Origin of the sequence: Pannonibacter sp. SL95 (assembly GCF_026672425.1) — a bacterium.
Lineage (GTDB): Bacteria > Pseudomonadota > Alphaproteobacteria > Rhizobiales > Stappiaceae > Pannonibacter.
Window position 1 is genome coordinate 1,140,712 of record NZ_JAPPRC010000006.1, and the last position, 57,671, is coordinate 1,198,382.

Here is a 57,671-nt window from a genome sequence, read left to right on the forward strand (position 1 = left end):
CCAACCGCGCGGGCGCTGTCGCCGGTGATGTCGAGGGTGAAATCGAGCGTCACCGGCTGGGACTGGCCACGCAGGGTCAGCGTGCCCTCCATCTGGTAGGCGTTGCCGCCCTTCGAGGTAACAGCACCCGAGGTGAAGGTCGCGGTCGGGAAGCTGGCCGCGGCGAGCCAGTCGGCCCCCGGGATCATCTCGACGAATTGCGGGTTCGCCGTGGCAATGCCGCCGGTCTCGATGGTGGCCTCGATCTTGGCATCAGCCGGATTGGCCGGATCGAAGCGGATTGCCGCCGTCCAGGTCTTGAAGGTTGCCTCGACGGGCTGGCCACCCTGGTCGACGGCAAAGCCCAGGGTGCTCTTGGCCGGATCGACTTTCCAGTCGGAGGCGAGGGCCGGCGTGGCGGTGAGCGCCACGGCAATGGCCGTCAGTTGCAGGAACTTGCGCATGAAATGGTCCTTTCGGAAAGAGGCGTTCAGCCAGCGGTGCCAGGGGTCTTCTGGGTCATTTCGCGGGCGGTGCGATCGGGACGCAGCATCCGCAGGAGGACGCCGTCACGCGCCAGGAAGTGGTGCTTCAGGGCAGCCCCGATATGGGCGACCAGCAGCAGGATCAGCAGCCAGGCAAACAGCTCGTGCAGGTCCTTGAACAGGGTCTCGGCCTCCGCCTTCGTGCCGAGTGCTTCGGGCACGGCCAGATGCGGCATGTGCACGGCGCCGAAGAGAATGGTCGGAATGTTCCAGGGCGAGGCCGAAACCATCAGCCAGCCGGTGAGGGGAATGGCAAAGAGCAGGCCATAGAGCCCGAGATGGCCCAGATGCGCGGCTGCCTTTTCCCACGTCGGCATGGTCGCCGGCAGGGCCGGGCTCGGGTTGGCAAGACGCCAGACGAGGCGCAGCACGGTCAGGGCCAGCACCACGAAGCCGATCGACTTGTGCAGCTGGAACAGGGCAAAGGTCGCCGGGTCGGTGAGGGGCAGCTGGTGCATGTACATGCCAAGGCCGATCATCCCGACGATCATGAGGGCCATGGACCAGTGGAAGGCGATGGCGATCCAGCCGTAGCCATTGGAACTGTTGCGCAGCATGCAGGCTCTCCCGATAGGTGGGCCGGACGTGATGGGGACCGTCCGGCCCGGACGCGGTCAGTCCTTACTTGGCCGCCGCGAGCGTTTCCGCGTGAAGGGTGATGGTGACGTCGTCGCCGACATAGGGAACATACATGTTCATGCCGTAGTCGGAACGCTTGATCGTGGTGGTTCCGGCAAAGCCGATCGCCGGCATCTTGGCCATCGGGTGTTCGCCCATGGTGGTCACGGTGACCTTCAGGGTTGCCGGCTTGGTGACGTCCTTGATGGTCAGGTCGCCAACGATCTCCAGCTCCTTGTCACCGGTCTTGGTGACCTTGGTGCTCTTGAAGGTTGCCTTCGGGAACTTGGCGACATCGAAGAAATCGGCGCTCTTCAGGTGCTTGTCGCGGTCAGCGAAGAAGGTGTCCAGCGTCGTGGTGTCGATGGTCAGCTCGATCGAGGAAGCTTCCGGCTTGTCGGCGTCGACAACCAGCTTGGCGTCCCAGCCACCGAAGCGGCCATCGGTGGTGGAGTAGCCGAGGTGATTGTAGGCGAAGGACAGGTTCGAGTGGCTCTTGTCGAACTCATAGGCAACCGGATCGGCGAGGGCCGGGGTGGCGAAGAGGGCGAGGGCGAGGGCAGAAACGGCAATGCGGGTCATGTGAGGTCTCCGGAAGGGAGGAACAGGATGGCATCGAGGATGCCGACGCCTCTACATGTAGCCGAAATTGCGCAAGGCACAATTTGACGCGCTGTTCATCATGGATGAACAATGATCCGAAGCATACCTAGGGACTGATTACGAAATCCGGCCAAATCTCAAGGCAACCTGCGGGGAAATACGCATCCTCAGCGGCACAGTTGATGGTCTGGCGGCTCCCGATCACGCGTTGATGCCACAAATGTGAGAGCGCGAATTGGTGCGCTGCACAAGCGAAAGTCGGGTGCAGGCGGGAGGCTTGTCATGAATCCATCAACGGACTGGTGCAGGAAAGAGAGGGGCGGGAAAACACGCTGAAACTGCGTGTAAGTAAATTTCAATCTATAATTGCTGCTGCGAAGGGCCGAGTTGTGAGGAAAGCTGTGCTGATCTGCCATCGGGGTCTTTCGCTCCGCGCTCCCGAAAACACGCTGGCCGCGCTGGAAGCTGCAATTGCCTTTGGCGCCGATGTGGTCGAGTTCGACATCCAGACTAGCCGCGACGGCATACTCTATGTCATCCACGACGAAACGCTCGACCGCACCACGAACGGCCGTGGCAAGGTCGCCGACATGACGTCTGCCGAGATCGACGCCCTCGACGCCGGGAGCTGGTTCAGTCAAGCGTTTGCTGGTGAGCGCGTGCCGCGCCTGTCTGTGTTCCTGGATGCCTGCAAGGGGCGCATCGGCACATATGCAGAGATCAAGGCGGCGGATCCCGCCCGGGTGCGAGACATGCTGGCTGCCCGCGGCATGCTGGACCGGGCCTGGTCCTTCTCCTTCAACGAGGACATCCGGGCCCAGATGCGTGCCCGGGTGCCGGATCTCAGGCGCATGGTCCTTTTTAAGCACACCGGTTCCGTCGAACGCGCGGTTGCGGCGGGCGCGCACATCCTTGAGTTCCATGAGGGCAATGTTACGCAGGAGCGCGTTGCCCAAGCCAGGGAGGCGGGGCTGGTGACGCAGATGTTTTATGCGGGAGACAGCGAAGCTGTGTTCGAAAACGCGCTGCGCTGCGGCATCGAACAGATGAATATTGATGAGGCGGAGCTGTTCCGGTCGGTTGAAGCGCGGCTGATGGTACGCGCTTGAGACACGCATCGAGCCGCCGGTCACGCAAGACCGACGGCGACCATGTCGAGTCAGAAGGTGAGGCGCGCAGTCACGCTCGACGCCCGCACTGGCACACTTCCTGGCTCAGAGCCCCAGCCCGCCGATGCAGGCGTATTTGATGCTGAGGTAGTCGTCGACGCCGTATTTCGAGCCCTCGCGGCCCATGCCGCTGTCCTTGACGCCGCCGAAGGGGGCGACTTCCGTGGTGATCAGGCCTTCGTTGATGCCGACAAGGCCGTATTCCAGCGCTTCCATGACCCGGAACACCCGGCCGAGGTTCTGGGCATAGAAGTAGCAGGCCAGGCCATACTCGGTGTCATTGGCAAGCCGAATGACTTCCTCTTCGGTCTCGAAGCGGAACAGCGGGGCAAGCGGGCCGAAGGTCTCCTCGCGCGCCACCTTCATCTCGGCGGTGGCACCCGCAACGATGGTGGGCTGGAAGAAGCTGCCCTCGTTGCCGATGCGCGCGCCGCCGGTCAGGACCTTGCCCCCCTTGGCGACTGCGTCGGCGATGTGTTCCTCGACCTTGGCAATGGCGTTGGTGTCGATCAGTGGGCCCTGGGTGATGCCGTCCTTGCGCCCGTCGCCCACCTTGAGCTGTGCTTCGACAGCGGCCTTCAGCTTGGCAGCAAAGGCGTCATAGACGCCGGCCTGGACATAGAGCCGGTTGGCGCAGACGCAGGTCTGGCCGGAGTTGCGGAACTTGGAAATCATCGCGCCGGCGACAGCCGCATCGAGATCGGCATCGTCGAAGACGATGAAGGGCGCATTGCCGCCCAGTTCCATCGAGATCTTCTTCATGTGCTTGCCCGCCTCGCTGGCAAGCAGCTTGCCGACTTCGGTCGAGCCGGTGAAGGTGATCTTGCGCAGGAGGGGATGTTCGCACATCTCCGCCGCGATCTCGGCCGCCGAACCGGTGACCACGTTGATGACGCCGGCCGGAATGCCCGCTGCCTCTGCCATCGCGCCGAAGGCGAGGGCAGAGTAGGGCGTCTGGCTGGCCGGCTTGATGACGATGGTACAACCGGCCCCGAGCGCGGCGCCGAGCTTGCGCGCGATCATCGAGTTCGGGAAATTCCAGGGCGTGATGGCCCCGACGACGCCGACCGGCTCCTTGGTGACCAGGATGCGCTTGCCGGCCCAGGGGGCGGGAATGACGTCGCCGTAGATGCGCTTGCCCTCTTCGGCGAAGAACCGGATGTACTTCACGCCGAGCGCGATTTCGCCCTTGGCCTCGGCCAGCGGCTTGCCCATTTCGGTGGTGAGCAACTCGGCCAGCGCATCATGGTTCGCCATGATCGCATCGCACAGCTTGTGCATGCGGCCCGCGCGATCCTCTGCCGTCAGGGCCTTCCAGCCGGCCAGTGCCTTGTGTGCGGCCTCGATGGCGCGGCGCGTTTCGGCGCGCCCGGCTTTCGGAACGGTGCCGATGGTCTCCAGCGTTGCCGGATTGTCGACGCGGATGGTCTGGCCACTGTCCGCCGGAACCCAGGCTCCATCGATGTACAGCTGCTGCTTCACCAGATTTGCATCAAGGCCCATGTCGGTCTCCCCCGGTCTGTCTTGCCCGTCGTGTCGGACGTGTGTGGCATGTATCAGGCGGGACGTCACGTCATCGCCTATTATTTAACATGTTAAACAGTTCCGAGGCGCGCGGTAAAGGGCCTTTGCACATCGTGTGCAGGCCGGGGTGGGACCTGCACGCTGAGGCAGATCAATATTCCTTCTCGAAATAGATGCCGGCCTTCGACGACCCGGTCGCCCCCACTTCGCCACGGGCTTTCAGATTGCGCGACAGGTCGATGTCGACCTTCACCTTGGAGGAGTCGCGGCCGGTGCCCTGTTCGACGCCCAGATAGATGTTGTCATTGATGTACTTGCCCACCGACAGGGATGGTCCGCCCGGACCTGCGACATTGAGATCGACCGCGTCCAGACCGAGCGACTTGCGCAGCTGGGCGAGGGGGCCCTGGTCACTGCCACCGGTCAGCGTTGCCACGGCGGCGGCCAACTGGGCGATCTGCGTCGGCGACAGGCTGGTCATGCTGCGGTCAAACAGCAGCTGGGCGAGGATTTCGTCCTGTGGCAGGGAGGGCGACGACGACAAGGCGATGACCGGATCCGCGGCGCTGCCGCTGATGGTCACATTGATGGTGGTCGAACTGGCAGTGGTCGTGGCCACGAAGTTCAGCGTCGGCGTCAACGAGCCGGTGAAGGTCACTGAGCCTTGCGAGAAGGCAAGGCGCCGGGTGAGCACATCCAGCTGGCCCCGGCGCAGCGTGATGCCGCCAATGGCTTGCGGCTGCGCCGTGGTGCCAACGATCCGCAGCGAACCGCCCAACTCCGCATCAAGACCACGGCCGCGCACGAAGATGCGGGCCGGCGCATTGACAGTGACGTCGAGCGACAGCCCGCCGCTGCCTGAGCCGCCGCCTGTCTCGCCCATGTCCTGCTTCAGCTCTGCCACCTGCTCGCGCACGGGCTTGGGCGCATTGACGTGCCGCACCGCCAGCGGCGACAGGCTGCCGGGCAGGGATTGAGGAATGGCGATATTGGCGTCCTTGACGTTCACGGTGCCGGACAGCAGACCGCCACCTGCCAGCGGGCCGCTGACCTTCAGGGCAGCGCCAATATCGGCCGTGACGATGCGGCCATCGCTGTAGCGGCCATTGTCGACCGTGATGGACAGGTCCGCCGGCATGTCTTGCGACAGCCCGACCGAGCCGCTGGCCTTCACAGTGCCTCCGGCGGCAATCGCTGCGGTGATGCCGTTGACGATGATCCGGTCACGGGTGACGTCGATGGTTCCGGTCACATCGCGCAGGGTGAAGCCGGAGGAAAGCTCGGTGAAACTGACGCCTTGGGGACGCGCCGTCAGGGCGTAATCGGGCGCGGCAAACGTGCCGCCGATCCGCCCGGATACGGCAAACGCGCCTTCGCCCCGGAACCCGGACCGCGTCAGGGCAGGGCGGGCAAGCGCCAGCGGCACGTTGCCGGAAACATCCAGCGCCAGCGATCCTGCACCGGCGATGTTCACCGGGCCAGTTGCGGTGAGCGACAGGCCACCGTCGCCGATCACCTTGCTGGTCTGCTCGATGCGCTGGCCCTGGAAGCTGCCACGGCTGTCGAGGCCAAGCGGGGCAATGCCGTTGCTGGCGAGGGCCGCCGCCGAAAGACCTGCGCCCGTGAGCTGCCAGCTGGCAACCGGCGCGCTGGCCGCGCCGCTGACCTTGACCGAGCCACTGAGCGTACCGGCAAGCCCGAGCCCCGGACTGAAGGCGTTGGCGAGGGCCACTGGCACGGATTTCAGCGTGCCATTGAGGTTCAGTGTCTCGCCGGCAGTGCCCTGGATCACAAGGGCGCCATTGCCGAGGGCGAGGGCAACCTCGTCAAGCCGGGCAATGGCATTGGCGTAGGACAGCCGCGCCGGGCGCACCAGCGATGTCTTGAGGCCGCTGTAGGTGCCGTCGAGCCGGGCGAGCGTCAGGTCAAAGCCCGCCGCCACCGCCGTCAGGCTGCTAGCCGCCGCGACGCCGTCCTTGGCGGTGCCGGGCAGGCGCGCATCGAGCGTGAAATCCGTGCGGGTGCCGTCGCTCTTGGCCGTGGCCGCAAGGCTGGCCAGCCGGGTGCCGCCGGCCAGGAGGCCGGATGCCGACACCGTGCCGGAGGCTTGCGGGACGGCAGTGAGGTCAAACAGGTCCGCGTCGACCTTGAAGCTGTCGACGGCTGCTTGCGGCAGGCCCACGCCGGCGCCCTCTGCCGTCAGGCGGATACGCGGGCCCTTGGCGTCAGCGCTGATCGCTGCCTGCGCCGTCAGGCGGCCGGAGAGGGCGGTGAGGGCAAGGGGGGAGAGTTCCGAAAGGTCGGGGGCGTTCAGGGTGAGTGTGCCGCTGACACTCTCGAGCGCGCGCGTCAGGTCCGCGACTGTCAGCTCGCCGCTGAGCCGGTTGCCGCCGACGGCGGCCTCGAAGCCCGTCAGCTCGGCGCGGCCATCGTTGCTCGACACTTCACCCCGTGCCACCAGCGGCGCGCCGTTCAGCTTGGCCGACAGGTTCAGTTCCCCCCGCGGCGCATCCGGATCGGCTTCACCGGAAAGGGCCAGCGACAGGTCGGTGAGCGGCGTGCCTGACAGCAGGATCTGGTTCGAGGTCGCGGTCAGCTCAAGCCCGGGGCGCGCCAGCGCGCCGGACAGATCAGCCTCCGCCGTCAGGCTTCCGCCCAGTCGCGGATCAAGGCGCGACAGATCGGGCAGGGTGACACGGATTTCGCCGTCGAGGCCGTCCTCGTCGCCCTGTTTCATCGCAGCCGTGCCGGTGACCGAAACACCTGGTGCCAGCAGGGAGAGATCGCGCAAGGCCGCGGTGCCGTCCTTTGCAAGGCTCAGTTCGCCGGACGCCTGCGTCTTGCCGGCGAGAAGCCCATCCAGTGCTGCCACCCCCGTGGCAAGGTCCGTGCCGGCCAGCGACAGGGTGACCGCTCCGGTCAGATCCGTGAGGTCCAGCACGGAACGGAAGCCAGCGCCCAGACTGCCGGAGAGCGGCTTGCCTGACAGCGGGGCGAAAGGGCCAAGGTCCGGAATGCGCAGATCGCCGACGAGCCGGGTCTGCCGCGCCCGGATCTCGCTCTCCCCGATTTGCAGGGACAGGACCGGCAAGGAGGCACTTGCGCGGGCGAGGCGGAAGACGGCACTGCCGTCCTCGACGGCGAGCCGGCCGGTCAGGTCGGCCGAGGTCGTGCCGCTGAACGGAGCCAGTCGTGGGTCGGACGGGGCAAGCCCGGCGATTCGGAGCGTGGCATTGACCGGCAGGGACAAGGCACCCGGGCTGAGGTTGGCTCCCACCCCCGTGGCATCGATCCTTGCGGAGGGCACGGTGACAGTGGGTGTCTTCAGCGCATCCGCTTCGAGGCTGGCATGCCAGGTGGCGCGATCCAGCGGGCCGTCGAGCTTGGCCGAGGCCGTCAGGCTCTTCAACGTGGCAAGGCCGGAACCGGTGTCGATGCCGATCAGGGCCTCGCCTGCAGCAGCCAGCCGTGCATCGAGCTTGCCCGCCAGAACCTGGCTTGCCGGATCGAGACTGGCGGTGCCGGAGGCGGACAGTGTGCCAGTCGTCATTTCTAATGTGCCGGCGCGGGCGCGGAAGTCCTGGGTGAGATCGATGGCTGCGGCGAGCCGGGTCTGGCCAGCCAGGACAGCCCCCGCCACAGGCGGAGCCAGCGGGGCAAGGTCCCCGCCGAGGTCAACGGTCAGGCGGCGCTCGCTGTTGCCCGTCTCGCTGAGGCGTGCGGTGCCGCTGGCGGTCGGGCGGCCATCCAGCGCCAGGGCCAGCCGGGCGCTCCAGTCTGCCAGCGGTCCGGCGCCGTTGAGGTCGAGATCAAGCGCGGGCAGATCCTCGATCCCGGCGAGGCGGGCAATCAGGCCGCCACGCGGTTCATTTGCCTTGAGCTTGAAGTCCAGCGTCCCGGCATCCGGCGCGAAGGTGACGTCAGCAGACAAGGCCCCGGCGGTCCCGTCGATCCGGGTGACGTCCAGCTTGCCCGAGAGGGTCTCTGGCAGGGCATCCGCCGCGCCGCTGGCCTTGGCTGCAAGCCTGACCGGAACCCCGGCAACGGCAGCGCCGAGCTGAATGTCCGGCAGGTCGAGATGGTCAAGCCGCAGCGACGCTACGGGAAGCGGCAGGCCACCCTTCTTCGGGCTCGGCTCTGCTGGCTCTGCGGCTGGCTGCGGCCGGCGTTGCAGGTCGATGCTGGTGGCCGACAGGCTGTTGACCCGGGCTTCTCCGGTCAAGAGGGCGAGAGGCTGCCAGTCAAGCGCGATGCCGGATATGGTGGCATAGGGGCCGGACGGGTCGGTCAGGGTCAGGCGGGCAAGGGACACATCGCCGGACCAGGAAATCGACAGGCCTTCCAGCCGGGCGCCGCCCTCGGGCAAGTCCAGCGCGTCATTGGCCAGCTGCTGGATCAGCCGTTCGCCGACCGGTGTGGGCACGAGCGCAAGCGCGAGCCCGGCGAGTGCCGTGCTGCCAAGGGCAGTGTAGAGCAAGGCTTTCAGAATGCGCCGCACGTGCTTTGTCCGGTTCAGAAGGCCTGACTGAGGCCGAGGTAGATCGCGAAATCAGGATCACCCTTTTCCGGCGAAAGTGGGACCGCAACATCGAGGCGCAGCGGGCCGATCGGCGTGAAGTAGCGGATGCCCGCGCCGATGCCGATCTTGAAGGGGCGCGAGAAGTCGGGCACCGAGGCATTGTAGACATTGCCGGCATCAACAAAGGCGACCGCGCCGAACGTCTCGGTCAGGCGCACGCGCACTTCCCCCGACATCTCGATGAGGCTGCGTCCACCGGTGACCTCGCCATTGCGGCGCGGGCCGACGTTTCGGTAGGCGTAGCCACGGATCGAGCCGCCGCCGCCGGCAAAGAAGCGCCGGCCGGCCGGAATGTCATCCACCTGCGGCCCGACAATGCTGCCCGCGGCCAGACGACCGGCCAGGATGAAGCGTTTGGACTCGTCCAGCGCCGCGTAGCTCGACACCGACCCTTTCATGAACATCATCATGTTGCGGTTGCGGATGTCATAGGCCGGTTCGGCAAAGGCGGTCGCCAGCAAACCCTTGGAGGGATTGAGCTTGTCGTCCCGCGTGTCATAGGTGAGATCAGCAGGCAGGCCGGTTAGCAGATAGGTCTTCTTGCCATAGGCATCGGTCTCGTCGAGGAAGGCGATCTCGAAGCCGGCGCGGCCGCTGAACTGGTCGGTGAACTCCCGCTTCAGATAGGCGTCATAGGTGGCCGAGCGGCTGGTGTAGGCGTTGGGCGCTTCCTGCTTGGCCGACAGGGAGGTGCTGAAACTGGTCAGCGGGCCGAACACGCCCGGCTTTTCGAAGGCGATCTTCGCGGCATATTCCATGTCCTTGAACGAGGAATTGCCAAGCCGGCCGACCGAGCCTTCGACGGAAAGAAGCTCGCCCTGTCCGAACAGGTTGCGCCGCCGCCAGTAGGCCTCGAAGCCGCCGCCTTCCGTTGACGACCAGGTCGCGCCAGCGCCCAGCACGTGCCGCTTGCGCTCGGAGACCTCGATGTTGACCGGCAGCGCGCCGTCCGGTCCGATCGTGTCGGCCTCGACCATGTTGACGCTGGCAAAGATGCCCAGGTCATTCAGGCGTTTCTGGGCGGCAGCCAGAATCTCGGGATCATAGACGGACCCTTCCGGGATCATCGCCTGTGCCACGACAAAATTCGGATCGGTCACCTTGGTTCCGGTGACCGTGACCGCGCCGAAACGCGCCTGCTCTCCCGCGTTGGCGACGAGCGTCACGTCCAGATGGTCGTTGGCGTGGTCGGCGGTGATGTCGCGGGTGACGATGCGCGCCTTCGGGAAGCCGCGCGCGCGCAATGTGTTCAGGATCTGCCGTTCGGCAACGAGGACCTTGGACGAATCAGCCGTGGTGCCAGGCGCAAGGCCCCAGAAACCGGGATCGGTCGACAGCTGGCTGGCCGCAGCCCCTTCCGCGCCGATCCGCACGTCGCCAAAGGTGAACAGCGGACCGGCCGAAATCGCGATGGTCACAGGGACCGGACGCGGACCCGGCAGGCTGCCGCGCTGCAGCGCGCTTTGCAGCGGCAGCCCGGCGATCTTGATGTCGACCGTGCCGCCATAGCGACCCTCGACATAGAGCTGGGCGATCAGCCGGTCGAAATCATTGAGCGCACGGGCAATGAGGCCCGCCTCGCCAGAGGGAGCCTTTTCGGCCTCGCTGACCAGAATGGACGCCGCCGTCAGCCGTTCCTTGAGCGGGTCATCGCCGCCCGAAAGGGTCAGCGTCGGAACATAGGGAAAGGCATCCGGCGTGTTGGCGTCGTCGCTCGCCGAACCCCACAGGCGGTAACCGAAAAGTTCGAAGGCCCCGGCCGGCAGAGGCGTCAGGATCGAGACCGTGGCAAGCAGGAAACCGGCGCAAAACAATGCTGTCCGCCAGGCCGTCCGGTTGGAAACGGGGCAGGGCAGGGGACCATCCGCACGGTGAACAACCGCTGCGGGGCCAGACTGTTTGGACGGAACTCGCATCAACTCGCAGCCGTCTGGTGGCCCAAGGGGGCACGGCGGATCCGTGACCCATGGGTTTGTATCGCATGGTCAGGCCGCTGTTGCGAGCCCTGGCCCGTGCGCGGGACAAGAGATCCATAGCCGGTTGCAAACGAGCAACCGGATGAGGATAAAGCCCCAAGCTATCATAGTAACGGAAGAGTTAAGGCTTTCCTGTGCCTTTGAAGGGGTCGCGCGCCCTGTCCCGAGAAGCGGTCGCTGGCGGGAAAGACGCGCGCCAGACCCACGGCCTTATCGCGTGGCAGCCCGTGTTTGCTGCGTCTTTTCCCTGGCTTCGATGGCTGCACCCAGCTCATCGAGGCCGGTCAGGACATGGACGCTTGCAGCATCCATACGCCGCAGGGCAGCAGTGATTCCGGAGGCATCGGAGCGAAAGGCCGCATCCAGTGCGGCCTTCGCCGATGCATGGACCTCCTCGTGCGGGGAAAGCAGGGCCTTGAAGGCCGGCATGCAGGTGATCTGCGGGTCTTTCAGGCCATCGTACCATTTGCCGAGCCGGCAGTTGCGGTGATCCGGTACATCGCTGCTTTTCCAGCTATCCTTGCCCATGCACGTATCAATGACCCGTTTCTTGAAGGCGACATGGTCGATCTTGGCCATATGGCAGAGACAGACATCGGATTCTGCAACAAACAGTTCCTTGGCCCGGTTGATGGAATGGGTCACCGCGCGATTGACGCCGTTGGCGATGTCTTCAACCATCTGCTTGCTGTCGTCGGCCATTCCGGCAATCGAGCTGATGTGCTCGGCAACGTCGCCGCTGGCTTTCTTTTGCTGATCGAGAATCCCGGCGATGTCATTCATGCGGGTCACAACGCCGCCGATCTTGCTGGCGAAATCCTCGATCTGCGTGGTGCTGATGTCGATCGCCCTCTCGCCTTCGACCACGGCTGCGGTCGAGCCGCGCATGTTGCCTTCGATCATCGACATGCCGTTGCTCAGCTCATGGATGCGGCGGGTGATCTCGTCGGTCGACTGGCCCGTCATTTCGGCGAGCTGCTTCACTTCAGAGGCGACAACGGCGAAGCCGCGCCCCGATTCGCCCGCCCTGACGGCCTCGATCGTGGCATTGAGAGCCAGCAGGTTGGTCTGCTTGGCAATGCGCTCGATGACCGAGAGGGTCTTGCCGATCTGCTCGGTGATCCCGGACAGGGTGTCGACGCTTTGAGACGTGCCACCAATCGCCATGGAAATGTCGCGAACGGAGTCGGCCAGCTGATGTATGGCCTTCCGGTTTTCCTCGATGGATGCGTAGCTGGTCTGCGCGTCGGCGGCGACCTGCGTACCTGCACTGGCAATTTCCTCGACCGAGGCCACGAGTTCGGTTGCCGCAGCTGAAATCGTCTGGCTATTGCTGGCGACCAGATTTGAATTCTTCTGCAGATAGGCAAGGTCAAGAAGGACCTGGTTGGTCTCCGACACCGTCTGCGCGATCGACTTGACCGAGTTGATCCGCCCTGCGCTCATCTCCTTGGTCTTGCGCGTTTCCTCCTCGGCCAGGAAACCGGCCATGTAGGCTTGCAGATCCTGTTCCAGGAGATCGAGAAGGCGAGTCAGGCCGCGGGACGGCGAACCGAACATGCTTTTGCGGCCCATGAGATCTTTCAGCAGGCGGGTTTGCACCCGCGCCCGGAAATGCAGCTCTGCCGCGATTCGCTGGCCAGCCATGGCATCTGCCCTGCCAGCTGCCATGGCGTTGTCTTGCAGGCCGTCGGCAGATGCCGTCAGCGCCTCGACCCAGCGGTCCGTCGCCGCCGCCTTGGTGCTTTTCCGCAGCCCTTGCTTGTCGTCCTGTTCGACCCACCGCACCGCTTCGTTGATCGCGGCGGCAAGAGAACGCTCAAGGGCGGGAGCAAACAGGGAAGCCGCCGTCTGCCGATTCGCAAGCTCACTCATGCCAAGTTCCTTTAGGGTCGTTTCGGCATGAGCATCGAACTTCATGGTTAATGAAACTATAAGCGTCAGCAGTCCTATAAATAAAAACATCGCCTTCCGACTGCCTTCGGAAGACGATGTCTTTTATGACTGGTATTAGTGACAGGAGGACTTTACCGGATCAGAACAGATCCGGCTCCGCAGACACATTCAGCAACCTGCGGGCGGCGGTCAGCGTGTTTGCCATCAGCATGGCAATGGTCATCGGGCCGACGCCGCCCGGAACCGGCGTGATGGCGCCGGCATGGGCTGCCGCTTCCGCGAAGGCGACATCGCCGACCAGCCGCGTGGCATCCGCGCCGCGCGAGGGATCCGGCACGCGGTTGATGCCGACATCAATCACCGTCGCGCCCGGCTTGATCCAGTCGCCCCGGACCATTTCCGGCCGGCCGACGGCAGCCACCACAACATCGGCACGGCGCACGACATCCGGCAGGTCGCGGGTGCGGCTGTGGGCGATGGTGACCGTGCAGCTTTCCGACAGGAGCAGCTGCGCCATCGGCTTGCCAACGATGTTGGAACGGCCGATGACCACGGCATCAAGGCCGGCAAGGGGGCGGGTCAGCGTGCGCTTCAACAGCACGAGGCTGCCGGCCGGCGTGCAGGGGACCAGCGCGCGTTCACGGTCACCGGTTGCCAGCAGGCCGACATTGACCGGATGAAAGCCATCGACGTCCTTTTCCGGCCGGATCAGCTGCAGCACCTTGCCTTCGTCGATGTGCTTGGGCAGCGGCAACTGCACGAGAATGCCGTGGATCGCCTCGTCAGCATTGAGCGCAGCGACCAGCGCCAGCAGCTCGGCTTCCGATGTGGTTGCCGGCAGCGTGTGCTTGACCGAGTGAAACCCGCAAGCGGCAGCGGCCTTGTCCTTATTGCGGACGTAGACCTGGCTGGCCGGATCCTCGCCGACCAGTACGACCGCGAGGCCGGGCTGACGGCCGGTCTCGGCCAGAAGACGGCCGGCGCGGGCGGTGATTTCTGCGCGCACGGAAGCGGCGATCGCCTTTCCGTCAATGAGAGTTGCCTGATGAGGGGGCTGGCTCATGGGGAAGGCCTTTCGGTCCGGCGCCATAGGGGAGAGGGCGCGCATGTGGCTGAAGTCGCGCGCACATTATGAATCGCAGGCTTGCATGGAAAGTGGGGGGCGCGACATTTTCCTCCCCAAATGCGCCGCATCGGCGGATTTCTCTGGCCTGAGTCGGTTTCTACGACAGCCAAGCATGGCCGATTTCCCGCTGGAGCGGCCTTTGGACAGCCGGTATGAGCTGCAATGTGGCCGTTCGGCGGGCGAGAATCCGTTCAAACATCTCCTTGCGAAACCAAGTCCTTAATGATTTCCTTTCATTTCCTGTTGTAATTGAAGCACAGCGTTTCCGTCCTGCACAGGTGCGGGCTCAGCCCGGCTTGGACTTTGGCCGCGCCGAGTGCTAGGAGGAATGCCGGGATTGGATGGAGCAGGCGGGGAACCGATGCGGTCGTTGTGGCTTTTGTCTTGTGTACTGCTTGCTGCTGGCTGTTCGGCGTTGCCTTCCGAAGGCCCCACCGCGATTGGCATCACCTCTGACCAGATCACGGCTGACCAGTCGGCTGTTCCGTCGGGCATGGAAAAATATGCCGTCATCGACGTGAACCCGTCCAACATCGAGTACCTGAAGAATTATCGCCCGCTGGCTTTCATGAACCAGTTCAAGGGTGTTGGCGGCGGCGGATCGAGCGCAAGGCTCGGCGTTGGCGACAATCTGCAGATCAAGATCTGGGAAGCCTCGCGTGAGGGGCTGTTCTCCAACGGCAGCGACAGCACCCAGATTCCTGCGACGATCGACGAGAGCGGCTTTATCTTCGTCCCCTACGCCGGACGCATTCAGGCAGCCGGCCAATCGGTCGAAGGTCTGCGCCAGACCATCGAAAGCAAGCTGGCCGGCAAGGCCATCGAACCGCAGGTTCTGGTCGTCGTCTCCGGCAAGATGAGCTCCACCGCCGTGGTGGTCGGCGATGTTGCCAAGCCGGGCGTCTATCCGCTGCAGGTGCGCGACACCCGTCTGCTGGAACTGGTGGCCCAGGCCGGTGGCGCCCGTGCGGCAACCTACGAAACCGTCGTGACGCTGAAGCGCGGCGCGCGCTCCGGCACGACCCGGCTCGAGCATCTGATCGATTTCCCGGAAAACAACGTGCTCGTGGCACCGGGCGACAATGTGCTGCTGTCACATCGCCCGCGCACATTCTCGGCCTTCGGCGCGCTCAAGGCCAACCAGCTCGTCCCCTTCCGCACCAAGTCGGTGTCGATGGCAGAAGCGCTTGCCACCGTTGGCGGCCTGAATGACTACCGCGCCGATGCTGGCGGCATCTTCCTGTTCCGCTACGAAGAGGCAGATCTTGTCCGCCAGCTGCGCCCGGATCTGGCGCAGAAGATGGCTGGCCAGACCGAAGTTCCGGTCGTCTACCGCGTCAGCCTGCAGGATCCGCGCGGCTTCTTCATGACCCGCTTCTTCGAGATGCGTGACAAGGATATCCTCTATGTCGCGAACCATCCGACGGCGGAGTTTGGCAAGTTCCTGCAGATCATCGCACCGCTGACCAACAACGCGCTCAGTGTTGCCGCGATCTTGAACAAGTAATCCCTCCCTGTTCGTAGGGGTGAACAAGGACGGTGCCATGGCGGACAAGCCGCAAGGGCAGGGCATGAGCGGGCCAGAACCGTCCGGCGGTGGCAAGAAGACTTTCGTCTTTCTGCAAGGCCCGCCCTCGGTGTTCTGCCGCCGTGTCGCTGACGAGCTGGACCTGCTCGGCCACCGGACCCACCGGATCAACCTGTGCCCGGGCGACTGGCTCGCCTGGCACGACCGCAGGGCCGTCAATTACCGGGGCTCGCTCGCAGGCTTCAAGGATTGGCTGCGGGAATTCGTGCGCAAGGTCGGGGCGACGGACATCGTCTATTACGCCGACCGTCTGCCGTATCATGTCGCAGCTGCCGAGATCGCGGACGAGCTGGGCCTGACGGCCAGCGCCTATGAGTTCGGCTATCTGCGCCCGGACTGGATCACGCTGGAGCGCAATGGCATGTCGGCCCATTCGCGGTTTCCGGAAGATCCGGAGCGGATCCGGGCGCTGGCTGAAGGGTTGCCGCCAATCGACCGCCGGCCGCTCTACACCCATCCCTTCTGGATGGAGGCGTTTCACGAGGTCGTCTACAACCTCTCCAACGTCTTCTGCGCCTGGTTTTCCTTCCCGCGCTTCTACCGCGACCGGTTCTATCATCCGCTGGCGGAATATCTGCGTTTCATTCCGCGTCTGGTGCAGTCGAGCTGGCGCAACAGCGTGGCCGAGCATCTGATCGACGATGTCATCGGAAGCGGGATCCCCTATTACGTCTTTCCGCTGCAGATCCAGAGCGACTACCAGCTGCGCTACAACTCGCCCTTCAGCCACATCGGCGAGGCGGCGGAAGAGGTCATCCGCTCCTTCGCCAAGTCCGCGCCGGTGTCGGCCCGTCTGGTGTTCAAGATCCACCCGCTCGACAATGGCATCGAGCCCTGGCCGAAGCTCCTGAAGCAGATCGCCCGGCGCTATGGTGTGCGCAAGCGCGTCTATGTGATCGACGGCGGCAACCTGAACCGGCTGCTGGAACACGCCAAGGGCGCGCTGATGATCAACAGCACCACCGGCATTCACGCCCTGCGCGTCGGCTGCCCCACCAAGGTGCTCGGCATTGCCCTTTATGACATCGCCGGTCTCACCAGCCAGGTGCCGCTCGACCAGTTCTGGGCCGACCGGACACCGCCGGACGCCGGCTTGCTGGATCAGCTGGAGCGCCTGCTGGCCGCCACGATCCAGGTAAAGGGCAATTTCTACGTCGAGAAAGGCCGGCGGGCAGGGGCCTATGCCATGGCCCGGCGGCTCGCAGATGGCAGCGTGAACGGCCTCGGCACGCTCGAAACGCCGCCGCCACGGCTGGCCAGGGCGCGGGCTGCCGGCATCGCCACGACCTTCGACGAGCAGATCAATGATGGCACGCACACCGAACGGTGGTTCCATGCCTGGCGCGGCTGACAACGAGGCGAGCGCCCGCCGCCATGTGCTGCTGGACATCACGCGGCTGATGGGGCGCGGTCTGCGCTCCTCGCCGACCGGCATCGACCGGGTGGAGTTTGCCTATCTGGACCATCTGCTGGCGCGGCCCGACATCGAGCTTGGCTTTGTCGAGGCCGGCGACTTCGGCTTGCGTCTGTTGTCCCGGGACATTGGTCAGGATCTCAGGGACCGGACGGCTGCCAACTGGGGCGTTGCCGACAGCACTGCCAGCCCGGCCTATGCGCGCACGTTGACCTTCCTCGGCCTGCCTGCCGATGCGCCAGCGCGTGGCCCCGGCCGCCGCGATGCCGTGACAGGAGCTGCGGCTTGGGTGAAGCGCGCGGCCGGCCAGGTGGTCGGCACCCTGTCGAACATCCCCGGCCATATCGGCGGCGCTGTCTACATCAACGTCGCCCACTCCAACCTGACCGCGCCGGCGCTGCCGCGCTGGCTGCAGCGCTCCGGCGTCCGGCCGGTGTTCCTGATCCATGATCTTATCCCGATCACCCATCCGGAATACTGCCGTCCAGGACACGCAGACCTGCACCGGCGCAGGATGGCGACCGTGGCGGCCCATGCCGAGCTGGTGATCACCAACTCCGCCTATACCCGCGATGTGTTCGAGGCCCATGTGACCGCATCCGGCCTCCGGATGCCCCGCACGGAAGTCGCGCTGCTCGGGATCGAGGACCAGTTCCAGGCTCGCGCCGGCGCCCTCGCCGTGCCGCAGCCCGACACGCCCTATTTTGTTGTTCTGGGCACCATCGAGCCGCGCAAGAACCATCTGCTGCTCATGCCCTTGTGGCGCGACATGGTCGAGCGGATGGGCGAGGCCGCGCCAAAGCTGGTGCTGATCGGTCGCCGGGGCTGGGAAAACGAGAACATCGCCGATTATCTCGACCGCTGTCCCGCCTTGAGCGCGCATGTGCATGAGGCCGGTGGCCTGACGGACGCGGAAGTGGCCGCGCTGATGCGGGGCGCCGCCGCCGTTCTCGTGCCGTCCTTTGTCGAAGGCTTCAGCCTGCCGCTGGTTGAGGCCGAGGCCTTGGGCGCGCCGGTCATTGCTTCCGACATTGCCGTTCACCGTGAGGTCGCAGGCCCCGCCGCCCGGCTCCTGTCACCGCTCGACGGCCTCGGCTGGATGCGGGCCATTGAGGGCCTTGCCCGCGGCGACCGGGGCGCCCGGCTCGACATCGAACCAGGCGTGCCCGAGGCCATGACCTGGCCCGCCCATTTCCGCGTGCTGGATCGCTTTCTTACCCGAGCCTCAGCCTAAACTGTGACTGGCATTCCGCCCCCTCAGAGCAGCCAGATGCCATTGGCGATCTGGGTGCCGACGAGGGACTGGTTTTCCGGGCTTTCGGAGAAACCGAGAAGCACGTCCTGGCGGTCCCATGTGCCGTTGGCGAGACGATCGAGCCAGCCGTTGAGGCCGACCTGGTCGGGGCCGCGGCCGAGCACGTTCTGGTACAGTGCAGTCAGATAAGTCGTGTTCGAAGTGCCGACGCCATAGCGCTGGATGAACTCGGCCGAACCGATGAAAGCGCCGGCCATCTGCTTCAACGTCATGCCCTGGTCGACCAGGTTGACGTTGTGCGACAGGCCCGGGCGGTCTGGCGTACGGGCAAAGGCGGCCTGATACAGACGATAGGTCTGGCCGGCGCTGCCGCTGAAATCGAAGGCGAGGGTGCCGTTGTCGAAGGTCAGGCGCTCGACGTCATAAAGCGTGTCACGGCCTTCGCTGCCAGTCTTGTCAGTGACGGTGAGCGTGGTGCCGTTGCGGGTGAAAGTGAAGTCACTGCCCGGTCCCTGATACTTGACCGTGTCGCGGCCAGCACCGCCGTAGACCGTGTCATTGCCGACGCTGGTGTAGCGGCCCTTGCCGGCAAACAGGCCGAAGACGTCATTGCCAGAGGTGCCGTTCACCGTGTGGCCGGAATAGCCCTCGATGAAGCGGTCGTTGTCCTTCATCGTCTCCTTGATCCAGCTCCAGTGACCGCCAATGTCGGTGAAGTAGGACTTGGTTGAGACGAGCCCGACGGCATAGGGGCCGTTGGAGGTGTCGTAGAAGATCGGGCCGCCGGAATTGCCCGGATTGATCTCCACATTGCCGTTGTTGACATAGATCTGGTCGGTGGCATCGGCATAGACCGAGCCTTCGTCGCGCACGGCATAATTGTCATAGGCGCCGGGGAAACCGATCACCGAGACGTTGCCGCCGTTGTTGAAGTCTGGATCCACGTCGAACCAGTTGTAGGTATCGCCCAGCGGCTTTGACAGCGACAGCAGGGCAATGTCCACCTCGGCGTGGCCCATGGTGCTGAACCGGTTGTCGCCGGCAGAAATCAACCCATCCCGATCCGGATCAAAGGCTCCGGGATTGGAATTGTTGTAGAAGTCCATCGCGGAATACGAATAGAAATTCTGGTTCGACTTGTCCGGATTGTAGACCGGATAAATCTTGATCGTGTCAGCAATGCGCCCGGCCTTTGGGTCATAGACCACATGGGCGGCGGTCAGCAGGTCGTTGCGGCCCACAAGGAACCCGGTTCCAGTATAGGTGGTGTTGCCCCAGGTCGCCTTGATGAAGACCACGGACTTCGCAGGGTAGGCGGTCTCGGTAACATAATACGTCATTCAAATCTCCAAACTGCGCCCTGCGCTCGCCCAGTCGATATCATTATCTGCCTCCTTGGCAGAAATACGGCAGCCAGTGGCGCAACCACCCTGTATCTGCCGAGTTGAAAAGCACCGCACGTACGGTTATGTCAGCTGGTCGCTTGCCCCTTCCGGAGACCTAGTTTGGACCCCTTTCGCCGACTTCTGAACCGTGGCACTGCAAAGAAGGCCGGGCAAGTGTTGCGTGAGGCTGACGAAGCCCGCGATGCCGGAAAATGGACCGAGGCGGCAGAGCTGTACGCCGCCTTCCTGGAGCTGAAGCCCGAGGCTGACGGCATCTGGATCCAGCGTGGCAACATGCTGAAGGAAGCGGGCCGCCATGACGATGCGCTGGCAGCCTTCGACCGGGCCATCGCGCTGAAGCCGGACAACGCCGATGCCTTCCTGATGAAGGGCCATCTGTTCAAGGTGATGGGCAACCTGGACGCTTGCGAGGTCGCCTATCGGCAGGCGTTTGTCCTCAACAGCGAAGACCGCACCGCATTCCGCGAGCTCAGGGCGCTGGGGGCAAGCCTTGATGCCGATACCTTTGCCGCTGCCGCCGGCAACCTGGCCGCGCGCGGCGAACAGGTGCTGATGGACCTGTCGGATATCTTCAAGTTCCTCAAGGATCACGCCACGGTGTCCGGCATCCAGCGGGTGCAGCTGCACCTGTCGGAAAGCATCATCCGCGCGGGCGGCGACACGTTCCGCCTGTCTTATCTGGATGAAGTCACCCGCGCCTATTACACGATTGCCGCCGAAACGGTGCTGGACCTGTCGGCAGCCTTGCGGCGCCAGCCGGTCGATCACGGCGAGATCCGGTCGATCATCGCGCGGGCGGAGCAGGGCGCAGAAGTCTATGTGCCGCGGGCCGGGGACGTGGTCTTTGTCGCCGGCGCGTTCTGGATGCTGCCGGACAGCGCCAATGTCTATCAGGCCCTAAAGCGGGCCGGGGTCCGGATCGCCGTCTACATCTACGACATCATCCCGATCACGCATCCGGAGTTCTGCGCGCCGGAGCTGGTGGCCCGTTTCTCGCGGTGCCTGTTCCATTTCATTCGCCTCGCCGATGTGATCTTCACGATCTCCGAGTTCTCGGCCGTTGATCTGAAGCGCTATTGCGCTGAGCGCGGCATCCCGCTCGCGCCCGTGCGTCCGGTGAAGCTGGCGCATCAGCTCGACAGCGGCGAGAGCTCTGCCGGGCGTGCCAGCCCTGCGGTCAAGTCCCTGCTCGACCGGCCCTTCGTGCTCTTCGTCTCCACCATCGAGGCGCGCAAGAACCACAATTACCTGTTCCAGATCTGGCAGAAGCTGCTGGAACGGCATCCTCGGGATCAGGTGCCGGAGCTTGTCTTCGTCGGCCGGCCGGGCTGGCGGGTGAAGGACCTGATGGGGAGCTTTGCCTCGCGCAACCATCTCGATGGCAAGCTGCACATCCTCAGCAACGTCTCGGATGCCGATCTGTCGCTGCTCTACCGCGCGGCGCAGTTCTCGGCCTTCCCGAGCTTTGTGGAAGGCTGGGGCCTGCCGATCGGCGAGAGCCTGGCCTTTGGCACGCCCTGCATTGCCTCGACCACATCCTCGATGCCGGAGGTCGGCGGCGACCTCGTCGACTATGTCGATCCCTACAACGTGACGGGCGGACTGGAGCTGGTGGAAGAATTGCTGTTCACGCCCGGAGCGCTGGACGCCCGCCGCGCACGCATTGCCAACGAGTTCCGCCCCGTGATCTGGCCGCAGGTTGCCGACGAGATGCGGACGCGGTTTGCCGAGGTTCTCGCCCGGACAGCGCCCTATGATGCGCCGGACAAGACCGGCAGCGATCTGGTGGCCCGGCTTGCGGCGGGCGCGCAGATCGACTTCGAAGAATCTGCGCTGGAGCCACGCATCGACCGGATGCGTGAACTGGCCGAGGCTGATTTTGTCTTTGATGACAAATGGATCTGGGACGAGCTTCAGGTCAAATGGCTGACCGGTAGCCAGGCGGATCTTGCATTCAGGCTGCCGGACGGGGCAGCTGCAGCGGGCAATGTCGTGCCGGTTGCGCTGGAGCTACAGTTCCGCAAGCCCGGCGCGGAGGGCAATCGCCTCGTGTTCCGCTCGGGCGGTGCCGAGGTCGGGCGGATGGACATCAAGACTGGAACCATCCTGGCGGTCTGCGGCGCTGAGGTGGATGCGCAGGGTGTGGTCCGGCTCGGGCTGTCGATCGAGGGAGTGATGCCGCGCGACGACCGGCTGCGGCCGATCCTGATGGCCGTGCGCAGCATCGGCGTCGGCAGCCCCGTCGCGGCGCAGTCGCTGGTCGTCATGGAGCAACGCATTCGCCTGGTCCGCCCCAAGCTCGAACGCTAGGAACAGTTTTCGCGGCCTCGCTCAGGGCACTTCGCTCTGGTCAATACGCTCTGGCCAATCCGCTCAGGAGGGCGGGAGCAGGGTGCTGGTGTCGAGATCGCCGGCGTCGTGGTGGCTCTTGCGGCGGAACTCGGCGTAGCCGATCGCCATGCGCCCGTCGAAGATGGCCTTCTCCGTCAGCAGGCGCACCTGCAGCGGCATCAGCGGGTCGGTGATCTCGAAGGACAGCGAGATTTCCATCCGGCCGCGCGAGGATACTGCCATGTGGGCCCGTGTCAGCTCGTGGTAGACGGGGCCTTCCGAGACGCCGACGTCGATGATGCAGGGCGTGCCCATGGCCTCGGCCGAGAAGCCGACGACGTAGCGCAGGGACCAGGCGCCTGCCGGAATGTGCATGTAGGGGCCAAAGGCAATGAAGCGCGCGCGCCCGGTCATGTCCAGCGGCAGGGTGACATGGTCATGCGGCGGATCACCGGCCAGGAAGAACTCCTTGGTGATGATCAGCGGCGTGTCACGCTGGCCGGCGAGCATCTGCTCGAAGCCACCCAGAACGTAGTCGGCTGCCGCTCCCAACGCCTCGCCGAAGCTCTCGATCAGGCCAGCCTTGGGGTCCGCGCCGCCGATTTCCGGTCCGGTCGCGTCGGCAAGCTGGGTCACGGTCCGCTCAAGCACACGCCGGGCCTGCGAGGCATCGGGCTTCAGCCCGTAGACGGCACCGATTCGTTGGATGGCGCTCAAAGGGTCCGCCAGCGCGTCTTCCAGATGCAGCCGGGTGACGTGATCAACGCCATCGAAGCCGACGAGACACGAACAATCCCCCGAGATCAGCCGGACGCTGGTGCGCTCATCGGCCTTGCCGCTGCTGAACAGATGCAGCGCACCCTGACGCGGGTCGGATAGGGCGAGCAGGAGAGGGCGGCGGAATTCCTTCAGCCGCGCCATCAGCGTCACATCCGGCCGGCCGACCGAGAAGACGAGATGGTCCCGGTCACTGCGCAGCAGTTCGGTCGCAACGTCGGCGAGGCTGCCGGCGATATGCGTGTCCGATGCCCGCTCCCCGCGTTCGGCAACCAGTTCGCACACGACGGCGCGGCACCAGCTGGTGAAGGGGCCCGGCAGGCCGAGAACGGTATAGATCATCCCTCGAAGTCCTGTTCCGGGCTGACCTCAGCCCTTGTGGCGGACCAGATCCGCCTCGACCATTTCGGTGATCATGTCTTCCAGGCTGGTCTTTGCGCTCCAGCCGAGCTTTGCACGGGCCTTGCCGGCATCACCGAGCAGCACATCCACTTCTGCCGGGCGCAGGAAGGCCGGGTTGATCCGGATATAGTCTTCCGGCTTCAGGCCGACATGGGCGAAGGCGATGTTGATCATGTCGCGCACCGTGGTGGTGCGGCCGGTTGCCACGACATAGTCATCCGGCGTGTCCTGCTGCAGCATCAGCCACATGGCCTCGACGTAGTCGCGGGCATGGCCCCAGTCGCGCTTGGCGTCGAGGTTGCCCATCTCGAGAACCTCCAGCTTGCCCAGCTTGATGCGGGCGACAGCATCGGTGACCTTGCGGGTCACGAACTCAAGACCGCGCAGCGGAGATTCGTGGTTGAACAGGATGCCGGACGTGGTGTGCATCCCGAAGCTCTCGCGGTAGTTCACCGTCATCCAGTGCGCATAGAGCTTGGCGGCAGCATAGGGCGAGCGCGGATAGAACGGGGTCGTTTCCGACTGCAGCGGCTCCTGGATGAGGCCATACATTTCGGAGGACGACGCCTGGTAGAAGCGCGCCTGAGGCGCTTCGATGCGCACGGCTTCCAGAACATTCACGGCACCGATGCCCGTGACGTTGCCGGTCAGCAGCGGCTGTTCCCAGGAGGATTTGACGAAGGACTGGGCGGCGAGGTTGTAGACTTCGTCCGGCTTGGTCTCGCGCACGGCGCGGATCAGGCAGGACAGGTCGGTCAGGTTGCCGTCAAGATATTCGACTTCGCGCTCGATGCCGAGCCAGCGCAGCCGGTGGTCATTGACGCCAAAATGGCTGGACCGGCGGACAAGGCCATAGACCTTGTAGCCCTTCTCCAGCAACAGCTTGGAGAGATAGGCGCCGTCCTGGCCGGTCACCCCCGTGATCAGAGCCGTCTTCGCCATCAAACAGCCACCCTTCGCATCTAACGCCTTGCCGTGTGGGGCTCGTAAAACCGAACCCAAGCCTCGGCGGATTAAACCTTCATCGGGGCAGCGTCAACTGAAGCGGTGGCCGCCGCGTCCGCGCCGCGCTTGAACGAGGGGCGGCAAACCGATACATCAAGGCATGCGAAGGTTGCGCCGGACGCAGGAGCGGTGGCTTGGCCTGCGCTGGATCTGGCCTGGTGGCGCAGCAAAGGCTGAAGGCCACGGGGACGGATGAACAGTGGATCTGGTGGCCAAGGCTGGAACCGGTCCACGGGCTGACCAGCCTCAGGGCCCGGAGATCCTGCAGTCCATAGGCCGGGACATAGGCAGAAACGGCCAGGAACGGCCAAAAACGGGTGATTTCGGCGTCGGCCGCCATCGGGGCGCCGCGCAGGACTGCCCAGAGAAACGCGATGAAAGACCAGCAGCTCAAGGAACCGTCCATGGTCAAGCCGGAGGCCCCTTCGGGATTCAAGACGCTTAGCCCGGCCAACATCGCCAAGCCGCTGCAGCGCCTGTCGCGTGCGCCCACCGGTGCCTTCGATCATGTGCGCAAGGACTGGAAGTCACGTCTGCGAATCGGCGGCTGGGGCTCGTTCATCGCGCTGGTGGTTGTGCCCACCTTCTTTGCCTTCATCTATTATGGCTTCATCGCGTCGGACCAGTACGAGTCCGAGGCCCGCTTCATCGTCCGCTCCTCGGAAAAGCCGCAGGTTGGCGGGTTGGGCGCGCTGCTTCAGACGACCGGCCTTGGACCGGCGCAGGAGGAAACCTATTCCGTCCTCGACTACATGGCCTCGCGCGACGGTCTGCGCGATGTGCAGGCGAGTGTCGACTACAAGGCCCTGATGGGCCGCGATTTCGTCGATTTCCTCAGTGCCTTTCCCAATCTCATCGATGGATCGACCTTCGAAGGCCTGTTCGACCACTACACCCGCCACGTGACGCCCAAGCACGACACGGCATCGGGCATTTCGACGATTACCGTCCGCGCCTTCACGCCGGACGATGCCAAGGCCATCACCGAGGCGCTGCTGAGCAACTCGGAACAGCTGATCAACCGGATGAACCAGCGCTCGCGCGAGGATTCGCTGGCCCTGGCACGGGAGGAAGTGCGCAATTCCGAACAGCGTGTCCTCGACAACCAGCTGCGGATGAAGGCGTTTCGCGTCAAGGAAGGCATCGTCGATCCGGAACTGGCCTCCAAGGCCGCGCTGGAACTGATCGGCGAGCTGTCCGGCGAACAGGCCAAGCTGGAAACCCAGCTGCGGCTCGTCAAGGAACAGACACCGAATAACGTCCAGATCCAGGTGCTGCAGAAGCGGCTGGATGCGCTTGTCGCGCAGCTCGATCAGGAGCGCGCCAAGCTCGTCAGCCAGAATGGCTCGCTCGTCGGCACCTATGCCGAATACGAGCAGCTGGTGCTGGAACAGGAATTCGCCTCCAAGGCGTTGCTGACGGCGCAGGCAAACCTCTCCTCCGCCCGGGTCGAGGCGGCGCGCAAGCAGCTGTATCTGGAGCGGATCGTCGAGCCGAACGCGCCTGACGATGCCCGCTATCCGCAGCGCATCTTGCGCATCCTCACCGTGTTCATGACGTTCTTCCTCGGCTATGCCATCATCTGGCTGCTGTATGTGAACGCCCGGGAGCACAAGCATTGAGCCTTCAGACCGGCAACGACGACAGGCAGACCGGCTGGCTGACCCAGGCCCGCGAAGTTGCGGCCACCCAGACCCGTGTGATCGGCGCGCTGGTGATGCGCGAGATCCACACGCGCTTTGGCCGCGACAACATCGGCTTTGCCTGGATCATCCTCGAGCCGGTCATGTTCTGCCTTGGTGTCATCGCCATGTGGTCGATCGCCAAGTCGAGCAGCCACGTCGAGACGCCGATCGTGCCGTTCCTCCTGTCCGGCTACATGCCGCTCCTGATGTACCGCCACTGCGTCATGCGGGCGCTGCGCTGCATGCAGGCGAATCTGGAGCTGATGTACCACCGCCAGGTGACGATCTTCGCCATGTACATGGCACGCATGGGGGTGGAGGTGATCGGCACGCTGGCCGCCTTCTTCATCACCTGGATCATCTTCTACATCTGGGGCTTCGTGGAGATGCCCGATGACCTCGGTCCGATCCTGTTCGGCTGGGGGCTCTATGCGTGGTATTCTGTTGCCGTCGCCATCCTGATCGGAGCCTTGTCCGAGCGCTCGGAGATCGTGGAGAAGATCTGGAACCCGCTGTCCTACATCATGATCCCGCTGTCCGGCACCTTCTACATGGTGAGCTGGCTGCCCGAGCCGTTCCGCGAATATGTGATCCTCGTGCCGCAGGTCAGCGCCGTCGAATACATCCGGCACGGCATCTTCGGCCCCACCGTTGCGACCTATTACAATCTGCCGGTTGCCATCTATGTCACGGCGGTGATCACCGTCCTCGGCCTCTATTTCCTCAAGGACGCCCGCTCCTATGTGGAACTGCAGTGAGCACGCCCCGTGATCCGCGTCGTTGACCTCGTCAAGGAGTACAGCCACGGCCACGGCACCAAGCGGGTGCTGGACGGGGTGAACTTTGAAGTCCGCAAGGGCGAGCGCCTGGCCGTTCTCGGCCGCAACGGTGCCGGCAAGTCGACGCTCGTGCGTCTGCTCGGCGGACTGGAATATCCGACGTCCGGCAAGATCCAGTGTGACATGACCCTGTCCTGGCCCCTCGGCCTCAACGGTGGCTTCCAGGGCAGCCTGACCGGCATCGACAACATGAAGTTCATCGCGCGGCTGTACAATCGGCCTTACCGCGAGGTCTTCGACTATGTGGAATATTTTTCCGAGCTTGGCGCTTATCTCGCGCAGCCGGTGAAAACCTATTCCTCGGGCATGCGGGCCCGTCTCGCCTTTGGTCTGTCGCTGGCGATCGATTTCGACTGCTACCTGATCGACGAGGTGATCTTCGTCGGTGACCAGCGCTTTCACCGCAAGTGCAAGGAAGAGATCTTCGAAAAGCGGGCGGATCGGGCATTGTTGCTGGTCTCGCATGACGCCGCGATCCTCAACGACTATTGCAACGGCGCTCTGGTGCTGCATCAGGGCCGCTCGAAGTTTTTTCAGGATATTTCGCTCGCCCTTGATATCTATAACAATCTCTGATCCCACGCGGCTTTGACGTGCCGCGCCCGGACCCTTATAGGGATGGGATTGACGACAAGGGCGGATAGCCCTCCATGCAACCAACAAGAAAGACGAGACAGATGAGCGCTTCGGACAACACCGTCACCATCGATGGCAAGGTTTACAAGCTTTCCGACCTCAGCGCGGAAGCACAGAACCAGCTGCGCAACCTGCAGGAAGTCGACCGCAAGATCGCCATGGCTCAGAACGAGATCGAGACCATGACGACCTGGCGCACGATCCACAGCCATGCGCTGAAGGTCGAACTCGACAACATGGCCTGATCGTCTGCTCCCGTCCCCTGCCGTGCGGCGGGGGAGGGGGGAGGCCAGGCAGGACTGGTCCGGCCGCCGGAGTGACCGGCGCGCCGCTTCAGGCGGAAGGATCGCTGGTGATGCTCGGGGCTGTGGATCTGGAACTGGCCGACGCGCCGGCGTGCGAGGATCGGACCGCCCCGCTCAGCCGGCATATCCTGTTTCTGCAAGGGCCGTTGTGCCCGCTCTATGCCCGCATGGGCGCCTTGATGCGGGGGGCCGGGCACCGTGTGTCCCGGATCAATTTCTGCCCCGGAGACTGGCTGCACTGGCGCAGCCCGGATGCGCTGTCCTATCGCGGACAGCCGGAAGCGTTCCGGCATTTCATCGACGATTATCTGCGACAGAACGCTGTCACCGATCTGGTGCTGCATGGCGACCAGCGGATCTATCACAAGGCGGCGATCGCGGCAGCGGCCCCCCTCGGCATCCAGATCGCGGTGACCGAACTTGGATACCTGCGCCCTGGCTATCTGACCCTCGAGCGCGACGGCCTCTCCACCTTGAGCCGCTTCCCCGACGATCCCGATGCGATCCGGGCACTGGCAGCCGAGGCCCCGGAGGCTGACCTTGAGCCGATCTATCCCGGCTCCTTCGCCCTCGAGGCGATCCCGGACATGATCTACAATCTTTTCAATGTGTTCGCTGGATTTACCTATCCGCATTATCAGCGCCACACGATTTACCATCCGCTTGTCGAATATCCCGCCCATGGGCTGCGTCTCCTCGGCAAGGGCCGCCGCAACACGGCTGTCGCCAGCGCGCAGACGCTGCTGTTTGCGGGCAACGCGCCCTTTTTCGTGCTGCCGCTGCAGCTGGAGGGGGACTTTCAGCTGCGTGCCCACTCGCCCTACACCAGCTTTGCCGAGGTCATCGAGACCGTCATCGCCTCCTTTGCCGCCAATGCGCCGCAGGCAAGCCGTCTTGTGCTCAAGAGCCATCCGCTCGATGCCGGGTTCGAGCGCTGGCCAGAGCGGACAGTGGCGATTGCCGACCGGCACGGGGTACGTGACAGGGTGCTGTTCTTCGACGGTGGCACGCTCGGCCCCCTGTTCCAGCGTGCGGCCGGCGTGGTGACACTGAACAGCACGGCGGGACTGGAAGCGATGCAGGCCGGTTGCCCGGTCAAGACGCTGGTGCCGGCCCATTTCGACATTCGCGGGCTGACCCATTCCGGACCGCTCGATGGCTTCTGGACTGCACCGCAGCGGCCGGACCCGGAGCTGCTCGACAACTACATCCGCGCAATCGCCGCCAATATTCAGGTTCGCGGATCGATCCATAACCGCGAGGGCCTGGAGGCGGCAGCCGGGAACATGGCACGCCGGATCCTTGATCGCGGTCTCAATCAGGGTGCTGCCCATGTGACGCCGCCCCCGCGTCTGGCGCGGGCGAGGGCGCTCGGGGTGCCGCTGTGAAGAGACGCGCACCACGCCTGGTGGTGGCCGATCCGGCGCTGGAGCCTTTGCATGCGGATCTGATCGCCCTGTCGCGCAGCCGGACCGGGCCGCTGGCTGCCTGCAGCATGGCCAATGGCCGCCGGCGCATCATCGCCACCGGGTTCGATGCATCGGCCTATGCACGGGCCCGCAACGAGGCGCTGGCAACGGGGGCCTGCCTTGCCCTGGTGTTTCCTGGGCCCTTCGGCACGGAGCCGGTGAGCCGCTTTCCGCATGTGGTCGGGCTCATTGTCGTGCCGTCACGGGTGCTGCTGCTGTCGGAACAGCCGCAGACGGCGTTTTTGTCTTCTTTGCGCGCGCTTGCACCGGCGGACCATGGCGCAGCGCTTGCCGCATGGCGCGCGGACTGGCCGGATCCCTGGTATCGCCACGCACCGCTGGACCTGCCGGAGACAACGAACTTCCCGCTCGAGCTGCGCCACCTGCAGGCCGACCGGCCGCCGGATGACGGCGAGTTTCGCCTCGTCGCCAGCGGCAACGGGGCTTTCGCGCCTTGCAGCGACACCAGCGCCCGCCTGCTGCGCGCCGCGCCAAGCCCCGGCAATCCGCGTCCCTGGCTGGCGGCCGCAAGCCAGCTGGAGACCGACAGCGCGTCGCTGGCGCTCTACGCGGTCCTCTGCGGCATCACGCTGGCCGAGGCCCCGGCCGGATCGGCGGCAGCGCTGATTACGGCGGCACCGGATCGTGATGCGCTGACCGCCGTTCTGGCTGCCGAGGGGCTGGCCTGGATCGAGCCCTATCAGCGTCAGGCCGTCAGCCTTGCCGAAGGCCTCGACATTGGGGCGGCGCTGGCAGATGCCTACAGCCGCAATGCCCAGAGCACTTATTGCGTTGGCGCGCAGAGCTGGAACCATCCGGCGATCCGCGCGACCTTTGCCGGTGCTGGCGGCGTCACCTTCTGCAGTGCCCCGGCAGCGGCGCTGGAGGGCGCGCGCAAGACCGGCGGGCGGATCCTGTCCTGGGCCAGCAAGACCACACCGGAACTGGAGGCAGCGGCCGAGGCAATCGGCGTGCCCCTGCTGCGCATCGAGGATGGCTTCCTGCGGTCGGTCGGGCTCGGTGCGGGTCTTGCCCGCGGGGCCTCGCTCGCCGTTGATGATCGCGGCATCTATTACGATCCCTCGCGCCCCAGCGCCCTCGAGCGTCTGCTGATGGAGGCGGACGTCAGTGCGCAGCAGAAGGCGCGCGGTGCCGCGCTGCGCCAGGCCATCGTGGCGGCGCGGATCACCAAGTACAATTTCGGCGAACGGCGCAGCTATGCCTTCCCGACGGACCGGCACGTGGTTCTCGTGCCCGGCCAGGTCGCCGACGATGCGGCCGTGCGCCGGTCGAAGTCCGCGACCATCGACTGCGCCAACACGCCCAACGTCAACCTTGACCTGTTGCGGCTCGCCCGGCAGCGAAATCCGGACGCCTATCTGGTGTTCAAGCCGCATCCGGACGTGGAAACCGGCCTGCGCAAGGGCAAGATCGATGACACGGACCTCGTCGGTCTTGCGGATTTCGTCGCCCGGGATGCCGATATCGTGGATCTGATCGAGGCGGCAGACAAGGTCGAGACCTTCTCCTCCCTGTCCGGCTTCGAGGCGATGCTGCGCGGCAAGGCGGTGACGACGCACGGTTTGCCGTTCTATGCCGGCTGGGGCCTGAGCGAGGACCTGACCGCCTGTGAGCGGCGCGGGCGGGCGCGGGAGCTTGACGAGCTGGTCTATCTGGCGCTGGTGGTCTACACCCGCTGCATTGACCCTGTGACGCTGCTGCCCTGCCGGCCGGAAGACGTCATCGCCCGGCTTGTGGCACAGCGCCAGAGCCGGCGTCACAGGCTCGTCGCCGACTTCTGGCGGCATCTTTCCTGGCTCGGCCGACGCCTGGGCCTTTAACCTCCCGAGGACTGCATGGCCCGTTTCTCCCCGACCTCGATTGTCCTGACAGGCGCCAGCGGGGGCATCGGCACGGCGCTGGCGCATGAGTATGCGGCTCCCGGCCGCGTTCTGCTGCTGGTGGCTCGTGATGCGGACAAGCTCAAGGCGCTGGCCCGTGATGTCGAGGCGCGCGGGGCGACGGCAGAATGGGCAGCCATCGACGTGCGCGACCGGGCTGCGCTCAGGGCCGCGCTCGCCGAGTTCGACGGCCGCCATCCGGTGGATCTGGTGATCGCCAATGCCGGCGTCACCGGCGGGCTTGGACCGGACCGCTCGCGCGAGCCGGATGCAGCGTCCGACCGGCAGTTCGACATCAACCTCGGCGGGGTCATCAATACGGTGACGGCGCTGGTGGAACCGATGCGCCTCAGGGGCCAGGGCCGGATCGCGCTCGTCGCCTCGCTGGCGGGCCTGCGTGCCCTGCCGGACATGCCGTCCTACAGCGCGTCAAAGGCGGCGGTGGTCGCCTATGGCCATTCCCTGCGTGGATGGTTGAAGCCCTTCGGCGTGTCGGTGACAATCCTGTGCCCCGGTTTCGTCACCTCGCCCATGTCGGCCCGGCACAAGGGGGCCAAACCTTTCGAGATCTCCGCCGAGGATGCCGCCCGCCGCATGCGCCGGGCCATCGAGCGCCGCGCGGCGATCCATGCCTTCCCGCTGCTGCTCGCCACCGGCATCTACCTGCAGGGCCTGCTGCCCCCCAAGCTCGCCGACCTGTTCATGAAGGGATTTGAAGCCGAGATCGACCCGGATCCGCGGTTCGAGCGGGAGTAGGGGGGATCGCAGCAGACGTGCCGCTTGCCGTCGCCTCCCTCTCCCCCCTTGAGGGGGAGATGCCCCCGGAGGGGGCAGAGGGGAGTATGCAGCACTGCAGCTTTCGCTGGTGTCGTGACGGGGACGAGGGGCCGATACCCCCCTCTGTCTGCTGACGCAGACATCTCCCCCTCAAGGGGGGAGAGGGGCGCGATAAACGGCGCCCTGGAGAGATCAGCCCTTACCGCGTGGCCTTCAGCAGCCGCTCCACGGCTGAGCCGCCGGCGCGGACGCCATCCAGTTCTTCGGCGGTGATCGCCACCACGCGGTCGATCTGCTCGAACGTGTGCTCGCTGGTGATGAAGAAGCGCAGCCGGGCGGCCTTTTCCGCCACCGCCGGGAAGATGATCGGCAGGGCGTTGACGCCGCGCTCCAGGAGGCGATTGGCGAGGGTCACGGCGCCGATGCTGTCGCCGACGATGACCGGAACCACCGAGTAGCCGGCACTCGGTCCGGTGTCGAGACCGGCAGCCTTGGCCGCTTTCAGGAAATGCTGGCCATTGGCCTGCAGCCGGGCCACCCGCTCCGGCTCCCGCTCCAGGAGTTCGGCGCTCTTGGTTGCCGCAGCCGTGAGGGCCGGGGAGAGGCCGACGGAGAAGACGAAGCCTGGAGCCGTCGCCTTCAGGTAGTCGCACAGCACCCGCGATGCCGCGATATAGCCGCCGCAGGACGAGAAGGTCTTGGACAGGGTCCCCATCCACATCTCGACCTCGTTCGGGTCGACGCCGTAATGCTCGGCAATGCCGCGTCCGGTTTCTCCAAGGACGCCAATGGAATGTGCCTCGTCCACCAGCAGCCAGGCATCATAGGCCTGCTTCAGCTTGACCACGCGCCTCAGATCCGGGAAGTCGCCATCCATCGAGTAGAGGCCTTCCACGACGATCAGCACATGCTCGTACTTGTGCCGGTTTTCCGCCAGCAGACGCTCCAGCGCATCCAGATCGTCATGCGGGAAGTTGATCCGGGTTGCCCCGGACAGCCGCGCGCCTTCGGCGATGGAATTGTGCACGAGCTGATCGGTGAGGATCAGGTCGCCCTTGTTCATCAGGTGGCCGATGGTGGTGACATTGGTTGCGTGTCCGCTCACCATCACCACCGCCGCCTCGGTTCCGTGGATACGGGCGAGCGCTTCTTCCAGCTGCCGGTGGATCGGCCGTTCGCCGGCCACAACGCGGCTGGCCGATACGCTGACGCCATAGGTCTCGACGGCTTGTTGCGCAGCGGCAATCACTTCCGGATGACCATTGAGGCCAACGTAATTGTAGGAGGCAAAGTTGTCGTAGACCTTGCCGTCGATCGTCGTGGTTCCGGCGGCGAGGCCATCATGCGCCCGGAAGAACGGGTTGCCGATCCCCATCATTTCCGCCGCCGCACGCTGCATCTGCAACTGGCGTACCTGCGGCAGTTCGGTGAAGTCGAAGGCGCGGCGCTTGGCCGGTGCCTCGGCGCCCGCTGCCGGCGCGGCGGGACGGCGGTCGCGGCCAGCACGGCGGCCAGCGCGCACGCTGTCCATCAGCTTGTCGCGGTCTCCGCTGGCAATGCCGCCAAGGCTCGGGCGCTTCTCTGTCATAGCAGGGACCTCATCTCGCGGCTCTTGGCTTCAACCTGTTCGGCAATCCCGGCCAGGTCACCGGCCTCGGCGAAGTCGCCGGAGACGTGCTGGCTGGCGAGCTGCTGTGCTTCGGCCGATGCACCATTGTCGCCTTCACCGCCAAGAACGCGGTTGACCACGCGGGTGGCAAGGTCGATCAGCGTCGCGCCATTGGCCAGCGACATCAGCGGGATGTCGATGCCGAGCTGGCGTTCGGCGCTCATGCGCAGCTCAAGTGCCATGAGCGAGTCCATGCCGACGTCCGACAGCGGCTTGTGCGGATCGATCTCCTCCGGCGCAATGCGCAGGATCTTGCCGATCTCGCCAGCCAGCAGGCCACACACGGTGGTCACGGCCTTGACCTTGTCCATGCCCTTCAGGAGCACGTTGAGGTCAACGGCGCCTTCTGCAACCGCGCCGTCTTCGGCGGACCCGAGCCCCATGAGATCGACCAGCGGCGTATCGAGCAGCGCCAGTTCGCGCCGGGCCGACTGCCAGTCGATGCGGGCAAAGCCGACTGCCGCCGTCTCGAGATCTGTCTGCGGCTCGCCCATCAGCGCAATCAGCCCGTCGAGGGCTTCGCGTGCGGAGAGAGCGTGGCGGCCAAGCTTGCGCGACAGCAGCTCGTTGACGTCCTGGTTGCGGGCGAGATAGCCGGCATCCGAGATCGCGCCCCAGGCCACGGCAAGGCCCGGCTTGCCGGCAGCGCGGCGCTTGCGGGCCAGCGCTTCCAGATAGCCGTTGGCGGCAACATAGTTCGCCTGTCCCGGGTTGCCGACGAGCGTCGTTGCCGAGGAGTACAGCACGAAATGCTCCAGCGGATCGTTCGCCGTCAACCGGTCCAGCAGCTCCGCGCCGCGCACCTTCGGTGCCAGCACGCGGGTCAGGCCGTCGTGGTCGAGGTTGGAGATCAGCACGTCGTTCAGCACCATGGCGGTGTGGAACACGCCGCGGATCGGCGGCAGGCTGGTCCGCGCCGTCTCAAGGGCGGCAGCAAGGCTCTTCTCATCGGTCAGGTCGCAGGCCGGAGCCACCACCTTGACGCCGCGTGCCGACAGTTCAGTGATGACTGCGGCGGCTTCCTCGGTGCTGCCACCACGCCGGCTGAGCACGACGAGATTGCGTGCGCCCAAATCGGCCATGCGGCGCAGCAGCTCGGTGCCGAAGCCACCGAAGCCGCCACCGATCACATAGGTCGCATCTGCACGCAGCGCGAAGTCATGGCTGCGGCGCACATCGGCCGGCACATGCGGCGGCCGCAGGATGATCTTGCCGATATGCCCGGCCTGCTGCATCAGGCGGAACGCCTCGACCACGCCATCGGCCTCGAAGACGCGATAGGGGAGCGGTGCCAGCGTACCGGCTTCGAACAGGCGGACCAGCTCGACGAACAGCTCCTTGGCCAGCTTGGGCTGACGGGTCAGCAGCTGGTCGGCATCGATGCCAAAGTAAGTCAGGTTCTGGCGGAACGGCCTGAGGCCAATGCGGGTGTTGCCGTAGTAGTCGCGCTTGCCCAGTTCCAGGAAGCGGCCGAACGGACGCAGCACCTCGATGGAGCGTTCCATCGCCTCGCCGAACAGCGAGTTGAGGACGACATCCACGCCTTCCCCGTCGGTCGCGGTCATGACTTCGTCGACGAAGGCAAGGCTGCGCGAATCCAGCACCAGATCGGCGCCGAGCAGTCGCAGGAAGCTGCGCTTCTCTTCAGAGCCAGCGGTCGTGATCACCCGCGCACCGCGCCACTTGGCAATCTGCAGGGCGGCCAGGCCGACACCGCCGGCGCCGCCGTGGATCAGCACCGTCTCGCCTTCCGACAGACGGGCCAGATGCACCAGCGCGTAATAGGCGGTCAGGAACGTGACCGGAATGGTCGCAGCCTCTTCCGGGGAGACGGTCGTGGGCATCGGGGCACAGGCATCCTCGGACACCGTCACATGCGAGGCAAAGCAGGCCGGCGCAAAGGTGATGACCCGGTCGCCCGGCCGGAACCGGCCGGCATCCGGACCGGTCGCCAGCACGATACCGCAGCATTCCATGCCAAGCGTCGGGCCGGCAAAGCCGTCTTCCAGCGCCTCTTCCGGCAACAGGCCAAGCGCCCACATCACATCGCGGAAGTTGAGGCCGCTGGCCTCGACCGCGATCTCGATCTCGTTGCCTTCAGGTGCCTTGCGGCCAACCGCGTGCCAGGACAGCTGGTCCAGCGAACCCTGACGCAGGATATCGAGGCGCATCGCCGGGTTGGCTTCAGGCGCGACTTCGCTATCACTGAACAGGCCACCCTGCACGATGCGCAGACCAGAGCGGCGGCGGCCGTCAATGATGACTTCCCGCTCTGCGCCGCTCTTGAGGATCTCATCGGCAAGGCGCACGGCGGCAACGCCGGGTTCCAGCGTCGGCGACACGTCGATGAGGCGGATGCCGGCGTTGGCGAACTCGTTCATCGCCACGCGGCCATAGGCCCAGACGGCGGCCTGGTCAGGACGGTGCGCGGAGCCACCGGCTACATCCTGCATGCCGCCGGGGGCGACGATCCAGAGGCGTGTGTCAGCAAAGCCGATGCTGTTGAGAAGGCGCGTCAGCTGCCACGTGCGCTGGTCGACGACAGCCAGTGCATCGCCGGCGGGAGCATAGGCTCCGGCCAGATGGACGATCCCGGCGCTGGCGCGCTTCAAGAGCTGCGCCGTCTCGGCATTGCCGGCGTCAAGGTTGAGGTTGATGAGGCCATCGCCGGCACCGGTTACGGCATCGGCAACGGCAACGGCAATGGTCACCTTGAGGCCACGCGGCGCGAGCGTCGTGATCAGAGCTTCGGCCAGCTTGCGGCTTTCGCCATCGGCGTCAGCAATCACCAGCAGTTCGGAGGCGGTGACGGTCTCGGCATCAGCTGCCCCGGTTGCGGCCTGCGCCAGGGGCGGCTTGCGGGCAGCAATGAGGGTTGCCTCGGCGACGTCGCTGGCAAGCGCGGTGGTCTCTACGGCTTCGAGCCCGAAACCTTCCAGAACGCTGCGCCATTCCTCAGCGCCGCGCTGCCGCGAGATCGGGAAGCTGGCGACTGCGGTCTCACGCCACCAGTCTGCGCCGATACCGCGCAACAGGTCTGTGAGCGGGGAGGGCACGAACTCGGCGCTGAACAGCAGCCCGCCTTGCACGAGATGCTTGGCAACGGCCGCAATGTCGTCGGCGTTGCGGTCACTCAGGCTGCCACCGGACAAGATGATGTCGAACGGACCGGCGGCGGCAAGGCCATCGGCGTCGTCGAAGGCAATAAAGCGGAGATTGTTCGAGCCGGTCCACTGCCGCTCGGCGCGGCCGAGCAGTGTTGACACCGGGTCGGTGACGGTCACGGAAGCGCGGCGCGGATCGGCGGCCCGGTCGAGGGCCAGCAGCAGTTCCGGGCTGTCGGCACCCAGCACCATCAGGCGCAGCGCCTGGTCCTGCGGCCAGCCGGCGATGATCTTTTCGGCCAGGTGACGCAGGCCCTCGTTGCGGGCAAGCGCAGCCGGCGAGGAGGTCTGATAGGCCTCGTACAGGCCAGAGGCAAACCAGCCCGATGCCTTGTCTGCAAGACCCCGGGCCAGCAGCGCCTCAAGGCCTTCGTGCAGGCGCGACAGCAGCGAGGCTTCAGCGATGTGGCCGGAGGCCTCCAGCGCAACGGTCTTCAAAAGGTCAGCCGTCGCCGGGCCATCCGCCGGATCCGTCAGGACGGTGTGGCTGCCGGCTTCATCGGCCAGGCCACTGTCGATCAGCCAGCCGACGAGGGCATGGACGAGCGGCAGGGCGCTGTCGGCGATCTTGCCGCTGGCAACCAGCGCGTCGACATCGAAATTCGCCCCACCAGCGATGCGCCAGAGCGTCTCGTGGGCGATGGTCCGCCCCATCGCCTCGACCAGCAGCAGGGTCTCGCCCGGCTCGAAGTCAGTTTCGCTGGCAATGCCGGCGGCCCGGGCAAAGGCGGCAAAGCCCTCCGGCATGACGTCGGCGATCGGGGCAATGCGCGCGGCGTCAGGCAGCAGCGTTGCGAACGTGCGGTAGGCAAGGTCGTCGCGGCGGGTTTCGCGGCCAAGGCGCACCGCGCGGAAGCGGGCCTGGGTCAGCCGGGCAATGACGTCGCCATTTGCGTCCAGATACTCGAAGCTTGCCTCGATGGAACGCGGCGAAGCCTTGGTGACCTTGATCGTCACGCTGGCCGGAACGGCTTCCGGTGCCAGCAGGCGCAGCGCGCCGAAACGGATCGGCAGGAAGCTGGTCTGCGCCGGGATTTCCTTCACGCCGTTCAGCAGCGCGAACAGGCCGTGGAAGCCTGCGTCCAGCAAAGTCGGACACAGCGCGAAGCGTTCGTCTGCCAGCGTCTCGATCTGCGGCTTCAGGGTCACCGTTGCGGTCGTCGCATCATGGGTGACGACGGTTTCCGCGCGCTGGAAGGCTGGGCCGTAGCGCAGCCCAAAGGCCCGGGTGACCTCGTAGAGGGCCGCATGGTCGAGCGTGACAAGCGTCTCGCTTCCGGTCTTCAGAACCGGCGTCCGGTCCTTGCGAACGGCGGACACATAGTGGCCACGGGCATTGAGCGCCCATTCGGCACCCGCCAGACGCGGCCGCGACATGACTTCCACGACATGGTCGTCGGAGGAGATGCGGACCTGGGTCTCGAAGGTCTCGGCACCGTCAAACACCAGCGGCCGCAGGATGTCGAAATCACGCAGCTCGATCTCGTCGGCACCGGACCAGCGCAGGGCAGCGCGCAGGGCCATTTCGGTGTAGTAGCCGGCGGCCGGGAACACGATGGACTCTTCCACCTTGTGATCGGCCAGCCAAGGCAGCATGGCCGGATCAACGTGGTTGAACCACTCGCCCACGTCCTGGCGCAGCCGGTAGCCAAGCAGCGGCCAGCTCTTGCCGAACATGTAGTCGACGCTTTCGGCCGTCGCCTCAGGCTTGAAGGGCACGTTCTGCCAGGGGTAGTTCGGCAGGGCAACCGGCTGCAGCGGCGCTTCGCCGAAGAACGCATCCAGCTCGACCGCGCCACCAAAGGCCAGCACGCCGGCGGCGGTGTGCTCGACCGGATTGCGGGCGGTTTCACCATTCTTGGCCGGCATGTCGAGGCTGGCGAGCACATCGGCACGCTGGCCGCCCTCGCGCAGCACGTCGGTCATGTAGGTGCCGAGCACCGGACGCGAGCCAATTTCCAGGAACACGGAGATGCCGTCAGCCGCCATCGCCTCGATGGCCGAGGAGAACAGCACCGGCTGGCGCACGTTGCGCCACCAGTAATCCGGGTCCAGCGCCACATCGCGCTTGTCCGGGTCAACGGTCGAATAGAACGGGATGTCGGACTGACGCGGCACAACGCCATCCAGCGCGGCCAGCAGCGGCTCGCGGATCGGCTCCACCAGCGCGCAGTGGAACGGATAGGCGAGGTTGAGCTTCTTCATCGCCCAACGCTTCTTGCGGGCGTATTTGCCGAAGGCGTCGAGGCTCTCGACCGGGCCGGAGATGGTCACGCTGCGCGGCGAGTTGATCGCGGCCAGCTCGATGCGTGGGAACCCGGCCTCGTCGATGGCTGCCTGTGCGTCCTGCGCCGACAGCAGGAGGGCGGCCATGGTGCCAAGATCACGAATGACCTCCTGACGCGTCGAGCGGGCGTGGATGACCTTGACGGCCTGGTCCAGCGTCAGCGCGCCAGAGCACCAGGCGGCCGCGACTTCGCCCACGCTGTGGCCGGCAACCGCGCTCGGGCGCAGGCCGCGCTTGGCCAGCGCCTCGACGAGGGCAACCTGGACGGCAAACAGCAGCGGCTGTGCGATTTCCGTGCGCTCGATCTCGTTTTCGAGATCCTCGGAGAACAGCGTGGTCAGCAGCGACCAGCCGCCAAGGCCCATGAACTTGCGGTCGACGCGCTCGAAGGCCTGCTGGAACGCCGTGTCCTTCTGATAGGCATCGCGACCCATGCCGGCCCATTGCGAGCCGTTGCCGGAAAAGACGAAGCCAACCTTTTGCTCGCCCTTGACCGAGCTGCCCTGCACGAGGTTCGGGCAGGTTTCGTCGGCCAGGAAGGTCTCGAGCACCCGGCGGCGCTCATCGGCCGTGGCGCCCAGCACCACCAGGCGGTCGCCAAGAAGGTCGCGGGTATAGGCGGCGGAGGCCGCGATCTGCGCGGCCTTGCCGTCAGACGCGCCCTCCAGCGCCTCATGGTAGCGGCGGGCAAGCTGGCCGAGTGCGGCCTTGCCGCGAGCGCTCAGCACCAGCGGCGTGTCCAGGCGCAGCGCCTCGGCGGTGGCCTGAGCCGCGTCGCGGTCACCGTCGGCAATCACCACATGCGCATTGGTGCCACCGAAGCCGAAGGAGTTGATGCCGGCAAGGCGCGGCTTGTCCGAGGTCTTGAGGGCAACCGGCTCGCTGGCAACCTTGAGGTTCAGCTCTTCGAAGGCGATGTCCGGATTCGGCGTGTTGAAATGCAGCGAACGCGGCAGCTCGTTGTGCTCGAGCGCCAGCAACGACTTCAGCAGACCGACGAGACCGGAGACCGGCTCCAGATGGCCGACGTTGGTCTTCACCGAGCCGATATGCAGCACTTCGTCGCGCTTCTGCCCGATCACGGTGCCAAGCGCTTCCGCTTCCGCCGGATCGCCGACGCGCGTGCCGGTGCCATGGGCCTCGACGAAGGCCAGCGCATTGGGGTCAACCCCGCCAGCGCCATACATCTCGGCGAGCAGCGCTGCCTGGGCGTAGGGCGAGGGCAGGGAGAGACCGACCGTGCGGCCATCGGCGTTGATGCCCGAGGCGAGGATGCGGCCATGCACCCGCGTGCCATTGGCCCGCGCGACGCGCGAGGACTGCAGCACCAGGACGACGCCACCTTCCGAACGGACGTAACCGTCACCATTGGCGTCGAACGCCTGGCAAAGCCCGGTGGGCGACAGCATCGAGGCGCGGGAGAAGCCGACGAAGGAGAACGGGCTCAGCAGCATGCTGACGCCGCAAACGATGGCGGTGTCGATCTGTCCGCTTTCCAGCGCCGAGACCGCTTCGTGCAGGGCGACGAGCGAGGACGAGCAGGCCGTGTCCACCGTGAAGGACGGGCCACGCAGGTCATAGATGTAGGAAATGCGGTTCGAGACGATCGACAGCGTGTTGCCGGTCATGAACTGCATGTCGGCGTTGGGCGGATCGATCACGAAGCGGTGGTGATAGTCGAGCGAGGACGCGCCAACATAGACGCCCGTGGAGGTGCCAGCCAGAGCGCTCGGCGGCAGGCCAGCCTGCTCCAGCGCTTCCCAGACCAGCTGCAACAGGATGCGCTGCTGCGGATCCATCTGCAGCGCTTCGCGCGGCGAAATGCCGAAGAATGACGGATCAAAGCCCCAGACGTCATCCAGCTGACCGGCGGCCCAGGTGTAGGCCTTGCCGGCAGCGCTCCGGTCCGGATGACCGAATCGCGCCAAAGGCCAGCGGTCATTCGACACGCTGGTAACCGAGCAGCGACCTTCTTGAAGAAGATTCCAGAATTCGTTCGTATTTGCAGCGCCGGGAAGGCGGCTTGCATAACCAATGATTTCAATGTTGCTCTTAATAGAAGCCATTCGAAAAGCCTGTGCGTCCTACCGTCTTGCTTGGTCAATCAGTTCTGCTTGAGCTTCATTGAAGCGGGGCGAGCAGTGTCACTGTTGACTGGCGCGAAGACGCAAATCTCTCATTGGTTACGAACTGGGCCGGCATAGGTCCTCGTCTCGATCTGTCAGATTAGAGGTGGATCTCCCCGAGTGGACCCGCAGCTCACTATCCGAAAACATCTACGCTATTTGCCGTCCCCATGACAACAACCAGTCCCGACTTGGCATGGGCCAGCGGACCTGGCCGTGCAACGGACACGGCGGCTCAGATTGCGGATACTCGGGCAAGATGGCATGTGCAAGGCGAAAGCAGCGCCAACCGCTCTTTACTCCCGGTTAAGGGTCCCGATGAGCACACGTCGTCATCTTTCGGGACTGATGGCGACGGGAGAAATTCCAGCGCAGGCACAAAAACAGCTTCGGGCAAGACCGTCTGCCCGACGGTCTTGCCCGAGTGCCTGGCCCGCAAAGGGACCAGACGGAGAGGGTCACGTGTGACGTCCGGCGGGGGCGGCCGTTACGCGCGCCTTCAGACGTTGCTGTCCGGGAACGAGGCCTTGCGCTGCGCCATGAACGCAATCAGCGCCTCGTCGATGGCCGGGTCGAGGGCCGGGGCCTCGTAATCGGCCAGCATCTTTTTCCAGATCGCATTGGCGCGCCGGGCCGCATCCAGTTCGCCATCGGCAAGCCACTGCTCATAGGAATTGTTGTCAGCCACCTGCGAGCGGTAGAACGCGCTCTCGAAGTTGCGCTGGGTGTGGTTCGCGCCGAGGAAGTGGCCGCCGGGACCGACTTCGCGCAGGGCGTCCATCGCCATGCCTTCTTCCGAGAGATCAATGCCCTTGGCCAGCACATGCATCATGCCGAGCTGGTCGGCGTCCATGACGAATTTCTCATAGGACGAGCACAGCCCGCCTTCCAGCCAGCCGGCGGCGTGGAGGCAGAAGTTGACGCCCGACACCACGGTCGCGGCGATCGTCTGGGCCGATTCCTGCGCCGATTGCGCATCCGGCACCTTCGACGAGGTGAAGGACCCGCCAGAGCGGAAGGGCAGGTTCAGCCGCCGCGCCAGCTTTGAGGCGCCGTTGAGCAGCAGCGTGCCTTCCGGGCTGCCGAAGGTGGGGGCGCCGGACTGCATCGAGATCGATGACACGAAGGCGCCGAACACAACCGGCGCGCCCGGGCGAATGAGCTGCGTCAGCGCGCAACCGGCCAGCGCTTCGGCCAGCACCTGCGCCAGCGTACCGGCAACCGTCACCGGGCTCATGGCGCCGGCGAGAATGAAGGGCGAGACGATGCAGGCCTGGTTCGCCTTTGCATAGACCTTCAGCGCGCCGAGCATGGTGGCATCGAAGACCAGCGGCGAATTGGCGTTGATCAGCTGGATCATGACGCAGTTCTGGTCGACGAACTCCTCGCCGAACAGGATCTGCGCCATCTTCACCGAATCTTCCGCCCGTTCCGGATGGGTGACCGAGCCCATGAACGGCTTGTCCGACCATTTCATGTGCGAATAGACCATGTCGAAATGGCGCTTGTTCACCGGCAGGTCGACCGGTTCGCACACCGTGCCGCCCGAATGGTGCATGTAGGGCGACAGGTAGGACAGCTTCACGAAGTTGCGGAAGTCCTCGATGGTGCCATAACGGCGGCCCTTGTCGAGGTCGGTGACGAACGGGGGGCCATAGACCGGGGCAAAGACCAGGTTGTTGCCGCCGATGACCACGTTGCGGGCCGGGTTGCGCGCATGCTGGACGAACTCAGACGGTGCCGTCTTGACGATCTGCTGCAGCATTCCCTTCGGAAAGCGCACCCGCTCGCCCTGGATATCGGCCCCGGCTTCTTTCCAGATCGCGATCGTTTCCGGATCGTCGCGGAACTCGATGCCGATCTCCTGCAGGATCACATCGGCCTGCGCCTCGATCTGCGCCGCGCCTTCATCCGACAGCACGTCGAAGATCGGAATGCCGCGGGTGATATAGGGCAGGCCAAGCCCGCCCGCACCGCTTGCACGGGCTTCACGGCGCGCGCTGCGCCCCCGGCGGCCGGCAGAAACTGCGACATCAGACATGGGGTAGCTCCCGGAAAAGATCCTGCGTTGCTTTCAACGTCGCTTCCACTGTCGGCCAGGCGGCAGCAAAAGCCCGTCAAGGAACCGTCTCAGGCTACTCTATTTGCGGCATCCCCCCAGCAGGATCAGGTGCCGCAGCCATTGCTGGAAAACGACATGGCGTGTCGCCGGCGTGATGCTGCCATGACGCAATTAGGCCAATTGCCCGCCGGGCCGCACCCGATACTGCCGCTCATGGATTTGACACCCGCGCCGCTCCTCCTGCCGGACGCGGGCTTTCGCTGCCGGACACTGCACCGGCGCGTGGTCGTGAGTGAAAAGGGATACGAAATGTCTGCATTTCCCGAGAAGGCAAAGATCGTCATCATCGGCCTCGGCGGCATCGTCGGCGCCTCGGTGGCCCATCACCTGATCGAGCGCGGCTGGGACGACATCGTCGGCATCGACAAGTCCGGCATCCCCACCGACATCGGCTCCACCGCCCACGCCTCCGACTTCTGCTACACCACAAGCCACGACTACCTGTCGGTCTGGACGACGCAATACTCCATCGATTTCTTCGAGAAGATGGGCCACTACGCCCGCATTGGCGGTCTGGAGGTCGTGCGCAAGGGCCATGACAGCTGGATGGAAGAGGTCAAGCGCAAGCTCTCCTCCGCCCGCGCCTTCGGCACGAGAGCCCATTACGTCTCCCCGTCCGAGATCAAGACGCTGTTCCCCCTCATCGAGGAGGGTGAGGTGATGGGCGGCCTGTTCGATCCCGACGCCGGCCTCGTCGTGCCGCGCTCGCAGACCGTCGCCGGCAAGCTGGTCGACCAGGGCGAGGCGAGCGGCAAGCTCAAGGTCTTCGCCAACACGCCGGCCCAGTCGCTGATCGTCGAGGGTGGCCGCATCAAGGGCGTCGTCACCCACCGCGGGACGATCATGGCTGACCATGTCATCGTCTGCGCCGGGCTCTGGGGCCGGCTGATTGCCGAGATGGTGGGCGAGGACCTGCCGGTCATGCCGGTCGACCATCCCCTGACCTTCTTCGGCCCGTTCAACGAGTTTGAGGGCACGGGCAAGGAAATCGGCTACCCGCTGCTGCGCGACCAGGGCAACTCCGCCTATATGCGCGACACCGGCGACCCGAAGACCACCGAGGGCGGCCAGATCGAGTGGGGCTATTACGAGACCGACAATCCGCGCATGTGCCACCCGCGCGACCTTCTGGAAAAGCACCAGGCCCGCCTGTCGCCGTCGCAGCGCGACCTTGAACTGGAGCAGGTCATGGCGCCGCTGGAGCGCGCCATGGAGCTGACGCCGGTTCTGGCCGAGCTTGGCTACAACGAGAGCCATTCCTTCAACGGCCTGCTGCAGGTCTCCGCCGCCGGCGGCCCGTCCTGCGGCGAGAGCCAGAAGGTGAGGGGGCTGTGGTACTGCGTCGCCATCTGGGTCAAGGACGGCCCGGGCTATGGCAAGCTGATCGCGGACTGGATCACCGACGGCCGCACCGCCATCGACCACAATTCCATCGACTATTCGCGCTTCTACAAGCATCAGCTCACGGAAAAGTTCATCGAGGGCCGCTGCTATGAAGCCGCCCAGAAGATCTACTATCCCGCCGTCCACACCCGCGAGCCCTATGCCTCGGGCCGTGGTGCCAAGCGCTCGCCCTTCTACGAGCGCGAAGTGGCGCTGGGCGGCTATTTCATGGAGCTGGGCGGCTGGGAACGCGCGCATGGCTACAAGGCCAACGAGCATCTTCTGGAGAAATATGGCGCCCGGGTGCCGGTGCGCGCCAACGAATGGGACAACCGCCACTTCTGGCGCGTCTCCAATGCCGAGCATCTCGCCATGAGCGAGGATTGCGGCATGGTCAATCTCAGCCACTTCTACATCTTCGACGTGGAGGGGCCGGACCACGTGGAGCTGATGGAATGGCTTTGCGCGGCCAAGATCGGTGGCGATGCCAACATCGGCAAGGGCATCTACACCCATTTCCTCGATGACGAGGGCATGGTTCGCGCCGACCTCACCGTGATCCGCATGGCCGACCGCTGCCGCATCATCGACGGCGCCGACGCCGGTCCGCGCGATTTCCACTACGTGAAGCGCACCGCCGAGGACAAGGGCTTCAACGTCACCGTCACGGATGTCTCGGAAGCCTATGTCACCATCGGCGTCTGGGGCCCCAACGCCCGTGCGAAGCTGAAGCAGGTGGTGGCCGACCCGGCCGGGCTCGACCCGGAAAACTTCGCCTTCGCCGCCATCAAGCCGATCGAGATCGCCGGCAAGACCGTCTCCGCCTTCCGCATTTCCTATGTCGGCGAGCAGGGCTGGGAACTGCACATGAAATACGAGGACGGCCTGGCCGTCTGGGACGCGCTGCAGGCCGCCGGCATCATGGCCTTCGGCGTCGAGACCTACGCCAACTCCCGCCGCATGGAAAAGAGCCTGCGGCTGCAGAACGCCGATCTCCTCACCCAGTACAACCTGATCGAAGCCGATCTCGCCCGCCCGAAGGTCAAGGAGGCCGACTTCCGCGGCAAGGCCAAGCACCTGGAGTACAAGGCGCGCGACAGGCAGCCGGCCATGCTCTGCACGCTGGTGATGACCGACAATGTCGATGCCGCAGGCGTCGCCCGCTATCCCGTCGGCTCCATGCCGGTGGTGGACCCGTTGACCGGCGCGGTCCTCGTCGACAGCCTCGGCCGCCGCTCCTACACCACCTCCGTCGCCTATGGCCCGACCATCGGCAAGAACATCGCGCTCGCCTATCTGCCCGCAGACTATTGCGAGGTAGGCCGCAAGCTGACCGTTGAATATTTCAACGAAAGCTACCCCGTCGAGGTCGCCGCCGTCGGCTACAAGCCGCTGTATGATCCGGAAAACCAGAAGCCGCGGAGTTGATCGCTCGTCGGCGGCTCACGGCCTCTGCCCTTTGTGGCTGGGGCCGGTCGCCTTCCCATGGCCCCCCGGGCGCCCTCTCCCCCCTTGAGGTGGAGAGGGCATGAGGTGGGAAGGCGGTGCCAAATTCTCGGCTGTCATCCCGGTTTGCCGCGTAGCGGCAAGACCGGGATCCAGTAACCCCGGTGAGGGGGAAGACAGTAGGTACTGGATCCCCGCCTTCGCGGGGATGACAGGAGTGGACGATGGTATGGAGACACACCCGACTCCGCGCCTGCCGGACCGGCCATTGTCTCTCCCCCTTTGCCTGGGAGATGTCTGCGCCAGCAGACAGAGGGGGTATCAGCGCTACGGCAGACCCGGCGCCGAAGATCATCGCACCGCTGCTCCCCCCCCCCCCCCCCCCCCCCCTCTGCCCCCTAGGGGGGGGGAGGAGTAGTGGGGCGTTGCCTTTATTTCAGCTGCCGCTAGGTCACGCGGACGAGGCAAAAGTCTGATTTGGACCTTTCAATTCTGTTGAACTTACATCAATCTACGTGTCTGGGTTGTTTCTTGGAGCGTTGGTGATGTTGCGACATTTGCTCTTTGTATCTATTTTTTACATGAATTTTTTTAGTGTTGGCTATCTGTCTGCTGCTGATACAGAGATTTTTATTTGTAAAACTGAGAAGGCTACGGGATTTAAAGTGGGCGAAGATGGTCGAACTTGGAAAAGCGTAGATTTTTCTACCGAAACGACTTATTTGATCAGGCCAGCCAAAGACGGCGAGACAAGTAATGACGTATGGCAGGGCAAAACGCCTTATGTTGTCGTGCCGATGGGCGGGAGCTTTCCCGAATATGTGTGCCCAAAAGGGTTTGGTGGTTATTTTATAGGTGAAACATTTGTGTTGAGTGAACTTCGGTGTGACGGTATTGGCGAGTTTGTGTTTAATAAGGAAAATAGCAGATTTATCTCCTCATACATGGCTGGTTTTATTAATTCAAGGTCAGGAGAAATTCAGAATAAAGGTGATACACCTGCGGTTTTTCTTGGTTCCTGTGCGAGAATTTAGTGTTTATTAAGAATATATTCGACATTTTGCATTAAAAATTGTCAGAATTCAAATCGTTGGTGCGCTTTGATTGAGTTACTTGTTGAGTTAAGGTGATTTGTTGTGCGGATCATATAAATATACTTTGGATCGTGCAAATATCTTTACCGGTTGGGGGCTTAAAGTGAAGGTAGCTCCCATTTGGCTGGCCGTCTCGATTCTGATTGCAAAATTGTATCTTGTAGGATACATAAATGGATGTTCGCCGACACCCGGTGTTTGATCGCTGGCTCCGTGGACTGAGGGACCAGCGTGCCCTGGCGCGTATCCTTCTGCGGATCGAGCGCTGTGCTGAGGGCAATTTCGGGGACCACAAGTCGGTCGGGCAGGGTGTCCATGAACTGCGCATCGATTACGGTCCGGGTTATCGCGTGTATTTCGTCCAGCGCGGCGCACTCGTCGTGATCTTGCTCTGTGGCGGTGACAAATCGTCCCAGCAGCGCGACATCGATCTGGCTCACCAGCTGGCTCGAGATCTGAAGGAGTGGCCAAATGACCGCAGTCTCTGATCTGCCCCGCTTTGACGCGGCCGAGTATCTTGAGGATCCGGAGGCCCGGGCGGCCTATCTCGCGGCCGCGCTGGAGGAGGGCGATCCGGCCGAAATCCGCCGCGCGCTGAGTACGGTTGCCCGCGCCATCGGCATGACCACCCTTGCCGATAAGGCCGGGCTTGGCCGCGAGAGCCTGTACAAGGCACTCGGCGACACCGGCAATCCGGAATTCGCCACCGTCCTGAAACTGCTCCACGCCATGGGCCTGCGTCTCTCGGTGGTGGCGGCAACGGAGGAGTGAGGCGCGCGCAGAACACGACCCCGACCGGCGCGCCCACAAAACCCCTCGTCGCTCCTGCGCAGGCAGGAGCCCAGTAACCGAGGCGGCGGATTGTCTGGCGAGGGTCAGAGACACCCGATCATCCTCGGCACAAGGCCGATGATTTCAATGCAGAGGTTGCAACCCTGCCAGCCGTCTGAGCCCGGTGGTTACTGGGCTCCTGCCTGCGCAGGAGCGACGAGGGGAGAGCCGCTGCGACAAGGTCAGCCAGCCTCCGCACAGCGCCAGCTCCTTGCCAACTAGACATGCCCCACGCGCCCCTCTCCCCCCTTGAGGGGGAGATGTCTGCACCAGCAGACAGAGGGGGGTATCGACGTTGCGGCAGACCGGGCGCCGGAGATCATCGCACCGCCTCTCACCCCCCTCTGCCCCCTGCCGGGGGCACTCTCCCTCAAGGGGGGAGAGGAAGAGCGCCTGACCTCTGGGGCCAGCCGTTCCATTGGTTGACAGCCTGTCCGACCTGAACCGAGTTCGCCCACCCCAAAAGCCGTTTTCCCGACACTTGCCGGTGCAAACGGGCTTGAGGGGCGGGTGGGGGTGGGGGATGCTGGGGCAAAGTGCCCGTGATGGGCCGGCCGGCTGGGCAAGCGGCGGCCGGTCGAGAGCGCGCCGAAACACCAAGACAGCCCCGGAAAGACGATCATGAGCAAGCTTGAAACCCTCCTCGCCGAAAAGGGCGTGCTGCTGGCCGATGGCGCGACGGGGACCAACCTGTTCCAGATGGGCCTGACCTCCGGCGATGCGCCGGAGCTGTGGAACGTCGACGAGCCGGAGAAGATCAAGGCGCTGCACCGGGCCTTTGTCGAGGCGGGCGCGGATATCCTGCTCACCAACACCTTCGGCGCCAACCGCCACCGCATGAAGCTGCACAAGGCCGAAGACCGGGTGGTGGAGCTGAACGCCGCGGCCGCGCGCCTGGCCCGGGCGGTGGCCGACGAGGTGGAGCGCGAGGTGCTGATTGCTGGCTCCATCGGCCCCACGGGCGAACTTCTGGTGCCGCTCGGCGCGCTCACCTATGAAGGCGCGGTTGCGGCCTTTGCCGAGCAGATCGAGGGGCTGAAGGCGGGCGGCGTCGACATTCTCTGGGCCGAGACCATGTCCGCGCCGGAGGAAATGCAGGCAGCCGCGGAGGCGGCCAAGGGCTCCGGCCTGCCGCTGGTGATCTCGGCAAGCTTTGATACCGCTGGCCGCACAATGATGGGCCTGACCCCGAAGGCGCTGACCGAGGTGACCTCGACCTTCGCCTGCACGCCGACGGTGGTGGGCGCCAATTGCGGCGTCGGCGCATCGGATCTGCTTGCCACCATCCTGCAGCTGTCGGAAGCAAATCCGGAGGCGATCATCCTCGCCAAGGGCAATTGCGGCATTCCGGTCATCCAGGGCGACAAGGTGGTCTATTCCGGCACGCCGGAGCTGATGGAAACCTATGCCCACATGGCGCTGAATGCCGGCGCGCGCATCGTCGGCGGCTGCTGCGGCACCTCGCCGCTTCATCTTGCCGCCATGCGCAAGGCGCTCGACAGCCACACCCCCGGCCCGCGCCCGACGCTGGACGACATCATCCGCGACATCGGCCCGCTCGTCTCCCCGCCGAACGAAAACGCAGGCGAGGGACGGAGCGGCGAGGGCCGCAGAGGCCGTCGCAAGGGGTAACAGGCAAAGCTCTACTGGATCCGGGTCTATGCCGCTGCCGGCTGCCTGTGTTGCCCGGATCCGGCCTTGACGCCTCTTGTGAGGGAAGTGCAGGCTCGGGCTTCCTCCCGGAGTGAGTGATGTCCTTCCTCTCCTTTTTGGGCCGCAATGCCCGCTGGCTCGGTGCGGCCTTTGTGCTCACTGCCTTTTCGGGCTTCGGCCAGACCTTTTTCATCTCCCTGTCCGCCGGTGACCTGCGGCAGACCTTCGGGCTGAGCCATGGCGAGCTCGGCTCGCTCTACATGCTCGCCACTCTCGGATCGGCCCTCACCCTGCCCACCCTTGGCCGGACGCTGGACCGTTTTACCGTGCCCCAGGTGGCGGCCGGTGTGATGCTGGCCCTCGGCGGCTTCTGTCTTCTCATGGCGCTGACGCCGCATGTGGCCGTGCTGGCTGTCGCGCTCTATGGCCTGCGCCTGTTCGGGCAGGGCATGATGTCGAACACGGCCATGACGGCGACAGGGCGCTGGTTCGACGCGCAGCGGGGCAGGGCGGTGGCCGTGGTCGGGCTCGGCTATCCCGTCTCGGAGGCGCTGCTGCCGATCACATTCGTCACGCTTTCGGCGCTGATCGGCTGGCGCCAGACCTGGGGGCTCGCCGCTGCGGTGATGGTGCTTGCCGTGCTGCCATTGGTGCTGCTGCTCCTGAGGAAGGAGCGCGTGCCACAGGCGCAGGATCTGGCGCGCACGGGAACCGCTCCGCGCAACTGGAGCCGGGCGGACGTGCTGCGCGACCCGCTGTTCTACGTGGTCAGCGCCGGTGTCCTTGCCCCGCCGTTTATCGCCACGGCCATCCTGTTCCACCAGGTCTATCTCACCGAGCTGCGCGGCTGGCCGAAGGAGCTATTCGCGCTGGCCTTCATGGTCATGTCCGCCACCGCCGTGCTGTCCTCGCTGGTGCTCGGCGGCCTGATCGACCGGTTTTCCGCCCGCGCCCTGATGCCCTTCATGCTGGTGCCGCTCACCGCCGGATGTCTCGTGCTGGCGCTGGTGCATCAGCCTGCCGGCGTTTTCGCCTTCATGGCGCTGCTCGGCCTGTCCAATGGCTTCGTCGCCACCTTCACCGGCGCGCTTTGGCCGGAGCTGTACGGGACAGCACATCTGGGCGCGATCCGCTCGGTGGTCTTTGCCGTGATGGTCTTTGCCTCCGCCCTTGGCCCCGGCCTCACCGGCTGGCTCATTGACCTCAACGTCCCCTTCGACCTGCAGATCCTCGGCATGGGCTTCTATTGCCTTGCCATGATCGGAGCGCTGACCGCCGCATCGCGGATCTTGAAGCGGCGCTGAGGCCCATCTTATCCCTTGTCCCGATCCCGCAGCCGGGATACCTCATGGCCATGACCGTCACAGTCCGCTTTGCGCCCTCGCCGACGGGCCTCATTCACATCGGCAACACCCGCACCGCTCTTCTCAACTGGCTCTTCGCGCGCCGGAACGGGGGGCGGTTCATCCTGCGTTTCGACGACACGGATCTGGAGCGCTCGCGCGAGGAATATGCGCAGGCGATCGCCGCCGATCTCGCCTGGCTTGGCCTCAGGCCGGATGCTGTCTACCGCCAGTCGGATCGCGGCGCGCTTTATGCGGCTGCGGCAGAGACATTGAAGGCGGCAGGCGTGCTTTATCCCTGCTACGAGACCGCCGACGAACTGGAGCGCCGCCGCACCCGCGCCCGTGCGCTCGGCCGCCCGCCGGTCTATGACCGCGCGGCGCTGAAGCTCACCCCGGAGGACCGCGCCCGGCTGGAAGCGGAAGGCCGCAAGCCGCACTGGCGGTTCCTCCTGCCCAACCATGACGGCGATCCGCTGGCACCCCGGCGCACTGACGTCACCTGGGATGACCTCTGCCGGGGGCCGCAGGCCATCGACCTCGCCTCCCTGTCCGATCCGGTGCTGGTGCGTGAGGATGGCACCTGCCTTTACACCTTCACCTCCGTGGTCGACGATGCGGATCTGGCCATCACCCATGTCATCCGCGGCGAGGACCATGTCGCCAACTCCGCCGTGCAGATCGCCCTGTTCCGGGCGCTGGGCGCCGAGCCGCCGGTGCTGGCCCACCACAATCTCCTGACCACCGCCGATGGCGAAGGCCTGTCGAAGCGGAAGGGGGCCTTGTCGGTGTCCTCCCTGCGCGAGGCCGGGCTCGAGCCCATGGCGCTGGCGTCGCTCGCCGTCCTCACCGGCACCTCACAGGCCGTCGAGGCGGTTGCCTCCCTTGATGCGCTGGCGGACAAGCTGGATCTTGCCGGCATTTCCAAATCCTCGGCCAAGTTTGATCCGGCCGAACTCGAAACGCTCAACGCCCATCTCGTCCATGCCCTGGCCTTCGTGGATGTGGCCGACCGGCTGGCAGCCCTTGGCATCGGCGGCGGCGAGGCCTTCTGGCTCGCCGTGCGCGACAACTGCGTCAAGGTCGCCGATGCCGCGCTCTGGTGGCCCGTTGCGGCCGGTGAAATCACGCCGGTGATCGCCGGGGAAGACCGGGATTACATCGCCAGCGCCCGTGCACTGCTGCCGGACGGCGAGGTGACGTCGATGACCTGGAAGGCCTGGACCGAGGCGCTGAAAGGGGCGACGGGCCGCAAGGGCAAGGGCCTGTTCATGCCGCTGCGCCAGGCGCTGACCGGCCATGACCATGGCCCGGACATGAACGCGCTGCTGCCGCTTATCGGTCGGGATAGAATTTTGGCCCGACTTGCCTGACAGGACCGCGCGGGGCTGCCGGTTCTGCGGCAGCCTCCGTGCCATCTGCTGACGGCGTGGCACTGGCGGCCTCGGGCGTTTGTGATGCCGCAGGGTCTGAGGGCGCTGCCCCGCGCACATCCAGCCCGGCCGCCGGTGTTGCCACTGTGGAGGCAACGGTGCTCGCGTCGATGCGAATGGTCGGGTCAAAGCCCTGACCCAGATTCAGCCGCGTGTCGGGATCCACGTCTTCAGCAATGGCGTCGGCCGGCAACGGGCTGACGGACGCGCGCAGGCTGCCGGTCTGCGGATTGTCGTCAAGTCCGAGGGGCAGATTGCCGGCTGGCGGCAACGGCGTTCCGGCAACGGGCCGCATCGACATGTTGGCCGGGCCAGGAACACGCAGCCCGGCGGTGCCGGTGGCCTTTGCCTGACAGCTGCAGCCTTCGACATATTCCTTGCGGTGGCGAAAAGCGTTGGGCAGGTCCTTGTAGGCAATGCCGGCCAGCGAGATCATTTCCTCCGGTTCGCCGCCCGGGTTGCGGTAGATGAACAGCTCCGTCTGCGCTGCCGGACACATCGACGAGCAGACCTGCGCATCCTGCGCAAACTTGTCAGAACTGGTCGAGAAGCTGATCGGGAAGAAGTAGCCGTCACAGGTGCGCACACACAGGGTGCGGAACGTGCCATTGGCCGGCACCCTGACGCGGGAAACATTGCCCGCTTCCTCAAGGTCAGTCACCCGAGCCCGTGAGCGGCGCTCACCGATGATTTCACTTGGAGCGGAAGTTGCAGCCAGTTGCTGCGCCGGCTGGGGCGGGGCAACAATCACCGGACGATCATCGGCTTCCGCGCCGCCAAGCAGCCGGTTCAGCAAGCCACTCGGCTTCTGGGTTTCCAGCGCATCGCTGCCACGGGTCTTTTCCACCCGCGCCGGGCTTTCGCTGCAGCGATTGCGCAGCAACGCCGCCTGCAGGCGCGTCACGTCGCGGGCACTGCGCGCAGCCGCGGGATTGCCCTTCGCGCGCTGCCGCTCGATCTTGGCAAGGTTGCCCTTCATCCGGCTGATCTTGTCGAGGAGGCCGGCACATTTCGGCGTACCGGGCTGGGCAGAACAGCGGAAGTAGGACGCATCCCGTTCGGCCGCGCTGATGGCTGCTGCCTGTTGCCGGGCCGCCTCGTCCCACTTGGATCCGCCGGAGGCTTGAGATCCGCCCTGCGCCTTGGCGAGCTGACGTTCCAGCCCGTCGCAGGCAGCCTTGCGCGCCTCGGCCGCGCCGGCTGCCAGGCAGACGGCGATGCCAAGCACGAGCGCCCGCAGCCCCCTCCGGGCTGAACGTGTCACCGCCTTCATGGCTTGATCCCTTGTCCGCACGGACGCCGGTTGTCCCGGTCCGCGCCATCCCGGGCTCACTATTCAGTGCCAGGTCCGTTTTTGCAATCGCAGTCCGGGAACGCGGTTAACCGGGGCGAAATCACGCCTCGCCGCTGCCTCCCAGCTGACTGGCCGCATCCTGCAGCCGGGTCAGAAGGTCCTCCAGTTCGGCCCGGGAATCGCCGGGGAGAGTGGCAAGCAGTGCGTCGGAGAAGGCGCGGGCCTGTGGCACCAGTTCGCGGTACATCGCCGCTCCCTTTGGCGTCAGCTCCAGGAAGCTCTCGCGCATGTCCACCGGGTTGGGCGTGCGGGCGACATAGCCAAGCCCCTCCAGCACCGCGACGGCCCGGCTCACCTTGGTCTTGTGCATGTGGCTGTGCGCGCCCACGTCGCGCGCCGTCACCTTGCCGAACTGTCCGATGGTCGCCACCACCCGCCATTCCGGAATGGCGATGCCGAAGCGGTCGGCATAGATGCGCGACAGGGCCCGGCTGACCACTTCCGCCAGAATGCTGAGGCGGTAGGGCAGGAACGTCTCAAGCCGCAGCGGATCTGCCTCGGCTGGCCGGGCAGCGTCGCTGGAGGGCGCGGATGGCTGCTTGGACGATGACATTCCAACTCCGTTTCGTCAGGGCTGCGCCGGGACAGTATTGAACGTCTTCGCGCGTGCAGCAATTGGGCTTGTCACAGCTTGATCGTCCAATTTGAAGCATGCACCAGGGCAGGGCAAAGCCGGTTAACTCAGCAACTTGTTGATAAAACTCCGCCTGCGCCATGATTTTTCTGCATTTGTTTGCGAATCGGGGGGATCCGCATGGATCGTGTGGAAGTGAGGAGAGGATTCGCCTGCGTGCGCGGGCAGGGGCCGTGCCAGACGGTGCCGCAGGCAATGGATCCGCCGTGCAGAAGGTGAATACCCATGAGCAAGACCAGCAGCGGCACCGAGGCCGACACCGTCTCCATCGCTGAGGTGGGTCGGGGCTGTTTCGCCCTGGTTCGGCCCGGCCGGCCGACCCTTGGCGTCATCCGGACCGACGACTGCCTAGTCCTGGTGGATGCGCCCGCCAACAAGGAAGACGCCGCTCCTGTGCTGGAGGCGCTGGACAAGCTCTCCGACAAGCCGGTGAAGCACGTCATCCTGAGCCACTATCATGCCCGCCGCCGTCTGGGCGCCAGCGCCTTCGTGCCCGGTGATATCATTTCGTCCGACCTGACCCGCCGCATGATTGAGGAGCGGGGCCGTCAGGATCTGGAATGCGAACAGGCGGCCCGCCTGCGAGCGCCGCAAGGCCCGCTTCGCGCCTCCTTTGCCTCCGGTCTGCCTGTCGAGCCCACGCTGACCTTTGCCTCGTCCCTGTCGCTGCGCCTGTCCGGCCGCGAGATCCGGGTGATGCACCTGGGTCGTGGTCACACCATGGGCGACGTGGTCGTCTATGTTCCCGACAGCGGCGTCATGTTCGCCGGCGATCTTCTGGAGCCCGGCGGCTGCCCGGACGCCCGCGACGGCCATCTGGCCGACTGGCTGCGGACACTTGAACGCATGCGCGCCTTCCGCGCCAATGCGCTCATCGCCGGCGGCGCGCCGGCCGTCGCCGGACCGACGCAGGTCGGCGAAGCACTCAATCGCACACGTGACTATCTCGATACCTTGCTCGGCACCGCCAAGGCCTGCTCCGGCGAGCGTTTGCCGCTGCGCGAAGCCTATGCTGCGATCCGCGACGCAATGGATCCGCGCTTTGCCAAGCTCGCCCACTATGGCGCGCGCATGCCGTTCAACGTGGTCCGGGCGCTGGAGGAAACCGGCGGGCAGGATCTGCCGCAGGTCTGGACCGCCGAACACGATCGCCAGATCCTCGGCATGCTCGGCGGCCAGGACCGCGCCGAGGACCAGAGCGCGGCCAGCAACGCTGCCTGATCTCCTGCTCGGTGGACACATGTGACAAGGGGCCGGAACTTTCCGGCCCCCAATAGCTGACACCAGCTCCATCGGCGTCACCTCGGCCGAGCAACGCGAGAGCCGGGGCCTACTCGCTTGCAGAGCCTATGTAACCGGCGATGCACCGGAAAGCGGAAACGATCTCACCGGGACTTTCGTGCCGCAAAATGGCCGCTCTGCGAACGAGTAGGCCCCGGGTCTCCGCTGTGCTCTCGCCCGGGGTTGTTTGTTGTCCGAGGTGCTAGGGTAAAGGGGAAGCTGCGACCCTTAACCCGCAGCTTCAGCGTCAGGCGACCGTCCCGGGGTCGGGTTTTCACCCGCTGTCATCATGGCTCCCTGACGCTTCCCTTTTCCCGCTTGGAGAGTTGATTGGGCCTCTGGCTGACACCCACGCCCGCAAACAATCCGAAGCACGTCAAGGATAGCACGGCCATGCCCGCCCTGCAGCAGCCTCCCGCCCATGTCTGCGGCTTCGATGTCGCCAAGGACAGCATCACCGCCTTCGACACCGCCACCGGCCGTGTCACGACCTTCCCCAACCGCTCCGCCAGCATCCGCAAGGCGCTGACAGGCCTGTCGGCCGACTGCCTGTGCGTGTTGGAGCCGACCGGCGGCCACGAGCGCCTGCTGGTGGGCGAACTGACGGCAGCAGGCCTTGCCTGCCACCGGGCCGATACCGTTAAGGTCAAGGCATTCAGCCGGTCCTTCGGCCGTCTTGCCAAGACAGACGCCATCGATGCCCAGGCTCTGGCCCGCTATGGCGAGGAGCGCTGGAAGACACTCGCCCTGTTCACGCTGGCCGATGAGACCCAGAGCACACTCGCCAGCCTCAATGCCCGCCGTCAGGAGCTTCTCGCCCTCAAGGTGGCCGAGCAGAACCGCTCAAAGATCCCCGGAGAGGGACCTGGCATCGCGATCATCCGCCGCTCCTGCCAGGTCATCCTGCGGGCGATCCTGCACGAGATCGAGGCCATCGACGCCGCCATCGAGGCGCTCGTCGACGCCTCGCCGCAGCTCGCCCGCCGGATCGAGGTCTGCTGCTCCCTGCCGGGCGTGGGCAAGCGCACCGCCATCACCCTCGCCGCAACCATGCCGGAACTGGGAACGATGGACCGGCGCCAGGCCGCAAGCCTCGCCGGGGTCGCCCCTCATCCCAAGGACAGCGGAACCCTCAAGGGATATCGCCGGATGCACGGCGGACGCTCCACCGTCAAGCCGGCCCTCTTCATGGCCGCCTTGTCCGCAAGCCGCGCAAACGGGCCATTAAAGGAGGTCTATCAAAGGCTTATCAACAACGGGAAGAAGCCAATCCTCGCAATCGCCGCCCTCATGCGAAAGATCATCGTCATCCTGAACGCAAGGATCAGGCAAAACGCACAACAACAGAGTTGATGACACGGTGCAGGATCTCAACACGACAAATCGTGTCATTCCGTCGGTGGCCGGAACTTTCCGGCCCCTTACGCATTTTTGCGCATGGGACGCATCGGCACTGGTAGTCCAGCATGTCCGTGCCCACATCTGGTTCGGCGCTCAAAGCGCCGTCCGGCCTCAGGACACATCCGAAGGATCACTCATGTCTCTGCGCACATCCGCTCTCGCCACCGCCGCCGCCCTGTGCATGTCCTTGGCGCTGCCTTCCGGCGGCGCACAGGCTGCGGGCGATGAACCGGATCTGATCTTCAAGAAATCGACCGTCTGGAAGTTCCTCACCCCGGACCACAAGCTCGCCACCTATGCCATCGACGATCCGGTGGTCGACGGCGTTGCCTGCCATTTCACTGTTCCGGAAAAGGGCGGTGTTGAGGGCTGGCTTGGCGTTGCCGAGGAGGTGTCCGACATTTCGCTCGCCTGCCGTCAGGTCGGGCCGGTCAGCTTCAAGGAAAAGTTCGAGCAGGGCGACGAGATGTTCCGCCAGCGCCGCTCGTTCCTGTTCAAGAAGATGCGCATCGTGCGCGGCTGTGACGCCAAGCGCAACGTGCTGGTCTATCTCGTCTATTCCGACAAGATCATCGAAGGCAGCCCGAAGAACTCAACCTCCTCGGTGCCGATCATGCCCTGGGGCGATCAGCCGGCTCCGCGCTG

Annotated in this window: 38 protein-coding genes (2 of these 38 only partly in view); 22 read left to right on the top strand and 16 right to left on the bottom strand. The window is 65.1% G+C overall.

All coding sequences use genetic code 11. The features are described from left to right. From OVA12_RS22205 to OVA12_RS22215, 3 genes are all read right to left on the bottom strand, one after another. Nucleotides 1-443 carry the 5' portion of a YceI family protein gene (locus OVA12_RS22205; RefSeq protein WP_268140857.1) on the bottom strand. The gene continues 106 nt to the left of window position 1, outside the view, so only the first 443 of its 549 coding nucleotides appear in the window; it begins with the start codon at nt 441-443; the stop codon falls past the left edge of the window. Nucleotides 444-469: 26 nt separating this feature from the next. After that, complete coding sequence (locus tag OVA12_RS22210) at nt 470-1,081, bottom strand: cytochrome b (RefSeq protein WP_268140858.1); 612 nt, start codon at nt 1,079-1,081, stop codon at nt 470-472. Nucleotides 1,082-1,145: 64 nt separating this feature from the next. Beyond that, nucleotides 1,146-1,724, bottom strand: a complete 579-nt coding sequence (locus OVA12_RS22215) for a YceI family protein (protein ID WP_268140859.1) — start codon at nt 1,722-1,724, stop codon at nt 1,146-1,148. Between the two features lie 422 nt (nt 1,725-2,146). Between OVA12_RS22215 and OVA12_RS22220 the strand changes: the two genes are divergently transcribed. Next, nucleotides 2,147-2,854 (top strand): glycerophosphodiester phosphodiesterase, encoded by a 708-nt coding sequence (locus tag OVA12_RS22220; protein WP_268140861.1) that lies wholly within the window; start codon nt 2,147-2,149, stop codon nt 2,852-2,854. Nucleotides 2,855-2,959: 105 nt separating this feature from the next. Here OVA12_RS22220 and OVA12_RS22225 read toward each other — a convergent pair whose 3' ends face one another. From OVA12_RS22225 to folD, 5 genes are all read right to left on the bottom strand, one after another. Then, entirely contained in the window at nt 2,960-4,417 is a 1,458-nt protein-coding gene (locus OVA12_RS22225; RefSeq protein ID WP_268140863.1) for an NAD-dependent succinate-semialdehyde dehydrogenase, read from the bottom strand. Between the two features lie 172 nt (nt 4,418-4,589). Continuing rightward, nucleotides 4,590-8,936, bottom strand: coding sequence for a translocation/assembly module TamB domain-containing protein (locus tag OVA12_RS22230; protein WP_268140865.1), 4,347 nt, complete (start codon nt 8,934-8,936; stop codon nt 4,590-4,592). Nucleotides 8,937-8,950: 14 nt separating this feature from the next. After that, entirely contained in the window at nt 8,951-10,831 is a 1,881-nt protein-coding gene (locus OVA12_RS22235) for an autotransporter assembly complex protein TamA (RefSeq protein WP_268140867.1), read from the bottom strand. A gap of 372 nt (nt 10,832-11,203) precedes the next feature. Further along, nucleotides 11,204-12,868: a methyl-accepting chemotaxis protein gene (locus OVA12_RS22240; protein WP_268140869.1), complete on the bottom strand. Its 1,665-nt coding sequence runs from the start codon at nt 12,866-12,868 to the stop codon at nt 11,204-11,206. Between the two features lie 160 nt (nt 12,869-13,028). After that, nucleotides 13,029-13,952, bottom strand: a complete 924-nt coding sequence (gene folD, locus OVA12_RS22245; protein ID WP_268140871.1) for a bifunctional methylenetetrahydrofolate dehydrogenase/methenyltetrahydrofolate cyclohydrolase FolD — start codon at nt 13,950-13,952, stop codon at nt 13,029-13,031. 478 nt (nt 13,953-14,430) lie between these two features. Here folD and OVA12_RS22250 point away from each other — a divergent pair, with 478 nt between their 5' ends. From OVA12_RS22250 to OVA12_RS22260, 3 genes are read left to right on the top strand one after another with little or no spacing between them, the layout of a single operon-like run. Further along, nucleotides 14,431-15,522 (top strand): polysaccharide biosynthesis/export family protein, encoded by a 1,092-nt coding sequence (locus OVA12_RS22250; RefSeq protein ID WP_268140873.1) that lies wholly within the window; start codon nt 14,431-14,433, stop codon nt 15,520-15,522. Between the two features lie 37 nt (nt 15,523-15,559). Then, the gene (locus tag OVA12_RS22255) at nt 15,560-16,954 is read left to right on the top strand and encodes a capsule biosynthesis protein (RefSeq protein ID WP_268140874.1); all 1,395 of its coding nucleotides are present in this window, start codon (nt 15,560-15,562) and stop codon (nt 16,952-16,954) included. Further along, nucleotides 16,911-18,251, top strand: coding sequence for a glycosyltransferase family 4 protein (locus OVA12_RS22260; RefSeq protein ID WP_268140876.1), 1,341 nt, complete (start codon nt 16,911-16,913; stop codon nt 18,249-18,251). Before OVA12_RS22255 ends, OVA12_RS22260 begins: the two co-directional genes overlap by 44 nt. Nucleotides 18,252-18,274: 23 nt before the next feature. Here the strand turns inward: OVA12_RS22260 and OVA12_RS22265 are convergent, their stop codons facing one another. Then, complete coding sequence (locus OVA12_RS22265; RefSeq protein WP_268140878.1) at nt 18,275-19,612, bottom strand: DUF4214 domain-containing protein; 1,338 nt, start codon at nt 19,610-19,612, stop codon at nt 18,275-18,277. A 219-nt stretch (nt 19,613-19,831) separates the two neighbouring features. Between OVA12_RS22265 and OVA12_RS22270 the strand changes: the two genes are divergently transcribed. Further along, nucleotides 19,832-21,988, top strand: a complete 2,157-nt coding sequence (locus tag OVA12_RS22270; RefSeq protein ID WP_268140880.1) for a glycosyltransferase family 4 protein — start codon at nt 19,832-19,834, stop codon at nt 21,986-21,988. 63 nt (nt 21,989-22,051) lie between these two features. Here OVA12_RS22270 and OVA12_RS22275 read toward each other — a convergent pair whose 3' ends face one another. Further along, the gene (locus OVA12_RS22275) at nt 22,052-23,128 is read right to left on the bottom strand and encodes a hypothetical protein (RefSeq protein WP_268140882.1); all 1,077 of its coding nucleotides are present in this window, start codon (nt 23,126-23,128) and stop codon (nt 22,052-22,054) included. A 27-nt stretch (nt 23,129-23,155) separates the two neighbouring features. After that, nucleotides 23,156-24,130, bottom strand: a complete 975-nt coding sequence (gmd, locus tag OVA12_RS22280) for a GDP-mannose 4,6-dehydratase (protein WP_268140884.1) — start codon at nt 24,128-24,130, stop codon at nt 23,156-23,158. 437 nt (nt 24,131-24,567) lie between these two features. Here gmd and OVA12_RS22285 point away from each other — a divergent pair, with 437 nt between their 5' ends. The 7 genes from OVA12_RS22285 (at nt 24,568) to OVA12_RS22315 (ending at nt 31,784) form a co-directional block, all read left to right on the top strand. Continuing rightward, complete coding sequence (locus tag OVA12_RS22285; protein ID WP_268140886.1) at nt 24,568-25,815, top strand: capsule biosynthesis protein; 1,248 nt, start codon at nt 24,568-24,570, stop codon at nt 25,813-25,815. Further along, the gene (locus tag OVA12_RS22290) at nt 25,812-26,636 is read left to right on the top strand and encodes an ABC transporter permease (RefSeq protein WP_268140887.1); all 825 of its coding nucleotides are present in this window, start codon (nt 25,812-25,814) and stop codon (nt 26,634-26,636) included. The genes OVA12_RS22285 and OVA12_RS22290 overlap by 4 nt, the downstream gene beginning before the upstream one ends. Nucleotides 26,637-26,645: 9 nt before the next feature. Then, nucleotides 26,646-27,293: an ABC transporter ATP-binding protein gene (locus OVA12_RS22295; protein ID WP_268140889.1), complete on the top strand. Its 648-nt coding sequence runs from the start codon at nt 26,646-26,648 to the stop codon at nt 27,291-27,293. Nucleotides 27,294-27,394: 101 nt separating this feature from the next. After that, nucleotides 27,395-27,598, top strand: a complete 204-nt coding sequence (locus tag OVA12_RS22300; RefSeq protein WP_268140891.1) for a DUF6447 family protein — start codon at nt 27,395-27,397, stop codon at nt 27,596-27,598. Nucleotides 27,599-27,708: 110 nt separating this feature from the next. Next, complete coding sequence (locus tag OVA12_RS22305; RefSeq protein ID WP_268140892.1) at nt 27,709-29,046, top strand: capsule biosynthesis protein; 1,338 nt, start codon at nt 27,709-27,711, stop codon at nt 29,044-29,046. After that, nucleotides 29,043-30,968 carry a capsular polysaccharide export protein, LipB/KpsS family gene (locus tag OVA12_RS22310; RefSeq protein WP_268140894.1) on the top strand — a complete coding sequence of 642 codons (1,926 nt, stop codon included), beginning with the start codon at nt 29,043-29,045 and terminating at the stop codon, nt 30,966-30,968. The genes OVA12_RS22305 and OVA12_RS22310 overlap by 4 nt, the downstream gene beginning before the upstream one ends. Before the next feature lie 15 nt (nt 30,969-30,983). Beyond that, nucleotides 30,984-31,784: an SDR family NAD(P)-dependent oxidoreductase gene (locus OVA12_RS22315; RefSeq protein WP_268140896.1), complete on the top strand. Its 801-nt coding sequence runs from the start codon at nt 30,984-30,986 to the stop codon at nt 31,782-31,784. A 220-nt stretch (nt 31,785-32,004) separates the two neighbouring features. Here OVA12_RS22315 and OVA12_RS22320 read toward each other — a convergent pair whose 3' ends face one another. The 3 genes from OVA12_RS22320 to OVA12_RS22330 form a co-directional block, all read right to left on the bottom strand. After that, nucleotides 32,005-33,336, bottom strand: a complete 1,332-nt coding sequence (locus OVA12_RS22320; RefSeq protein WP_442793929.1) for an aminotransferase class I/II-fold pyridoxal phosphate-dependent enzyme — start codon at nt 33,334-33,336, stop codon at nt 32,005-32,007. A gap of 53 nt (nt 33,337-33,389) precedes the next feature. After that, nucleotides 33,390-40,991 (bottom strand): type I polyketide synthase, encoded by a 7,602-nt coding sequence (locus OVA12_RS22325; protein WP_268140900.1) that lies wholly within the window; start codon nt 40,989-40,991, stop codon nt 33,390-33,392. A gap of 559 nt (nt 40,992-41,550) precedes the next feature. After that, nucleotides 41,551-43,092 carry a trimethylamine methyltransferase family protein gene (locus OVA12_RS22330; protein ID WP_268140903.1) on the bottom strand — a complete coding sequence of 514 codons (1,542 nt, stop codon included), beginning with the start codon at nt 43,090-43,092 and terminating at the stop codon, nt 41,551-41,553. Between the two features lie 330 nt (nt 43,093-43,422). On the opposite strand from OVA12_RS22330, the gene OVA12_RS22335 reads away from it, so the two are divergent. From OVA12_RS22335 to gltX, 7 genes are all read left to right on the top strand, one after another. Then, the gene (locus OVA12_RS22335; RefSeq protein WP_268140904.1) at nt 43,423-45,984 is read left to right on the top strand and encodes a GcvT family protein; all 2,562 of its coding nucleotides are present in this window, start codon (nt 43,423-43,425) and stop codon (nt 45,982-45,984) included. Between the two features lie 563 nt (nt 45,985-46,547). Then, entirely contained in the window at nt 46,548-47,036 is a 489-nt protein-coding gene (locus OVA12_RS22340; RefSeq protein WP_268140906.1) for a hypothetical protein, read from the top strand. A gap of 233 nt (nt 47,037-47,269) precedes the next feature. Next, entirely contained in the window at nt 47,270-47,584 is a 315-nt protein-coding gene (locus OVA12_RS22345) for a type II toxin-antitoxin system RelE/ParE family toxin (protein ID WP_268140908.1), read from the top strand. After that, complete coding sequence (locus OVA12_RS22350; RefSeq protein ID WP_268140910.1) at nt 47,568-47,867, top strand: addiction module antidote protein; 300 nt, start codon at nt 47,568-47,570, stop codon at nt 47,865-47,867. The genes OVA12_RS22345 and OVA12_RS22350 overlap by 17 nt, the downstream gene beginning before the upstream one ends. A 681-nt stretch (nt 47,868-48,548) precedes the next feature. Then, entirely contained in the window at nt 48,549-49,559 is a 1,011-nt protein-coding gene (bmt, locus tag OVA12_RS22355) for a betaine--homocysteine S-methyltransferase (protein ID WP_268140912.1), read from the top strand. Between the two features lie 119 nt (nt 49,560-49,678). Beyond that, a complete protein-coding gene (locus tag OVA12_RS22360) occupies nt 49,679-50,884 on the top strand; it encodes an MFS transporter (RefSeq protein WP_268140915.1) in 1,206 nt (401 codons plus the stop codon). Between the two features lie 50 nt (nt 50,885-50,934). Further along, nucleotides 50,935-52,296: a glutamate--tRNA ligase gene (gltX, locus tag OVA12_RS22365; protein ID WP_268140917.1), complete on the top strand. Its 1,362-nt coding sequence runs from the start codon at nt 50,935-50,937 to the stop codon at nt 52,294-52,296. Here gltX and OVA12_RS22370 read toward each other — a convergent pair. Together OVA12_RS22370 and OVA12_RS22375 are read right to left on the bottom strand one after the other, a co-directional pair. Next, the gene (locus tag OVA12_RS22370) at nt 52,259-53,629 is read right to left on the bottom strand and encodes a DUF2865 domain-containing protein (protein WP_268140919.1); all 1,371 of its coding nucleotides are present in this window, start codon (nt 53,627-53,629) and stop codon (nt 52,259-52,261) included. The two genes, gltX and OVA12_RS22370, sit on opposite strands and share 38 nt — an antisense overlap. 121 nt (nt 53,630-53,750) lie before the next feature. Then, nucleotides 53,751-54,263: a MarR family winged helix-turn-helix transcriptional regulator gene (locus OVA12_RS22375; RefSeq protein WP_268140921.1), complete on the bottom strand. Its 513-nt coding sequence runs from the start codon at nt 54,261-54,263 to the stop codon at nt 53,751-53,753. A gap of 306 nt (nt 54,264-54,569) precedes the next feature. On the opposite strand from OVA12_RS22375, the gene OVA12_RS22380 reads away from it, so the two are divergent. The 3 genes from OVA12_RS22380 to OVA12_RS22390 form a co-directional block, all read left to right on the top strand. Next, entirely contained in the window at nt 54,570-55,565 is a 996-nt protein-coding gene (locus OVA12_RS22380; RefSeq protein WP_268140924.1) for an MBL fold metallo-hydrolase, read from the top strand. Between the two features lie 453 nt (nt 55,566-56,018). Then, a complete protein-coding gene (locus tag OVA12_RS22385; protein ID WP_268140926.1) occupies nt 56,019-56,978 on the top strand; it encodes an IS110 family transposase in 960 nt (319 codons plus the stop codon). A gap of 229 nt (nt 56,979-57,207) precedes the next feature. Further along, nucleotides 57,208-57,671: the 5' portion of a CreA family protein gene (locus OVA12_RS22390; protein WP_268141487.1), read on the top strand. It continues 22 nt past the right edge of the window; only the first 464 of its 486 coding nucleotides appear in the window; it begins with the start codon at nt 57,208-57,210; the stop codon falls past the right edge of the window.

Excerpts from the sequence above, each read along its gene's own strand:
- folD (WP_268140871.1), bottom strand. The coding sequence starts at position 13,952 with ATGAGCCAGCCCCCTCATCAGGCAACTCTCATTGACGGAAAGGCGATC.
- OVA12_RS22335 (WP_268140904.1), top strand. The coding sequence starts at position 43,423 with ATGTCTGCATTTCCCGAGAAGGCAAAGATCGTCATCATCGGCCTCGGC.
- OVA12_RS22225 (WP_268140863.1), bottom strand. The coding sequence starts at position 4,417 with ATGGGCCTTGATGCAAATCTGGTGAAGCAGCAGCTGTACATCGATGGA.
- OVA12_RS22380 (WP_268140924.1), top strand. The coding sequence starts at position 54,570 with ATGAGCAAGACCAGCAGCGGCACCGAGGCCGACACCGTCTCCATCGCT.
- OVA12_RS22385 (WP_268140926.1), top strand. The coding sequence starts at position 56,019 with ATGCCCGCCCTGCAGCAGCCTCCCGCCCATGTCTGCGGCTTCGATGTC.
- OVA12_RS22370 (WP_268140919.1), bottom strand. The coding sequence starts at position 53,629 with ATGAAGGCGGTGACACGTTCAGCCCGGAGGGGGCTGCGGGCGCTCGTG.
- OVA12_RS22260 (WP_268140876.1), top strand. The coding sequence starts at position 16,911 with ATGGCACGCACACCGAACGGTGGTTCCATGCCTGGCGCGGCTGACAAC.
- OVA12_RS22360 (WP_268140915.1), top strand. The coding sequence starts at position 49,679 with ATGTCCTTCCTCTCCTTTTTGGGCCGCAATGCCCGCTGGCTCGGTGCG.
- gmd (WP_268140884.1), bottom strand. The coding sequence starts at position 24,130 with ATGGCGAAGACGGCTCTGATCACGGGGGTGACCGGCCAGGACGGCGCC.
- OVA12_RS22275 (WP_268140882.1), bottom strand. The coding sequence starts at position 23,128 with ATGATCTATACCGTTCTCGGCCTGCCGGGCCCCTTCACCAGCTGGTGC.
- bmt (WP_268140912.1), top strand. The coding sequence starts at position 48,549 with ATGAGCAAGCTTGAAACCCTCCTCGCCGAAAAGGGCGTGCTGCTGGCC.
- OVA12_RS22305 (WP_268140892.1), top strand. The coding sequence starts at position 27,709 with ATGCTCGGGGCTGTGGATCTGGAACTGGCCGACGCGCCGGCGTGCGAG.
- OVA12_RS22265 (WP_268140878.1), bottom strand. The coding sequence starts at position 19,612 with ATGACGTATTATGTTACCGAGACCGCCTACCCTGCGAAGTCCGTGGTC.
- OVA12_RS22215 (WP_268140859.1), bottom strand. The coding sequence starts at position 1,724 with ATGACCCGCATTGCCGTTTCTGCCCTCGCCCTCGCCCTCTTCGCCACC.
- OVA12_RS22300 (WP_268140891.1), top strand. The coding sequence starts at position 27,395 with ATGAGCGCTTCGGACAACACCGTCACCATCGATGGCAAGGTTTACAAG.
- OVA12_RS22285 (WP_268140886.1), top strand. The coding sequence starts at position 24,568 with ATGAAAGACCAGCAGCTCAAGGAACCGTCCATGGTCAAGCCGGAGGCC.
- OVA12_RS22325 (WP_268140900.1), bottom strand. The coding sequence starts at position 40,991 with ATGGCTTCTATTAAGAGCAACATTGAAATCATTGGTTATGCAAGCCGC.
- OVA12_RS22340 (WP_268140906.1), top strand. The coding sequence starts at position 46,548 with ATGTTGCGACATTTGCTCTTTGTATCTATTTTTTACATGAATTTTTTT.
- OVA12_RS22350 (WP_268140910.1), top strand. The coding sequence starts at position 47,568 with ATGACCGCAGTCTCTGATCTGCCCCGCTTTGACGCGGCCGAGTATCTT.
- OVA12_RS22255 (WP_268140874.1), top strand. The coding sequence starts at position 15,560 with ATGGCGGACAAGCCGCAAGGGCAGGGCATGAGCGGGCCAGAACCGTCC.
- OVA12_RS22320 (WP_442793929.1), bottom strand. The coding sequence starts at position 33,336 with ATGGACAGCGTGCGCGCTGGCCGCCGTGCTGGCCGCGACCGCCGTCCC.
- OVA12_RS22240 (WP_268140869.1), bottom strand. The coding sequence starts at position 12,868 with ATGAGTGAGCTTGCGAATCGGCAGACGGCGGCTTCCCTGTTTGCTCCC.
- OVA12_RS22345 (WP_268140908.1), top strand. The coding sequence starts at position 47,270 with ATGGATGTTCGCCGACACCCGGTGTTTGATCGCTGGCTCCGTGGACTG.
- gltX (WP_268140917.1), top strand. The coding sequence starts at position 50,935 with ATGACCGTCACAGTCCGCTTTGCGCCCTCGCCGACGGGCCTCATTCAC.
- OVA12_RS22375 (WP_268140921.1), bottom strand. The coding sequence starts at position 54,263 with ATGTCATCGTCCAAGCAGCCATCCGCGCCCTCCAGCGACGCTGCCCGG.
- OVA12_RS22210 (WP_268140858.1), bottom strand. The coding sequence starts at position 1,081 with ATGCTGCGCAACAGTTCCAATGGCTACGGCTGGATCGCCATCGCCTTC.
- OVA12_RS22315 (WP_268140896.1), top strand. The coding sequence starts at position 30,984 with ATGGCCCGTTTCTCCCCGACCTCGATTGTCCTGACAGGCGCCAGCGGG.
- OVA12_RS22330 (WP_268140903.1), bottom strand. The coding sequence starts at position 43,092 with ATGTCTGATGTCGCAGTTTCTGCCGGCCGCCGGGGGCGCAGCGCGCGC.